The sequence below is a fragment of the Dietzia aurantiaca genome, from assembly GCF_021033825.1.
Classification (GTDB): Bacteria; Actinomycetota; Actinomycetes; order Mycobacteriales; family Mycobacteriaceae; genus Dietzia; species Dietzia aurantiaca.
The window spans coordinates 1-44504 of record NZ_JAIFXZ010000024.1; the positions used below are offsets into that span (position 1 = coordinate 1).

The 44504-nt window shown below is 70.2% G+C and carries 39 protein-coding genes and 4 tRNA genes; 30 read left to right on the forward strand and 13 right to left on the reverse strand.

The annotated features are described in order from the left end of the window. Nucleotides 1-213 precede the first annotated feature (213 nt). From purB to K3888_RS17100, 4 genes are all read left to right on the forward strand, one after another. Nucleotides 214-1644 carry an adenylosuccinate lyase gene (gene purB, locus K3888_RS17085; protein ID WP_230931482.1) on the forward strand — a complete coding sequence of 477 codons (1431 nt, stop codon included), beginning with the start codon at nucleotides 214-216 and terminating at the stop codon, nucleotides 1642-1644. A 124-nt stretch (nucleotides 1645-1768) separates the two neighbouring features. Then, nucleotides 1769-2632 (forward strand): alpha/beta hydrolase, encoded by an 864-nt coding sequence (locus K3888_RS17090; protein WP_230931483.1) that lies wholly within the window; start codon nucleotides 1769-1771, stop codon nucleotides 2630-2632. A gap of 51 nt (nucleotides 2633-2683) precedes the next feature. After that, nucleotides 2684-3574 carry a phosphoribosylaminoimidazolesuccinocarboxamide synthase gene (locus K3888_RS17095; RefSeq protein WP_230931484.1) on the forward strand — a complete coding sequence of 297 codons (891 nt, stop codon included), beginning with the start codon at nucleotides 2684-2686 and terminating at the stop codon, nucleotides 3572-3574. Then, entirely contained in the window at nucleotides 3571-5784 is a 2214-nt protein-coding gene (locus K3888_RS17100; RefSeq protein ID WP_230931485.1) for a S9 family peptidase, read from the forward strand. Before K3888_RS17095 ends, K3888_RS17100 begins: the two co-directional genes overlap by 4 nt. Here K3888_RS17100 and K3888_RS17105 read toward each other — a convergent pair. Together K3888_RS17105 and K3888_RS17110 are read right to left on the reverse strand one after the other, a co-directional pair. Then, a complete protein-coding gene (locus tag K3888_RS17105; RefSeq protein WP_230931486.1) occupies nucleotides 5781-6326 on the reverse strand; it encodes a hypothetical protein in 546 nt (181 codons plus the stop codon). The two genes, K3888_RS17100 and K3888_RS17105, sit on opposite strands and share 4 nt — an antisense overlap. Next, on the reverse strand, nucleotides 6326-6601 hold the full coding sequence (locus tag K3888_RS17110) for a helix-turn-helix transcriptional regulator (RefSeq protein ID WP_230931487.1): 276 nt from the start codon (nucleotides 6599-6601) through the stop codon (nucleotides 6326-6328). The genes K3888_RS17105 and K3888_RS17110 overlap by 1 nt, the downstream gene beginning before the upstream one ends. Nucleotides 6602-6664: 63 nt before the next feature. On the opposite strand from K3888_RS17110, the gene K3888_RS17115 reads away from it, so the two are divergent. The 7 genes from K3888_RS17115 (at nucleotide 6665) to K3888_RS17145 (ending at nucleotide 13663) form a co-directional block, all read left to right on the forward strand. Then, a complete protein-coding gene (locus K3888_RS17115) occupies nucleotides 6665-7162 on the forward strand; it encodes a glutathione peroxidase (protein ID WP_230931488.1) in 498 nt (165 codons plus the stop codon). 133 nt (nucleotides 7163-7295) lie between these two features. Continuing rightward, nucleotides 7296-8000, forward strand: a complete 705-nt coding sequence (locus K3888_RS17120) for a DUF2334 domain-containing protein (RefSeq protein ID WP_230931489.1) — start codon at nucleotides 7296-7298, stop codon at nucleotides 7998-8000. A 98-nt stretch (nucleotides 8001-8098) separates the two neighbouring features. After that, nucleotides 8099-8344 (forward strand): phosphoribosylformylglycinamidine synthase subunit PurS, encoded by a 246-nt coding sequence (gene purS, locus K3888_RS17125; RefSeq protein ID WP_230931490.1) that lies wholly within the window; start codon nucleotides 8099-8101, stop codon nucleotides 8342-8344. Beyond that, nucleotides 8341-9018 (forward strand): phosphoribosylformylglycinamidine synthase subunit PurQ, encoded by a 678-nt coding sequence (gene purQ / locus K3888_RS17130; protein ID WP_230931491.1) that lies wholly within the window; start codon nucleotides 8341-8343, stop codon nucleotides 9016-9018. The genes purS and purQ overlap by 4 nt, the downstream gene beginning before the upstream one ends. A 307-nt stretch (nucleotides 9019-9325) precedes the next feature. Continuing rightward, a complete protein-coding gene (locus K3888_RS17135; RefSeq protein ID WP_230931492.1) occupies nucleotides 9326-10558 on the forward strand; it encodes a saccharopine dehydrogenase family protein in 1233 nt (410 codons plus the stop codon). 66 nt (nucleotides 10559-10624) lie between these two features. Then, nucleotides 10625-12925, forward strand: coding sequence for a phosphoribosylformylglycinamidine synthase subunit PurL (gene purL, locus K3888_RS17140; protein WP_230931493.1), 2301 nt, complete (start codon nucleotides 10625-10627; stop codon nucleotides 12923-12925). A gap of 69 nt (nucleotides 12926-12994) precedes the next feature. Further along, nucleotides 12995-13663 (forward strand): YoaK family protein, encoded by a 669-nt coding sequence (locus tag K3888_RS17145; RefSeq protein WP_230931494.1) that lies wholly within the window; start codon nucleotides 12995-12997, stop codon nucleotides 13661-13663. 24 nt (nucleotides 13664-13687) lie between these two features. Here the strand turns inward: K3888_RS17145 and K3888_RS17150 are convergent, their stop codons facing one another. Further along, nucleotides 13688-14932, reverse strand: a complete 1245-nt coding sequence (locus tag K3888_RS17150; protein ID WP_230931495.1) for a hypothetical protein — start codon at nucleotides 14930-14932, stop codon at nucleotides 13688-13690. Between the two features lie 60 nt (nucleotides 14933-14992). Here K3888_RS17150 and K3888_RS17155 point away from each other — a divergent pair, with 60 nt between their 5' ends. From K3888_RS17155 to purM, 4 genes are all read left to right on the forward strand, one after another. Continuing rightward, complete coding sequence (locus K3888_RS17155; protein ID WP_230931496.1) at nucleotides 14993-16576, forward strand: LssY C-terminal domain-containing protein; 1584 nt, start codon at nucleotides 14993-14995, stop codon at nucleotides 16574-16576. After that, nucleotides 16573-16986 carry a sterol carrier family protein gene (locus K3888_RS17160; protein WP_230931497.1) on the forward strand — a complete coding sequence of 138 codons (414 nt, stop codon included), beginning with the start codon at nucleotides 16573-16575 and terminating at the stop codon, nucleotides 16984-16986. Before K3888_RS17155 ends, K3888_RS17160 begins: the two co-directional genes overlap by 4 nt. Before the next feature lie 170 nt (nucleotides 16987-17156). Further along, on the forward strand, nucleotides 17157-18836 hold the full coding sequence (gene purF, locus K3888_RS17165) for an amidophosphoribosyltransferase (protein WP_372459593.1): 1680 nt from the start codon (nucleotides 17157-17159) through the stop codon (nucleotides 18834-18836). A 36-nt stretch (nucleotides 18837-18872) separates the two neighbouring features. Continuing rightward, nucleotides 18873-19955, forward strand: coding sequence for a phosphoribosylformylglycinamidine cyclo-ligase (gene purM, locus K3888_RS17170; protein ID WP_230931498.1), 1083 nt, complete (start codon nucleotides 18873-18875; stop codon nucleotides 19953-19955). Nucleotides 19956-20275: 320 nt separating this feature from the next. Here the strand turns inward: purM and K3888_RS17175 are convergent, their stop codons facing one another. Beyond that, the gene (locus K3888_RS17175; RefSeq protein ID WP_230931499.1) at nucleotides 20276-20455 is read right to left on the reverse strand and encodes a DUF3073 domain-containing protein; all 180 of its coding nucleotides are present in this window, start codon (nucleotides 20453-20455) and stop codon (nucleotides 20276-20278) included. 268 nt (nucleotides 20456-20723) lie between these two features. Then, a complete protein-coding gene (gene ygfZ / locus K3888_RS17180; protein WP_230931500.1) occupies nucleotides 20724-21887 on the reverse strand; it encodes a CAF17-like 4Fe-4S cluster assembly/insertion protein YgfZ in 1164 nt (387 codons plus the stop codon). Between the two features lie 38 nt (nucleotides 21888-21925). Between ygfZ and K3888_RS17185 the strand changes: the two genes are divergently transcribed. Continuing rightward, nucleotides 21926-22834, forward strand: a complete 909-nt coding sequence (locus tag K3888_RS17185; RefSeq protein ID WP_230931501.1) for an aminodeoxychorismate lyase — start codon at nucleotides 21926-21928, stop codon at nucleotides 22832-22834. Nucleotides 22835-22926: 92 nt separating this feature from the next. On the opposite strand, the gene K3888_RS17190 is transcribed toward K3888_RS17185, so the two are convergent. From K3888_RS17190 to K3888_RS17205, 4 genes are all read right to left on the reverse strand, one after another. After that, nucleotides 22927-23601, reverse strand: a complete 675-nt coding sequence (locus K3888_RS17190) for a heme-binding beta-barrel domain-containing protein (RefSeq protein WP_230931502.1) — start codon at nucleotides 23599-23601, stop codon at nucleotides 22927-22929. Between the two features lie 227 nt (nucleotides 23602-23828). Beyond that, the gene (locus K3888_RS17195) at nucleotides 23829-24329 is read right to left on the reverse strand and encodes a DUF8021 domain-containing protein (protein ID WP_230931503.1); all 501 of its coding nucleotides are present in this window, start codon (nucleotides 24327-24329) and stop codon (nucleotides 23829-23831) included. A 67-nt stretch (nucleotides 24330-24396) separates the two neighbouring features. Then, on the reverse strand, nucleotides 24397-25227 hold the full coding sequence (locus K3888_RS17200; RefSeq protein WP_230931504.1) for a sulfurtransferase: 831 nt from the start codon (nucleotides 25225-25227) through the stop codon (nucleotides 24397-24399). 10 nt (nucleotides 25228-25237) lie between these two features. Continuing rightward, complete coding sequence (locus K3888_RS17205) at nucleotides 25238-26056, reverse strand: DUF2993 domain-containing protein (RefSeq protein WP_230931505.1); 819 nt, start codon at nucleotides 26054-26056, stop codon at nucleotides 25238-25240. A gap of 82 nt (nucleotides 26057-26138) precedes the next feature. Between K3888_RS17205 and K3888_RS17210 the strand changes: the two genes are divergently transcribed. The 6 genes from K3888_RS17210 (at nucleotide 26139) to pstB (ending at nucleotide 32007) form a co-directional block, all read left to right on the forward strand. Next, nucleotides 26139-26828, forward strand: a complete 690-nt coding sequence (locus K3888_RS17210) for a winged helix-turn-helix transcriptional regulator (protein ID WP_230931506.1) — start codon at nucleotides 26139-26141, stop codon at nucleotides 26826-26828. Next, nucleotides 26825-27766 (forward strand): mycothiol synthase, encoded by a 942-nt coding sequence (gene mshD, locus K3888_RS17215; protein WP_230931507.1) that lies wholly within the window; start codon nucleotides 26825-26827, stop codon nucleotides 27764-27766. The genes K3888_RS17210 and mshD overlap by 4 nt, the downstream gene beginning before the upstream one ends. Nucleotides 27767-28016: 250 nt before the next feature. Then, on the forward strand, nucleotides 28017-29129 hold the full coding sequence (pstS, locus tag K3888_RS17220) for a phosphate ABC transporter substrate-binding protein PstS (protein WP_230931508.1): 1113 nt from the start codon (nucleotides 28017-28019) through the stop codon (nucleotides 29127-29129). A 128-nt stretch (nucleotides 29130-29257) separates the two neighbouring features. Beyond that, nucleotides 29258-30310, forward strand: a complete 1053-nt coding sequence (gene pstC, locus K3888_RS17225) for a phosphate ABC transporter permease subunit PstC (RefSeq protein ID WP_230931509.1) — start codon at nucleotides 29258-29260, stop codon at nucleotides 30308-30310. After that, nucleotides 30310-31221: a phosphate ABC transporter permease PstA gene (gene pstA / locus K3888_RS17230; protein ID WP_230931510.1), complete on the forward strand. Its 912-nt coding sequence runs from the start codon at nucleotides 30310-30312 to the stop codon at nucleotides 31219-31221. Before pstC ends, pstA begins: the two co-directional genes overlap by 1 nt. A gap of 9 nt (nucleotides 31222-31230) precedes the next feature. Then, nucleotides 31231-32007 carry a phosphate ABC transporter ATP-binding protein PstB gene (gene pstB, locus K3888_RS17235; protein WP_230931511.1) on the forward strand — a complete coding sequence of 259 codons (777 nt, stop codon included), beginning with the start codon at nucleotides 31231-31233 and terminating at the stop codon, nucleotides 32005-32007. Nucleotides 32008-32161: 154 nt separating this feature from the next. On the opposite strand, the gene phoU is transcribed toward pstB, so the two are convergent. From phoU to K3888_RS17250, 3 genes are all read right to left on the reverse strand, one after another. Beyond that, nucleotides 32162-32938, reverse strand: a complete 777-nt coding sequence (phoU, locus tag K3888_RS17240; RefSeq protein WP_230931512.1) for a phosphate signaling complex protein PhoU — start codon at nucleotides 32936-32938, stop codon at nucleotides 32162-32164. Between the two features lie 81 nt (nucleotides 32939-33019). After that, a complete protein-coding gene (gene dusB, locus K3888_RS17245; protein ID WP_230931513.1) occupies nucleotides 33020-34198 on the reverse strand; it encodes a tRNA dihydrouridine synthase DusB in 1179 nt (392 codons plus the stop codon). Nucleotides 34199-34327: 129 nt separating this feature from the next. Next, nucleotides 34328-34403, reverse strand: a tRNA-Lys gene (locus tag K3888_RS17250). Nucleotides 34404-34505: 102 nt separating this feature from the next. Between K3888_RS17250 and K3888_RS17255 the strand changes: the two genes are divergently transcribed. From K3888_RS17255 to K3888_RS17285, 7 genes are all read left to right on the forward strand, one after another. Further along, nucleotides 34506-34578 (forward strand) — tRNA-Glu (locus tag K3888_RS17255). A gap of 603 nt (nucleotides 34579-35181) precedes the next feature. Then, nucleotides 35182-35258 (forward strand) — tRNA-Asp (locus tag K3888_RS17260). A 47-nt stretch (nucleotides 35259-35305) separates the two neighbouring features. Further along, a tRNA-Phe gene (locus K3888_RS17265) sits at nucleotides 35306-35382 on the forward strand. Between the two features lie 236 nt (nucleotides 35383-35618). Next, a complete protein-coding gene (locus tag K3888_RS17270) occupies nucleotides 35619-38861 on the forward strand; it encodes an arabinosyltransferase domain-containing protein (protein ID WP_230931514.1) in 3243 nt (1080 codons plus the stop codon). Nucleotides 38862-38933: 72 nt separating this feature from the next. After that, nucleotides 38934-39719, forward strand: a complete 786-nt coding sequence (locus K3888_RS17275; RefSeq protein ID WP_230931515.1) for an enoyl-CoA hydratase — start codon at nucleotides 38934-38936, stop codon at nucleotides 39717-39719. Then, entirely contained in the window at nucleotides 39707-40993 is a 1287-nt protein-coding gene (locus K3888_RS17280; protein ID WP_230931516.1) for a CobW family GTP-binding protein, read from the forward strand. Before K3888_RS17275 ends, K3888_RS17280 begins: the two co-directional genes overlap by 13 nt. A 183-nt stretch (nucleotides 40994-41176) precedes the next feature. After that, the gene (locus K3888_RS17285) at nucleotides 41177-42061 is read left to right on the forward strand and encodes a LuxR C-terminal-related transcriptional regulator (RefSeq protein WP_230931517.1); all 885 of its coding nucleotides are present in this window, start codon (nucleotides 41177-41179) and stop codon (nucleotides 42059-42061) included. Between the two features lie 3 nt (nucleotides 42062-42064). On the opposite strand, the gene K3888_RS17290 is transcribed toward K3888_RS17285, so the two are convergent. After that, a complete protein-coding gene (locus tag K3888_RS17290; protein WP_230931518.1) occupies nucleotides 42065-42637 on the reverse strand; it encodes a cob(I)yrinic acid a,c-diamide adenosyltransferase in 573 nt (190 codons plus the stop codon). A gap of 72 nt (nucleotides 42638-42709) precedes the next feature. Between K3888_RS17290 and murA the strand changes: the two genes are divergently transcribed. Beyond that, nucleotides 42710-43993: a UDP-N-acetylglucosamine 1-carboxyvinyltransferase gene (murA, locus tag K3888_RS17295; protein WP_230931519.1), complete on the forward strand. Its 1284-nt coding sequence runs from the start codon at nucleotides 42710-42712 to the stop codon at nucleotides 43991-43993. Nucleotides 43994-44504 lie beyond the last annotated feature (511 nt).

Sequence of the window (44504 nt, forward strand, 5' to 3'; positions counted from 1 at the left end):
GTGGGCGAAGTCGAAGGGCCCGCCTTGTCGTCGTCATCCCTCCCCATCAGCCCCCACCTCCGTTCCTTTCCGCTCCGAGTTCACGTCGAATGTGTGTTCTACAGTATCGGCAACGGCGTCCTATCGCAAGGGTGTTCGAGTATTTTCGCTGGGCAAGTCCGCCCGGTCGGCGGAGTGGCGGAGGTGTCGGTGGATCGTGAGAGAATCGGCCCCGTGACCGCCAAGCCCCGCATCTCCAACGTCCTCGCCTCGCGCTACGCGAGTACCGACCTGGCCACCCTGTGGTCCGCCGAGTTCAAGATCGTGCTCGAGCGCCAGCTGTGGATCGCGGTGCTCCGCGCTCAGCGTGACCTGGGGATCGACGTCCCCGACGGCGTGATCCGGTCGTACGAGGCGGTGCTCGACCAGGTGGATCTGGCGTCGATCGCCGAGCGCGAGCGCGTCACCCGTCACGACGTCAAGGCGCGGATCGAGGAGTTCAACGACCTCGCCGGTCACGAGCACATCCACAAGGGCATGACGAGCCGAGACCTCACGGAGAACGTCGAACAGCTCCAGGTTGTACGTTCGCTCGAGCTGATGCGCGATCGCACGGTGGCCATCGTGCGCCGCCTGGCCGAGCACGCCGCCGCCCACCGCGACACGGTCATGGCCGGTCGTAGCCACAACGTCGCCGCCCAGGCCACCACCCTCGGCAAGCGTTTCGCCTCCGCCGCGGACGAGATGCTCGTCGCGCTCGAGCGGGTCGAGTCACTGCTCGAGCGCTACCCGCTGCGGGGCATCAAGGGCCCCATGGGCACCGCGCAGGACATGCTCGATCTGCTCGACGGGGACGCCTCCCGGATGGCCGAACTCGAGCAGCGCGTCGCCGCCCACCTCGGCTTCTCGCGAACCTTCGATTCAGTCGGTCAGGTGTACCCGCGCTCGCTGGACCATGAGGTCGTCTCCGCGCTGGTGCAGCTGGGCGCCGGCCCCTCGTCGCTGTCGCAGACCATCCGCCTGATGGCCGGCCACGAGCTGGTCACCGAAGGCTTTCAGCCGGGTCAGGTCGGCTCCTCGGCCATGCCGCACAAGATGAACACCCGGTCCTGTGAGCGGGTCGGCGGCCTGCAGGTGGTCCTGCGCGGCTACGGCTCGATGGTCGCGGAACTCGCCGGTGCGCAGTGGAACGAGGGCGACGTCTTCTGCTCGGTGGTCCGCCGCGTGGCGCTGCCGGACGCGTTCTTCGCGCTGGACGGCATGTTCGAGACCTTCCTGACCGTGCTGGACGAGTTCGGCGCGTACCCGGCCGTGATCGACAAGGAGCTCCAGCGCTACCTGCCGTTCCTCGCCACAACCAAGGTCCTCATGGCCGCGGTCCGCGCGGGAGTCGGCCGGGAGGTCGCGCACGAGGCGATCAAGGAGAACGCGGTCGCCGTGGCGCTGGCCATGCGCGAGGAGGGGCGCGAGCCCGACCTGCTCGACCGTCTCGCCGCCGACGACCGACTCCCGCTCGACCGCGCGGCGCTCGACGGGGCGCTGGCCGACCGCGCGGCGTTCGTGGGCGTCGCCGGCGACCAGGTCGACGCCGTGGTGGCCCGGGTCGACGCGCTCGTCGCCCGCTATCCGGAGGCCGCGGGGTACGCGCCCGGCGCGATCCTGTAGCGCGGCCCCCCCCGGCGGCGCCGTTGGTGACGACGACGAGTTCGCCCGCGGGCCCGGGTCCCGGGTCGCCACGGTCGCGGTGATCTCGTGTCATCGGTTCGTCAGCGGGGATAGTGTGGCGCTCATGCGCCAGAGTCTGCTCCCTGTTCCCGGTACCGGTGGCCTGCAGGTCACCCTGCATCACGCAGAGGCCCCCCGGGCAGTGCTCGTGCTGGTCCACGGTTTCGGAGAGCATTCCGGCCGCTACGGACGAACGGTCGACTTCCTCCTGTCCCGGGGCGTCACCGTGGCGACCTACGATCTGCGGGGTCACGGCGCCGCCCCGGGGCCGCGGTTCAGGGTCGCGATGGAAACCCATATCGAGGACAACCTGGCGGTCCGTGACGCGGTGGCGCAGTGGAGCCGCTCAGAAGAGGGTGCCGGCGCCGACACGCTCCCGCGTCTGCTCATGGGCCATTCGCTGGGCGGTCAGGTCGCCGGGGAATCCGCGCTGCGGCGGCCGTGGGATCTCAAGGGACTGATCCTGTCCTCGCCCGGGCTCCTCGTGGGCGAGACCACCCCCGCCGTGCTGAAGGCCATCGCGCCCGTCATCGCACGGCTGCTGCCGTTCCTGCCGGTGGAGAAGCTCGATGCGAACGACATCTCGCGTGTGCCCGAGTACGTGGTGGACTACAACTCCGACCCGCTGGTCCTCCACGGGGGTGTCCCGGCGCTGTCCGCGGGGACGTTGCTGGCCGGGGGCGCCCGACTGATCGAGCGGTCGCGCGCGCTGCGGGTGCCCACGCTGATCCTCAACGGCTCCGCGGACCCGATCACCGCGCCGGCCGGTGCGCGTCGCTTCACCCAGCTCGCCGGCTCCGACCATGACCCCCGTCCCGAGATCACCTACCGCGAGTTCGAGGGCGGCAAGCACGAGTTGTTCAACGACCTGTGCGCCGACGAGGCGTACGAGGCGCTGGGGGAGTGGCTCGACGCGCGCCTGGGCTGATGCCCCTTGCCGGACGGAGCACGGAGAGGCGCGACGGCTACGCTGGCCGTCATGCGACCTGAGCTCTCCGCCTATCGCCATCTCGCCGCCGGCAAGGTCCGCGAACTCTATGAGATCGACGCCGAGACGCTGCTCATGGTGGCCACCGACCGGATCTCGGCGTACGACCACGTACTGGCCACGCCGATCCCGGACAAGGGCCGCGTGCTCACGGCGATGAGCGCCTATTTCTTCGACGCGCTCGACGTGCCCAATCATCTGGCCGGGCCGTTGGACGACGAGCGGATCCCCGCCGAGGTGCTCGGGCGGGCGATGGTCGTGCGTCGACTCGACATGGTGCAGGCCGAGTGCGTCGCCCGTGGGTACCTGACCGGCTCCGGCATGGTCGAGTACCGCGAGTCGGGCACGGTGTGCGGAATCGAGCTGCCGGACGGGTTGGTCGAGGCCAGCCGCCTGCCGGAGCCCATCTTCACGCCCGCAACCAAGGCCGCGGTGGGCGACCACGACGAGAACATCTCGTTTTCCCGGCTCACCGACATCGTCGGCGCCGAGCTGGCCGATCGACTGCGTACCGCCACCTTGGACGTCTACTCCCGGGCAGCGGAGATGGCGGCCGCGCGCGGCGTCCTGCTGGCCGACACCAAGTTCGAGTTCGGGCTCTCGGGCGGTGAGCTGATCCTGGCCGACGAGGTGTTGACCCCGGATTCCTCGCGCTACTGGCCGGCCGACACCTACGAGGCCGGCCGCGTCCAGCCGAGCTTCGACAAGCAGTACGTGCGTAACTGGCTCACCGGCACCGACTCGGGCTGGGACAAGGCCTCGGACACGGCCCCGCCGCCACTTCCCGCGGAGGTGGTCGAGGCGACGCGTGCCCGTTACATCGAGGCCTACGAGCGGATCTCCGGCCTGTCCTTCGCCGACTGGATCGGGGGCGACGCATGAGCACCCCGGACATCTCGCCGAACGCTGCCGCGCCCACCCCGCCGGTCGCCGAGCGCCGCCCGCATCACCGCGAGCACCACGGGCGCGTCTTCGTGGACGACTACGAGTGGATGCGCGACAAGGACGCCCCCGACACGCGCGCCTACCTCGAGGCCGAGAACGCCTACACCGACGCGATGACGGCGGACCTCAAGCCGCTCGAGGACGCGGTCTACGAGGAGATCCGGTCCCGCGTCAAGGAGACCGACATGTCGGTCCCGGTGCGTTCGGGCAGCTGGTGGTACTTCTCGCGCACCATCGAGGGCAGGTCCTACGCGCAGCACTGCCGCGTTCCTGTGGCCGGCGAGTTCGCCGCGGACATGTCCGACCCCGCGGGCTGGGTCCCGCCAGAGGTCTCTCCAGGCGTAGAGCTGCCGGGCGAGCAGCTGCTGATGGACGGCAACGTCGAGGCGGAGGGGCACGAGTACTTCGCGCTCGGCGCCTTCTCTGTCAGCCACGACGGCCGCATGCTCGCCTGGGCCACCGACACCGAGGGCGACGAGCGCTACACCCTTCGCTTCCGGGCGCTGGATCCGGAGGTCACTGCGCCCGACGAGGAGATCTCCGGCATCGCCGCGGGCGTGACCTGGTCGCGGGACGGGAAGTATGTCTTCTACGTGACCGTGGACGAGGCGTGGCGTCCCGAAACGGTGTGGCGTCACCGCCTGGGGACGACCCGTGACGACGACGACAAGGTGTTCCACGAGCCTGACGAGTCCTATTGGATCGGCGTGGGCGAGACCCGTAGCGAGAAGTACCTGCAGATAGCGGTGGGTTCCAAGATCACCACCGAGGTGTGGTGCCTGGACTCCGCCGATCCCGCCGGCGAGTTCTGGTGCGTCCGGCCGCGCGAAGTGGGCGTGGAGTACGACGTCGAGCACGCCGTGATCGGTGGGCAGAACCGCTTCCTGATCACGCACAACGCCGGGGCGCCCAACTCGACGATCGTCGAGGCACCGGCCGGGCCGGTGGAGGGGAGTTTCACCGAGCTGCGAACGCTGGTGCCGCACCGCGACGACGTCCGCGTCGAGGGCGTGGACGCATTCGAGCGGTTTCTGGTGCTCGGCTACCGCGAGGCGGCGCTGCCCCGGTTCGCGATGATGCTGCTCGATCCCGGATCGACCGACGGCACGCAGTCCTACGGCGCTTTCGAGCCGGTCGAGTTCGACGAGGAGTTGTTCACCTCCGGGCCGGGCGCGAACGCCGAGTGGCGGACCCCGGTACTGCGGTTCGGCTTCGGCTCCTTCGTCACGCCGGGCCGGGTGTACTCGCTGGACCCGGTCTCGGGGGAGCGGACGCTGTTGCGCGAGCAGGAGGTGCTGGGCGGCTACGACCCGGCCGGGTACGTGCAGCGTCGCGACTGGGCGACCGCCGAGGACGGTACCCGGGTGCCGATCTCGTTGGTCATGTCCGTCGATACGGCCGCCCGAATCGATGCCGGCGAGCAGGTGCCGACATTGTTGTACGGGTACGGCTCGTACGAGTCGAGCATGGACCCGTCCTTCTCCGTCGCGCGGTTGTCACTGCTGGACCGCGGCATGGCGTACGCCGTGGGCCATGTCCGGGGCGGCGGCGAGATGGGCCGTCTCTGGTACGAGGACGGAAAGACGCTGGTCAAGCGCAACACGTTCACCGACTTCGTCGCGTGCGCCCGGCACCTGATCGACTCGGGGCTCACGGCCCCGGACCGCCTGGTCGCCGAGGGTGGCAGCGCCGGCGGCCTGCTCGTGGGCGCTGTGGCCAACCTCGCGCCGGAGCTGTTCGCGGGCATCCAGGCCGTCGTGCCGTTCGTGGATCCGCTCACCTCGATCCTCATGCCCGAGCTGCCGCTCACGGTGATCGAGTGGGATGAGTGGGGCGACCCGCTGCACTCCGAGGAGGTCTATGACTACATGGCCTCCTACTCCCCTTACGAGAACATCGAGGCCAAGGACTACCCGGCGATCCTCGCGGTGACCTCGCTGAACGACACCCGCGTGCTCTACGTCGAGCCGGCCAAATGGGTGGCCAGGCTGCGTGAGGTGTCGACCTCGGCCAACTCGACCGACAGGCCCGTGTTGCTGCGATGCGAGATGAGCGCCGGTCACGGTGGCGTCTCCGGTCGCTACGAGCGCTGGCGCCAGATCGCGTTCGAGTACGCCTGGACGGTCCGCACCGCGACCGCCGGCTAGCCCCGCCCGGTCACCTCGTCGTCGTTCATGGTGCGGGCCATCGCGGCGGCGGGGATGACCGCCCCGGCGAGGAACAGGATGATGCCGAGCCCGCCCATCATGTAGGCCAGACGGTGGCCGTCCCCGAGCTCCAGGCTCGAGCCGAAGATCAGGATGAGCGAGATCGCGAACAGACCGCCCGTCACCAGGTTGAGCGCCCGGGACCGGGCCTCGAGCAGGGTGGCCGTCTCGAACTCGTCCAGGTAGCGGGCGGGCGCGGTGTCCTTGGAGTCGATCGTCACCCGGAGCATCGTCCAGACGGTGCAGATCACCACGGTCATGGGTAGCCAGGCCAGGATGATCGGGAACCAGAAGTAGCCGGCCACCGCGATCGCGGCCATGATGCCCAGGCTCGCCCAGTTGAGGCGGACGAGGAGACGCCGGCGGGCCGCATTCCGCCAGCCGGGCAGGCTCACCTCTGTGCGCTCCAGGTTCTTCTCGTACCGCCGCTCTGCGGCGGTCAGGGTGTCGGGCGTCGGGTTGTCGGGAGTGTGCGTGGTCATCACGAGTCCTCTCGGTCGCGGCGGTACATCTCTGCGGACATCGGGCGGAACTCCTCGCGGGAGAACACGGCCTCGACCGGGAGGTCGAACACCTCGCAGATGCGAAAGGCGAGGTCGAGGCTCGGGTAGTGGTCGCCGCGCTCCAGTGCGCCCACGGTCTGTGGGTTCACCGAGATCCGCTCGGCGAGTGCTGCGCGGCTCAGTCTGCGTTCCGCACGCAGCACGGCGATCCTGTTGAAGATGGGGAGCTTCTCTCCCCGTCGCACTGGACTCATGGAACTAAGTGTTGGGAAAACCCAACGATTTGTCAATGGGGCGTTCCGAGTAGGCTGGGTCACATGAGTACCGCGAACGTCCAGGACATCGAATTCACCACCATCGACGGGGGGCAGGCCTCCATGGCCGACTACGCGGGCCACGCGGTCCTCGTGGTCAACGTGGCAAGCGAGTGTGGCCTCACCCCGCAGTACGAGGGGCTGCAGGAACTCGCCGACGACTTTCAGGACCGGGGCTTCTTCGTCCTCGGCTTCCCGTGCAACCAGTTCATGGGGCAAGAGCCGGGCGACGAGGCCGCCATCAAGGACTTCACCTCCGGTAAGTACGGGATCACCTTCCCGCTCTCGGCCAAGGTCGACGTCAACGGCGACGCCCGGCACCCGCTGTACGCCGAGCTGACCAAGGTCGCGGACGCCGATGGCGAAGCCGGCGACGTGCAGTGGAACTTCGAGAAGTTCCTCGTCTCGCCCGAAGGGGAGGTCGTGGGCCGCTTCCGGCCGAAGGTCGAGCCCGGCGCGCCGGAACTGGTCGACGCCATCGAGGAGCAGCTCCCGATCTGAGCCGACCCGCCGACGGCCCCGCCACTCCCGCAGATGGGTGCAGGGCCGGGCGTCGGCCCGCGTGATCGGCCCGGTCATCCGACGTACACCTCGTCGTCGTCGTCCCGTCATCCCGGACTGTCACCATGCGGCCATGACACCGCGCCTCGTCGTCTCCCTCTCCGGTCTCCGTGACTCCACGCTCGATGGTGCCGTCGACCTGGTCGGAGAGCTCGAGCGCCGGTCCGTGCCGGTCTCGCTCCTCGTCGCGCCGCGGCGCGGCCACGAGTACCGGCTCGCCGACGACCGGGGCACCCAGGACTGGCTGCGGCACCGCCGACGGCAGGGGGACGCGATCGTGCTCGGCGGTTACGACGACGCCGCCACCAGGATCCGCCGCCCCGAATTCGCCTCCATCGGGCCCGCCGAGGCCACCGTGCGGCTCACCGCCGCCGACCGGCTCATGGCCGACCTGGGTCTGCGGACCCGGGCCTTCGCGCCGCCGCGCTGGAACGCCTCCCCGGGCTGCCTCGAGGCGCTGCCGACCGTCGGCTTCCGCGTCTGCGCCGACCTCGGCGGCATCCACGACCTTGTCCGCGGTTCCACGGACCGGGGCCGCGCGCTGTCGATCGGGGAGGGGTTCGTCGCCGACGGCTGGTGGTGCCGGGCACTCGTCGCCGCCGCGGGGCGCACCGCCGCATCCGGGGGCCTCGTCCGGCTCAACGTCTCCGCCAAGCAGTTGCACCGCAGCGCACCCCGCCAGGCGCTGCTCGACGCCGTCGACCTGGTGGTCGACAAGTACGGAGCCCGCCTCGCCAGCTACGAGTGGTCGCCCGTCGCGCTGGTGGGCGCCGCCTGACGCGTTCGGAGGAGAGGGCGCCGACGGGTAGGATCATCGGCGAGCCCCGGTTCGTCCGGGACCATGCCGAGTACCAGCCCGAACGAGGAGTTCCCACCGTGGCCCGAGTTGTCGTCGAAGTCATGCCCAAGGCCGAGATCCTCGATCCGCAGGGTCAGGCCATCCACCGCGCGCTGGGTCGCCTCGGCCACGGTGGTGTCACCGACGTGCGACAGGGCAAGCGGTTCGAGCTCGAGGTGTCCGAGGATGTGACCGATGCGGAGCTCGAGGAGATCGCCTCCTCGCTGCTCGCCAACACCGTGATCGAGGACTGGAAGGTCGTCCGCGCCGAGGTTCTGGCGTGACCGCCCGAATCGGGGTCATCACCTTCCCCGGCACCCTCGACGACGTCGACGCCACACGCGCCGTGACCCGCTCCGGCGCCGAGGCGGTTTCCCTCTGGCACGCCGACGCCGACCTCAAGGCCGTCGACGCCGTGGTGGTCCCCGGCGGATTCTCCTACGGCGACTACCTGCGCTGCGGCGCGATCGCCTCGATGGCCCCCGTCATGGGCGAGGTCATCTCGGCGGCGCAGGGCGGCATGCCCGTGCTCGGCATCTGCAACGGCTTCCAGATCCTCTGCGAGGCCGGCCTGCTGCCCGGCGCGCTGGGCCGTAACCGCGACATGCACTTCATCTGCCGCGACGAGTGGCTGCGCGTCGAGAATTCCGACACCGCCTGGACCTCGCGCTACGACTCCGGCGCCGAAATCCTTATCCCGCTCAAGTCGGGCGAGGGCCGCTACATGGCCTCCGCGGAGACCATCGAGCAGCTCGAGGGGGACGGGCGCGTGGTGTTCCGCTTCGCGGGCGAGGCGCCCAACGGCTCCACTAACAACATCGCCGGCATCGCCTCAGAGAACGGGCGCGTGGTGGGGCTCATGCCGCACCCCGAGCACGCGATCGACGCGCTGACCGGGCCGTCCGATGACGGGCTGGGCCTGTTCCTGTCGGTTCTGGATTCGGTCGTCAGGGCCTGATCGCCGGACCGGCGACGTCTGCCTGCCGGAGGAGCCCCAAGCAAACGCACGAGCCCGCCCGGATGATTCCGGGCGGGCTCGGGTGATTCCCGTCGCGGTCCCGCTATCGCTGGATGAGTGTGTGATGCAGTGACTTGCGCGCCCACATTGAACGGTATTGGCGGGACTGCGCGCCGGGAATGCGCCAATCGGGGCGCGCGACTGGCACGCAAGCGGGCAAGCAAGACACGTAAGCGGTAGGCGCGGGGCAGGACGCGCGGCGTCGAGGCGCGCCGTCCAGAACTGCCGGATGCGGTAGAACCGTAGGATGAGCGAATCCACCAGCCAGCCCGCGTCTCAGCCGGCGTCCCAGCCAGCCTCGCCCGCCAAGGCCGACCGCCCTTTCGACATCGTGTTGTACGGCGCGACCGGGTTCACCGGCGGCCTGGTGGCCGAGTACCTGCTGCGGAACATGCCCGAGGGCGGCTCCTGGGCCGTCGCCGGGCGTAACCGCACCAAGCTCGATGCGGTGGTCGCACAATTGGCCGCGCAGTCGCCGGAGGTGCCCGCGCCCGGAGTCGTGGTGGCCGACACCGACGATCCGGCCTCGCTCGCCGAGATGGCACGTTCGACCCGCGTGATCATCACGACGGTGGGGCCGTACCTCGCGCACGGCGAGCCCCTGGTGGCCGCGTGCGCTGAAGCGGGCACCGACTACGTGGACCTGACCGGCGAGCCCGAGTTCGTCGACCGGATGTACCTCACCTACAACGACGCGGCGAAGGCCTCCGGCGCCCGCATCGTCCACGCCTGCGGTTTCGACTCCATCCCGCACGACCTGGGCGTCTTCTACACGATGAAGCAGGTTCCGGAGGACGTGCCCGCGGTGGTCTACGGGGCGGTCCACGCCGACGCACAGTTCTCGGGCGGCACCTTTCACTCGGCGATCGGACAGTTCGCCCGACTGCGGGAGGCGGCCAAGGCGGCAAAGCAGCGACGCCATAAGGAGGGCAAGGTGCCCGGCCGGAGGATCAAGTCGATCCAGGGCAAGCCCCACCGCGACGAGGTGCTGGACCGTTTCCTGGTGCCGCTGCCCACGATCGACCCTCAGATAGTCCTGCGTTCCGCCGCCGCGCTGGACAGCTACGGCCCGGACTTCACCTACTCTCACTACGCCTCCGTCGGCTCGCCGGTCACGGCCGTCGCCGGAATGGTCGGCGTCGGCGCGGTGGCGCTCGGCTCGCAGGTCGGGCCCGTCCGCTCGCAGATCCTCCGCCGGATCGAGCGGGGCGCCGGGCCGAGCGAGTCGCGCCGTGCCCGGTCCTCGTTCGACGTCACGTTCGTTGCGCTGGCGGGCGGCCGTCGGGTCGTCACGCGGGTCTCCGGTGGCGACCCCGGATACACCGAGACGTCGATGATGCTCGCCGAGTCCGGCCTGTGCCTGGCATTCGACGATCTGCCGGCGCTGTCGGGGCAGCTCACCACCGCTCAGGCGATGGGAGACGCCCTGCTGGAGCGGGTCGAGCGCGGTGGCCTGACGTTCGAGGTCCTCTCGTCGTAGCGGCACCGGCAGCCCCGAGGCGGGCGTGGATTCGCCGGCCCGGGAAAGCCGACTAGACTCTGCCGCGTGACCACTCCTGTCGATTCCACCGCGAACGCCGCAGCCACCCCCGACCTGGAGCAGCCCTGGGCCGAGCTCGGTCTCAAGGAGGACGAGTACGCCCGCATCAGGGAGATCCTCGGCCGGCGCCCCACGGACGCAGAGCTTGCCGTGTACTCCGTCATGTGGTCGGAGCACTGCTCCTACAAGTCGTCGAAGGTGCACCTGCGCTACTTCGGTGAGACCACCACGGACGAGATGCGCTCCTCGATGCTCGCGGGTATCGGTGAGAACGCCGGCGTGGTGGACATCGGCGACGGCTGGGCCGTGACGTTCAAGGTCGAGTCGCACAACAGCCCCTCGTACATCGAGCCGTACCAGGGCGCCGCGACCGGCGTCGGCGGCATCGTCCGCGACATCATGGCGATGGGCGCACGCCCGGTCGCCGTGATGGACCAGCTGCGTTTCGGACCGGCGGACGCGGACGACACGCACCGCGTCCTCCCCGGCGTGGTCGCGGGCATCGGTGGCTACGGCAACTGCCTGGGGCTTCCCAACATCGGCGGCGAGACGGTCTTCGACAAGTCCTACGCCGGCAATCCGCTCGTCAACGCGCTGTGCGCCGGCGTCATGCGGGTCGAGGACCTGCACCTGGCGTTCGCGTCCGGCACCGGCAATCGCATCATCCTGTTCGGCGCCCGCACGGGTCTCGACGGCATCGGTGGCGTCTCGGTCCTCGCGTCGGAGAGCTTCGACGTGGACGACAACGGTGACCCGGTCAAGCCCCGCAAGCTGCCCAGCGTGCAGGTGGGCGACCCGTTCGCGGAGAAGGTGCTCATCGAGTGCTGCCTCGAGCTGTACCGCGAGAAGCTCGTGGTGGGAATCCAGGACCTCGGCGGTGCGGGCCTGGCTTGTGCCACGTCCGAGTTGGCTGCGGCCGGTGACGGCGGCATGCACATCGTGCTGGACAACGTCCCGCTGCGCGCCGAGGGCATGACCGCGGCCGAGATCCTGTCGAGTGAGTCGCAGGAGCGCATGTGCGCCGTGGTGGCGCCGGAGAACGTCGAGGCGTTCATGGAGGTGTGCCGCCGCTGGGACGTGCTGGCCAGCGACATCGGCGAGGTCACGGGCGGCGACCGCCTGACCATCGAGTTCAAGGGTGAGACCGTTCTGGACGCCCCGCCGGAGACCATCGCCGACGAGGGCCCGGTCTACGAGCGGCCCGTCGAGCGCCCGTCGGCCCAGGACGCGCTGCAGGCCGACACGACGGCGAAACTCACACGGCCGGCCACCGGCGAGGAGCTCCGCCAGACCCTGCTCGACATGGTCGCCAGCCCGGCACTGTGCTCGCGTGACTTCATCACCGATCAGTACGACCGCTACGTGCGCGGCAACACGATCCTCGCGGAGAACGCCGACGGCGGCGTTCTGCGGATCGACGAGGAGTCCGGTCGCGGCATCGCGCTGTCGACCGACGCCTCCGGCCGCTACACCCAGCTCGACCCGTACACCGGCGCGCAGTTGGCGCTGGCGGAGGCCTACCGCAACGTGGCCGTCACCGGCGCGAGTCCGGTGGCCGTCACCAACTGCCTCAACTTCGGTTCCCCCGAGGACCCGGGCGTGATGTGGCAGTTCCGGGAGGCCGTCCACGGGCTGGCCGACGGCTGTGCCGAGCTCGGCATCCCGGTCACCGGCGGCAACGTCTCGTTCTACAACCAGACCGGCACCACACCGATCCTGCCGACCCCCGTCGTGGGTGTCCTCGGCGTGATCGACGACGTAGCCCGCCGCACGCCGACCGCGTTCGGCGAGACCCCCGGCGAGAGCGTCTACCTGCTGGGTGAGACCCGCGACGAGCTGGACGGGTCGATCTGGTCGCAGGTCGCGCACGGCCACCTCGGCGGCATGCCCCCGAAGGTCGACCTCACCTGGGAGGCCACGCTCGCGCGCATCCTGGCCACTGCCTCCAAGGACGGGCTCATCTCCAGTGCCCACGACCTGTCCGAGGGCGGGCTCGCCCAGGCGCTCGTCGAGTCGGCGCTGGCGGGAGAGTGCGGCCTGCGGGTCGTGCTGCCCGCGGACGCCGACCCGTTCGTGTGGCTGTTCTCCGAGTCGTCCGGTCGCGTGATCGTCTCGGTGCCCCGCGGCGAGGAGATCCGCTTCCAGCAGATGCTCACCGCGCAGAACATCCCGCACACCCGTATCGGCGTCACCGACACCGACTCGGGCACCTTCGAGGTGCAGGACCAGTTCTCCCTGAGCACCGACGAGTTGCGCGCGGCGCACGAGGGGACCCTGTCGGCGCTGTTCGGCGTCGACCAGGTCTGACCCGGCCTCGCCGGGCCGGAGACTGAGCCGGATCCGGGCCGGGGCGGGACCTGTGAAGGGGGCGGCGCTGTGCTGAATCTGCGCAGGCGGGAGAAGACGCTCGCCGTGGTCCTCGCCGGCACCGCGGGGTTCGTCGACGCCGTCGGCTTCCTCGAGGTCGGCGGCTTCTTCGTGTCGTTCATGAGCGGCAACTCCACCCGCATGGTGGTGGGCCTCGCCGAGGGCGATCTCGGGGGCGCGGGCATCGCCGCGGTGGTGCTCGTGTCGTTCTTCCTCGGCGCGGTCGGCGGGGCGCTGGTCACCCGCCGCCGCAACCTCGACGATCGCCCGGCCGTGCTGACCCTCGTCTCGGCGCTCCTGCTCATCGCCCTGGCTCTGCAACTGACCACCTCGGCCGCGCTCCTCGCCGTGCCCGTGGGGATCGCGGTGGTCGCCGCGGCGATGGGGTCCATGAACTCGGTGTTCCATACCCGCGGCGAGGTCTCACTCGGGGTCACCTATATGACGGGAGCGGTGGTCAAGTCCGCCCACCGGCTGGTCGACGCACTGTTCGGTGGATCCTGGGCGCCGTACCGGCAGCAGGTCGCGTTGTGGTCGGCGCTCGTCATCGGTGGCGTCCTGGGCGCGCTGCTACAGGTGTATATCGGGGTCGGCGCGCTGGGCGTGGCCGCGCTGGTCGTGCTCGGCACGCTGGCCACGACCGTGCTGGTGCGCAGGCGCGAGTGGCGCGCCCCGTGAGGGCGCCCGGCCGCCCGGTGGGGGTCAACCGCGTGGACGGCGTTGTCGTCGTCGCTCGTCTCCCCGCCTCGGCGCCGCACCGCCGCGCGCCGCGGACCTGAGCCGGGCAGCCCGGTAGGCCTCGCGCGCGTCGAGGCCCCGCACCACCTCGTCGATCATCGGCCGCACGAACCGCGTGTGGTGTGCCGGGTCGGACGCCGCCGCGGCGGCCAGGTTGAGCGCGGAGAACGCCGCCAACGTCAGCGCCACGCGCACCAGCGTGACGGAGAACGGCAGACCGAGCAGCAGGCCGTCGGGGTTGTCGCCGGCCCCGACAGTCCAGCGCGCCTCGGTGGCCTCCGGCACCGCGATCCACCCCAGGAAGACGAAGAACGCGAACACGAGCGCCGCGAACAGCGCCGCCTGGATGAGGGTCGCCAGTACCGGCACGAGCAGCACGTTGACGCGCTCGGCCGGGCGCAGCGGGGTGTCGGTGGACCACTGCTGCAGCTCGAGCCGGATGTCGTCGCGCGTCGTGATGCCCACCAGCAGGACGGTCAACGCGACCATCACACCGATGACCGCGACCGTCCGCGGCCACGACAGCGCCACCATCACCTGCCAGATCTCCGCGCTGAAGAACAGGAACAGCACGGCCAGCATGAGGATCGGCAGCACGCGCGCCACCATCGGCCCCATCGTGCCGAGTTCGCGCCGGACGCGCCGCGCGGACCAGCGCACCAGCGACCCCACGCCCGCGTAGGTGCCGACCAGGACCAGCGCGGCGGCGAGGAGGGTGTCGCGGAGGGTGGGGCCGTCCTGGGAGGAGAAGACGACGACGGGGACGACGACGAGGGCCAGCAGCGACCCGAGCCCGACCGCGAAGGCGGCCGCCCGGGGAACGCGCCGGGCGACCTTCCCCGTGAGCCATCCCAGGACGGGGGCGGCCACCGCGAGCGCGATCGCCAGAGCGAGGAGTTCGATGATCGGCTCCGAGGCGGCGAACAGGTCGGGCCGGGTGGGGTCGTCGTCGATGCCGAACTCGTCGAGGAACGCGACGGCCAGATCGTTGGAGCGGTCGAGCGCGGCGACGGCCGTACCGAATACCGCGAGCCCGGCGGCGAACCCGGCGCAGCGGGGCAGGAGGTCGCGAAGCCGCGCGGACGGGGCGATCATCATCGGCAGGCCCAGCGCGCGGAGGTGGTCCTCGTGGGCGCGCGGCCTGCTCGCGGGGGTCGGCGCGGGGGTCGGCACAGGGGCCGGCTCGGGGGAGGGGGCGGACGCGGGCACGAGGTCAGTCTCGCAGCGATCGCGATGTCCCGGGCGTGGACCGCGGACTATCGTCGAGCCATGTCCACCAGTGAGCGCGCGGGGTCGGCCGCGCGACCGGCCCGGCCACCGGCCGCCCCGCAGGCCGCGCCACCGTCAGCCCCGCCGAGCGGCGTGGCGACCCCGGCCGGTCGCCGCGACCTCACGTCCCGCCCCACTTCGCCGCCGGTGTACGTGAGCCTGCCGTCCAAGATCCGCGACGACGCGGTACGGCGGCCGCTGCCCGGCCAGCTGGTCGACACGGTGTACTTCGTCTTCGCCACGGTGGCGGCGGTGTGGCTGGCATGGCGGCTGATGGACGATGCCTGGCACCGGACCTGGTGGAGCGTGACTCTGCTGGTGCCGTTCTGGCTGCTGGTGGCGTACCTGGTGCTGCCGCGGTTGCAGACGCTGCTGACGTCGGTCTACGTGCCGGGCTACTTCATTGCGCGGACCCGCACCTCGGACGGGCTGCTGGGCGACCCGGTCAATCTCGCGGTCGACGGCACCGCCCGCCAGATCCACGAGGCGATGACCGCCTGCGGCTGGGTGCTGGCCGACGACATCACGCTCCGCTCCTCGTGGGGGATCATCGCCTCCTCGGTGTTCCGGCGGTCCTACCCGGCCGCGCCGGTGAGCCCGCTGCGGCTCTTCGGGCGTCGGCAGTGCCTGGCCTACCAGCAGGAGGTCGAGGGCAACGCCGCGCAGCGTCACCACGTGCGATTCTGGCGCTGCCCCGACGGGTGGCTGCTGCCGGGCGGGCACCGTGTCCAGTGGCTCGGCGCCGGCACGTATGACCGCGCGGTGGGGTTGTCGCTGTTCACGCTGCAGGTCACGCACAAGATCGACGCCGACATCGACGTGGAACGCGACTACATCGTGGACTCGATCCTCTACAACGTGCCCGAGTCGACGGTGCGCGTACTGGAGAACTTCTCCACCGGCTACCACCACCGCAACGGGGGCGGCGACCAGATCCACACCGATGGCGACCTACCGGTGATCGACCTGGGCGCGGTCGAGGTGGCGGAGACCTCGGCAGCCGAGCTGTCGGCCGAGGTGGTGCGCGCCGCGCGCGGTTACGACGATCCGCAGGCCGAGGGCGGCGTGGCCTCGGGGGACCCCGACCGGCCCGCCGATGACACCCCGCCCGATCCCGGCCACCTGCCCCGGCCGGCCGCGTTGACCGCCGCTGTCGCGCTGGTCGCGGTATCCGTGGTGATCCTGTTGATACTCGCGGTCCGCGACCTGGTCGACGGCGTGGACCTCGACGATTTCGCGGGCCTGGAGCAGTCCGAGGTGGTGCCGGCGATGATCGCACTGGCGGTGTTCATCGGGGCTGTCTACGGCGCGATGGGCGTGTTGGCGGTGCTGACCTATCTGGGGTACGCACGGCCGCGCGTGTGGCTGCTGGCTATGGCCGCGGTCAGCACGGTCTCCACCGAGTACGGGCGTCTGACCACGGAGGCCGAGACCGACACCTTCCTGGGCGGCTACCCCGCGCTGGCGGTTAACGTGCTCATCATGCTGTTGTTGACCAGCGCGGCCACCCGGACGTGGAGTCGTCGCACCGCGCGGGACCGGCGGGAGCACCGCCGCGCCGAGCGGAGCGGGGCCCCGGAGTGAGCCGCGTCCCCGATGCCGCGCAGGTGCGCGCGGCCGTCGAGGCAGTCCGCGAGTGGCTCGACGACGACAACGCAGACTCCGGTGACGTCGATACCGAGGCCGTGCCCACGCCCGGTCGTTCGGCTCTCGCGGCCGCCGTCCGGGGGACGGTCGGCATTCTCGCGGCCGAGCTTCCCGGGCATGCGGTGGAGGTCCGAGTGCCGCCGTTCGCCGCCGCGCAGTGCGTGGAGGGGCCGCGGCACACGCGTGGCAGCCCGCCCAACGTGGTGGAGACCGACGCGCGTACGTGGCTTCTGCTCGCGACCGGCCGTCTCGACTGGGACGCGGCCGTGGACTCGGGTCGGGTCCGGGCGTCGGGGACGCGCGCGTCCGCGGTGGCCGCGGGGTTGCCCGTCGTGCGGACGGCGTGAAGTGACCGTCCCTCGTAATCGGGGCTCTCACCGCCGGGCTCCGGGGGCGTCGGGGGAGCGAAGTGCGCCGGGGACTTGGGGGGAGCGGGGTCGGTGTACGTAGACTTGTGCGGAACCGTCGGGGGTCGCCCGGACGGGAATGCCCTGAAGCCGTGAGGGAGCGCCAGCAGGTGGAGAGTTCGTCAACACGTCCGGCACCGACCGGGTCACTCCGCCGCACCGGTGGCCGTAGCGCCGCCGTGGGGCTGGGTCTGCCGGATCCGTCCGCGCCCGGCCCGACCGGCCTACCGATCGACACCGAGCGCATCGGCCCCGTCGAGGAGTGCGGTGTCTTCGGTGTGTGGGCCCCGGGCGAGGACGTCGCCAAGCTCACCTATTACGGCCTGTACGCGCTACAGCACCGGGGTCAGGAGGCGGCCGGTATCGCCGTGGCCGACGGCGAGCAGGTGCTGGTCTACAAAGATCTCGGCCTGGTCAGCCAGGTGTTCGACGAGAAGACCCTCGAGTCGATGCACGGACACATCGCGGTGGGCCACTGTCGTTACTCGACGACCGGCGCGGCCACCTGGGACAACGCCCAGCCGATGTTCCGGCCCACGGTCGACGGCGGCTCGGTGGTGCTCGGCCACAACGGAAACCTGGTCAACACCGTCGAGCTCAAGCGGCACGCCGAGTCGCTGGGCATCCGCGGCTACTCCGCGGACAGCGCACATTCCGACTCGGACATCGTCACCACGCTGCTGGCGCACGAGGCGTACGACGGCGGGCTGGAGGAGGCGGCCGCGCGGCTGCTGCCCCGTCTGCGCGGCGCCTACTGCCTGACGTTCGCCGACGAGCACACCCTGTACGCGGCCCGCGACCCGCACGGTGTGCGGCCGCTCGTGCTCGGCCGGCTGGAGCGCGGCTGGGTGGTGGCATCGGAGACCTCCGCACTGGACATCGTGGGCGCCTCCTTCGTCCGCGACATCGAGCCGGGTGAGCTCATCGCGATCGACGGCGACGGGGTGCGCTCCCGCCGGATCGCCGAGGCCACGCCCAAGACGTGTGTGTTCGAGTACGTGTACCTGGCCCGGCCCGACTCGTGGATCAACGAGCGATCGGTCAACTCGGCGCGGGTGGAGATCGGACGTCGCCTGGCCGCCGAGCACCCGGTCGAGGCCGACCTGGTGATCCCGGTCCCCGAGTCCGGGACGCCGGCCGCGGTCGGATACGCCCAGGGCTCCGGCATCCCGTTCGGGCAGGGTCTGACCAAGAACGCCTACGTCGGGCGTACGTTCATCCAGCCCAGCCAGACCATCCGCCAGCTGGGCATCCGGCTCAAGCTCAACCCGCTGCGCGAGGTGATCCGCGGGCGCAAGCTCGTGGTGGTGGACGACTCGATCGTCCGCGGGAACACGCAGCGCGCGCTGATCCGGATGCTCCGTGAGGCGGGCGCGGCCGAGGTGCACGTGCGGATCGCGTCGCCGCCGGTGCGGTGGCCGTGCTTCTACGGCATCGACTTCGCCAGCCCGGCCGAGCTCATCGCCAACGGTGTCGACGTCACCGACGGCATGCTCGAGGGCGTCCGTCGGGCCATCGGCGCCGACAGCCTCGGCTACGTCTCCGTGGACGGCATGATCGAGGCCAGCGGGCAGCCGCGCGACGAGCTGTGCGCCGCCTGCTTCGACGGCCACTACCCGATCGCGCTGCCGGACGACTCACCCATGAGCGCCGCTGTGCGTGCGCTCGCCGCGGAGGTCGAGGACGAGCCCGAGAGCCCGTCCCTGGCCACCGGATCCCCGGCCCCCGGGCCCCACGACTTCCGGCTCGCGGCCCCGAGCGACAGCCTGGACGTCGTCCGCCGACCCTGACCGGGCACCCGAGAAGGGGCCCACGAGGAGACACACATGACCGAGAACTCTCACCTCCCGACCGGCGCGTCGTACGCCGCCGCCGGTGTCGACATCGACGCCGGTGAGCGCGCAGTCGAGATGTTCGCTCCCCACGCCAAGCGGGCGACCCGGCCGGAGGTGATGGGTGGCCTCGGAGGTTTCGCGGGGCTGTTCTCGCTGAAGAACACCTACCGTCAGCCGCTGCTGGCCTCCTCCACGGACGGCGTCGGCACCAAGATCGCCGTCGCCCAGGCGATGGACGTCCACAACACCGTCGGTATCGACCTGGTGGCCATGGTCGTGGACGACCTGGTGGTCTGTGGTGCCGAGCCGCTGTTCCTGCAGGACTACATCGCGATCGGCAAGGTCGTGCCCGAGCACGTCGCCGGCATCGTCGAGGGGATCGCCGAGGGCTGTGTCCGCGCCGGCTGCGCCCTACTGGGTGGCGAGACCGCCGAGCACCCGGGCCTCATGGCCCCGGGCGAGTACGACATCTCGGCCACCGGCGTGGGCATCGTCGAGGCCGACGAGATCCTCCAGGCGGACAACGTCAAGCCCGGCGACGTGATCGTCGGCATGGCCTCGTCGGGGCTGCACTCGAACGGCTACTCGCTGGCCCGCCACGTGCTCCTCGACCTGGCCCGTCTGCCGCTGGAGGGCCACGTCGAGGAGTTCGGCCGCACCCTGGGCGAAGAGCTCCTCGAGCCGACCCGCATCTACGCGCTCGACTGCCTCAGCCTCATCGCGGAGACCGACGTGCGCGTGTTCAGCCATGTCACCGGCGGGGGCCTGGCCGAGAACCTGGCCCGCGTCATGCCGCGCGGACTCGTCGCCAGCCTCGACCGCGGCCGCTGGCCCGTGCCTCCCGTGTTCGGCACGATCGCCCACCACGGCCGCGTCGAGCAGGCCGAGATGGAGCGCACCTTCAACATGGGCGTCGGCATGGTGGCCGTCCTGCCCGCCGAGGACGTGGACCGCGCACAGGCCGTGCTGACGGCCCGCCACGTGGAGAACTGGGTGATCGGCCACGTCGAGAAGTCCGGCGACGACGCCGACGCCCCGCGCGTCATCCTCGAGGGCTCACACGCCCGCTTCTGACACAGCTCGCTTCGACACCACCCGCGCCCGACCGGCGGCTCGCTGCCGACGGGGCGCGCACGTGCCCATCAGATTCCGACCCTCCCACCCACGCGGGGAGTCGGGGCCTGGTGGGCACGAGTCATTTGGCCGTACCTCCGGCACAGGGGGCTGTCCGCCGGGCGTAGACCGGCGGACGCGGGCCACCGCGCTGGCGTGCGGCCACCGGCCGCTGCGCTGACGTCCGGCCAGCAGCCACCTGCCGCTCCGGGACGGGTGAGCGCACACAGAGGGGCCGGGCATCATTCGCGTGATGCCCGGCCCCACTGCGTAGTCGAGTGTCAGTACCTGGAGTCGCCGCCGGACCACGACCCGTATGGATCGTCGTCCTCCTCCACGCGGGTGGACGACGGTCCTCCCGACAACTCCTGCTGAAGACGTTCAAGGTCCGTCTGCGGAGCGTTGTACTTCAGTTCGCGAGCGACCTTGGTCTGCTTCGCCTTCGCGCGGCCTCGGCCCATTGACCTGACCCCCTCGGAAACGGTGCTGGGCCACCTCGGGGGTGCCCATCGCAAGTGTGAGTATCTGCCTGAGCACAGGATAGCGTGCCCGGCGCGGAATGTCCGCCCGGGTGTCGTGGGGTGAGCGAAATCGGCCGGCCTCACGGCCCGGGGCGGGGTGGACCCGGACGAGAAACCGGCGCGAGCCGGATAAGAAGCCAGCGTGGGCCGGACGAGTAACCGGCGGGCCGACCATCGCGGCCGCGCCGGGACGCGGTTGGCGTGCCCGCTAGGCCTGCCCTCGCAGGCGCTTGACGGCTTCGCGGCCAGCCTGGGGCCCGGTGTCCTGGGGGAAGGTGTCCGGGTCGATAGACGCGGCCACGCCGTCGATGTCCAGCTCGGCGTCGGCCGGCACGGCCCGCTTGAGCAGAGCCAGTGCGACCGGGCCGTCCTCGTGGTGCTGGACGACGGTGCCCACACGGCCGACCGGTCGCCCGCCGGCGCGGACCTCGGCGCCGGTCACCACCGAGTCGTCTCCCACGGACCCGTCCAACTGGAGCCGCACGAGCACGCGGGGTGAGCGTCCCAGGTTGTGGACGCGGGACACGGTCTCCTGGCCGCGATAGCAGCCCTTGTCCAGGTGGACGGCGCCCTGCTGGGAGACGGCGCCGATCCAGCTGCTCACCTCGTGCGGGATGGTCTTCTCGTCGGTGTCCACGCCGAGCCGCCCCCGTAGCGGGGTGGTGCCCGCGACACGCAGAGCCTCGAAGGCCCACGAGCCCGCGGGCCGGGCCCCGCCGGCCACCGCGGCGTCGAACCATGCGGTCAGCCCCGAGCGGGGGACCACCAGATCGATCGCCCCGTTCAGCGGCCACGGCATCCGGCGGGCGATGCCCCCGCCGGGCAGGGTGACGCTGGCGTAGTCACCGACGGGCAGTGTCACGTCGGTGCCGTCCGGGGCGGTGAGGGCCTCCGGGAGCGATGTGCCGGTCAGGGTCAGCACGGCCAGGTCGGCCTCGACGGGCGCGGCGTCGGCCCAGAACACCATCTTGGTGAGGAACTGCAGCAGTGGGCCACCGCGGCCGCGCTCGGTGTCCACCACGACCGTGCCGTCCACGTCGGACAGCAGGGCGTGGTGCTCGACGCGTCCATTGGCGTCGAGCACCAGGGTCTCGGCCCCCTCGCCGTCGGAGAGTTCGGACACATGCTGCGAGACGAACCCCTCGAGCCAGGTCAGCCGCTCGCCGCCGCTGATCGTCAGGGCGTCGCGGTGGGACCGGTCGATGATCACCGCCCCCGCGTCCGCGGCCCGCTGCTCACCGAGCGGGTCTCCGTAGTGGAAGGGGACTCCGACGTCGGGGGAGGCGCTGTCCGCATCCACCGCGCCGGGTCGGTCCAGAATCGGGCTCCGGTAGTCGCTTTCGATCCGGTCGGGCACAGCAGGGACGTTCACGATCGCGAGTCTACGTACCTCGTCGTATCGTTGCCGCCATGGGCACTGCAGCGGAGAGCACAGCGGATCAGCCGGACACGCGGCGGGTGGTCGTCCTCGTGGCGGGCGGGCCGGACGGCAGACGCCCCCGCATCCACCCTTCGGACCAGCCGCTCCTGCTCGCCGACGACCTGGCGGCGGTCCGCGGGGACGGATGTTTCGAGACCCTGTTGGTGGTGGGTGGTCGCCCGGCCAAGCCGGAGCGCCACCTGGCGCGCCTGGGTCGTTCGTCAGCCGCGCTGGGCCTGGCCGGACCCTCCGAGAAGGAGTGGCTCGCCGCCATCGATCTGGCCGCGCGCGAGTGGGGCGCGGAGTCGGAGGGGATGCTGCGGTTGGTGCTGTCGCGGGGCCCGGAGCGCGGCGGCGAGGAGACGGCCTACATCACGGTCGCGGCGGTGGGACCGCAGGCGTGTCGGGCCCGCGCCCAAGGGATCGGCGTGACCGTGCTCAGTCGCGGCTACGCGTCTGACATCGGCGCGAGCGCCCCGTGGATGCTCCTGGGTTCCAAGACGCTGTCCTACGCGGCCAACATGGCGGCCCTGCGGCACGCGGCCGCCAACGGCTTCGAGGACGTGGTCTACGTGTCCTCCGACGGGGAGGTCCTCGAGGGGCCGCGCTCGACGGTGGTGATCGCCCGCGACGGCGAACTGCTCAGCCCGCCGCAGGAGATCGGGATCCTCGAGGGCACGACGCTGGGCGCGATGGCCGAGGTCGCCGGGCGGGAGGGGGTCACCGTCAGGCGCGAGCGGCTCCTGGTCGCCGATCTGCTCGCCGCAGACGCGGTGTGGTTGGTCTCGTCGGTGACGCTGGTGGCACGCGTGCACCGGATCGACGACGTGGCCCTGCCCACCGCCGACCCCGGGATCGACGTGGCGGGGATGGTGGACCGGGCGGTCGGCCGCGCCTGAACCGGCCGGCCCGCACATGGCTCCGGCTCTGCCCGGCCTGCGGTCAGTGACCACGCAGGCCGGGCAGAGCCGGGTGTTACTTGGTGCTCGTGTCAGCCGGCGACGCGGCTCAGGCGTGCCGACAACCGCGGGACGAGGCCCTTCTCGGGGTGGACGCGCTCTTCGACCCACCCGAGGTCGCCGCCCTCGACGATCCCGTAGATGCGCTTGGCGGCGCCCATGCGCGGACCGGTGGGGGAGGACATGACGACGTCCGTCGACATCTCCCAAGCCGACTGCGTCAGCGGCTTGCCGTAGTACATCTCGATGACGCCGGAGGCGTGGGTCACGAGGAACTCGAGCTGGTCGTCCTCGGAGATCCGCCAGAAACCGGACTCCCGGTAGGCGGCCGCGTCGACGGCGCCGCCCGAGTCGAAGGTCCAGGCGCGCGAGCTCCAGCTCAGGTAGTTCTCGCCGTCGTGCGAGACGATGACCTGCTGGCCGAAGCGGTGCTGGCCGCGGTCGGAGGTGTCCGCCTCGCCCTCGCCCTCCCAGACCCCGACGAGCGGGAGCAGGGCGAGGAGACCCGGGTGCAGATCGGGGCCGAACCGCAGGTTCGCCGTGTCCTCGGCGACGGGCAGCTCGGAGAACGGCGCGATGTTGCGGCCGGCGGTCTGCTCGGACCGCTCGACAGCGGCGTCGACGGCAGCGTTTCCGGAACCGGGTACGACCCGCTGGCCCTCACCCTCGTCGGGGACGGGCGACGAGGGGTCCTCGGCGCCTGACATACCGCTGTCCGTCACGACTCGTCGGTGACCGTGCGGTAGACGATGTAGCAGGTGGCCCACAGGATCATCAGCGAGCACAGGACGAGGAGGATTTCGAAGAAGAGCACCATGACCCCAATCCTAACCCCGGGCCCCGCCGGTCGGTGCCGGGGAGTCCCACAGTCCCGCGCGAGGGGGTGAGGGCAGTCCCGCGCGAGGGGGTGAGGGCCCGGCGCCGCCGGGGCGGCTCAGCTCAGCGAGATGCGGGCCTCGATCGCGTGGATGAGGCAGTCCTCGGCGGGCACGGTGAAGTCCTCCCGCACCCGGGCGGTGAGGCCGACCACGGTCACGATGGTGAACTCCGCGTGCACGATCCCCTCGCGCCCCGGCGGGTCGACGGTGATCTGGATGTCCTGCAGCTCGCGGATGGTCGAGTACTGCAGATGCAGGTGCAGGTCCCACCGTAGGTGGGTGGCCCCGAAGCCGGTGCGGAGGCCGTTCTCGCGCCGCACGCAGTCCTCGGCGAACGGGACCCGGAACGCGGCCGCCGGCAGCGTCAGCGCGGTGAGGTACGTCCGGACCGCGGCCTCCCGCTCCTCGGGGGAGTACGGGCCAGGGTGGTCGGGGATCGCGGGGGCGGTACCGCGACGCTGGTCGATGCCCACGAGCACAGCGGAGGCGACTGAGGCGCCGACGGCGACAACGGCTGCGCGCCCGGCCATGCCGAGCGACCTGGAGATCAAGGACATGCCCTCGAGCCTAGTCACCCGGACCCACTCGCGGGAGGTCTCGGCGCTGACCGGCGGCGCGGGGGCGTCAGCGCTCGACGGGGACGCCGATGAGCGAGCCGTACTCGACCCAGCTGCCGTCGTAGTTGACGACGTTCTTCTGCCCCAGCAACTCGTGCAGCACGAACCAGGTGTGGCTCGACCGCTCGCCGATGCGGCAGTAGGCCACCACGCGCCGGTCAGGATCCTCGATCAGGTCGGCGTAGATCTGCCGCAGCTCGGCGTCGGGCCGGAAGGTGCCGTCGCGGGTGACGGCCCGGTTCCACGGGATGCTCACCGCGCCGGGGATGTGCCCGCGCTGACGGCCACCCTCCTGCGGCAGCCCGGCCGGTGCGGAGAGGCGGCCGGTGAACTCGTCGACCGAGCGCACGTCCACCAGTGCGTCGCTGCCGAGCCCGCCCAGGACGTCGTCGCGGAACGCGCGGATCGACAGGTCCTGGGGATCGGCCACGTACTCGGTGGCGGGCCGCTCCGGCAGCTCGTTCTCCAGCGGGAGGCCCTCGCGCTCCCATTTCATGCGGCCACCGTCGAGCAGTCGCACATCGGCGTGGCCGTAGAGCCGCAGGTACCAGTAGGCGTACGCGGCGAACCAGTTGTGGTTGCCGCCGTAGACCACGATCGTGTGGTCTCGGGAGATGCCGCGCTCGGACATCAGCTCGCTGAAGCGCTCGCGGTCCACCAGATCGCGCGTGAACTCCTGCTGCAACTCGGTCCGCCAGTTCAGCGCGACGGCGCCGGGGATGTGGCCGTCGGAGTGATAAGCCGCCACGTCCTCGTCGACCTCGAGGAAGACCACCGAGTCGTCGGCCAGGCGCGAGGAGGCCCAGCGGGTGCTGACCAGTACGTCGTCGCGACTCATACGGGCGAGTCTAGAGGTCCCCGCGCACGAGGCCGTCGAGCGGCGGGGTGCCGGGGCCACCGGTGCCGGACGCGGTCAGGGTTCCGGCCTTGACCGTGAGGGTGTCCACCGGGACGCCCAGTGGCAGCAGGTCGGGGGCGAAGGTCAGCGCGACGCTGCGCATCGCGAGCTCGGGGTCCTGGTCGGGGACGCCGCCGGGCCCGGTCGCCGCGGCCACGGGGACGAGGTGGGCGCCGGAGGCGTCGACGACGAGGTCGACGAACACCGAGATCCGTTCGCCCGACTCGATGAGCGTTCCCGTGACGCGGGCCCGGTGTTCGGTCCCGCCGGCGAGGCTGTGGTCGTCGGCGGCTCCGATGAGCACGTCGCGCATCCGCAGGGTCGGCGCGAGGGAGTCTCCGGTGATCTGCACGGAGACCTCCACCGACTCGGCGCTCAGGCCGGTGTCCGCCGATCGGGCGTCGGCGTCGTCGTCATCCCGGTCGTCTCCTCCGGGGCCGTCGGGGTCGGCCGTACCGTCACCGCCGCCATCCACGTCGGGCACGTGGACATCGGTCGCGACCGCTTCGACGGCCACCGGCCCCAGCCCCGGGCGCTCGACGCCCTCCGCGCGGATCGCCACCGAGGACAGCGTGTCCGGGCCCGACCAGCGCGAAAAGGGGCCACCCGTCATCACCGACGGCGGCCCCGCGCCCGGCAGATCGGGCGCGATGCGGGCCGAGATCTCCGCCTCGAGACGGGACGCCGAGATCGAGTCGACCGTGAAAGCGCCCCCGGCGAGCACGGCCATGACCGCCAGCGCCGCGACGGCCACGCGAGGGATGCTCATGGGATTCAGGTCTACTCCATTCACGGAAACGAGGGTGTCGCTCGCTAGTATCATCCCGTTCCCCACGCGGAGAGGAAACGACATGGAAGTGGTGCTCCTCAGCGTGGAAGCAGACCCGGGGGCCGTCGTCCCGTCGCTGCCCCTGCTGCCGCACACCGTTAGCGTGCTGCCGCCGCAGGCCTCGTCGGTGGGCGAGTTGGCCGACGCGGCGCTCGTGCTGGTCGACGCGCGGACCGACCTGGCCTCGTCCCGGGCCCTGTGCAGGCTCCTGGCGGGAACGGGGGACGTCGCGGTGGTCGCCGTGGTCACCGAGGGCGGTCTGATCGCGGTGAGCGGCGACTGGGGCCTGGACGACATCCTCCTGCCGACCACCGGTCCCGCTGAGGTCGACGCCCGGTTCCGTCTGGCGGCCGCGAGGCACACGTCTCCCGGCGACGACGGCTCCGGCCTGATCACCGTCGGCGAGCTCGTGATCGACGAGGAGACCTACGTCGCCCGCGTCAAGGGGCGGCCGCTCGACCTCACCTACAAGGAGTTCGAGCTCCTCAAGTTCCTGTGCCAGCACCCCGGGCGTGTGTTCACCCGCGCGCAACTCCTCCAGGAGGTCTGGGGCTACGACTTCTTCGGCGGCACCCGCACCGTCGACGTGCACGTGCGGCGGCTGCGGGCCAAGCTCGGGCCGGATCACGAGTCCCTCATCGGCACTGTCCGTAACGTCGGGTACAAGGCGGTCCGGCCCACGGACCCCAGGGAAGACGGAGGGGACGCATGATCGTCGAGACGGCACCGGGCGCGCTGGACGCCGAGCGGATCGAGGCGGTGGCACGCGCGGCCGAGGTGGTCGACGGCGTGGCGCCGCTCGGGGAGCAACCCCTGCGCGCGCTGCACGGTGGCGCCGAGGCCCACGGAGTGCGGCACCTCGTGGCGCGGGCCGGTGGCTCCGAGGGCGAGCCGGTCGGCTACGCGCAGATCGACGGGAGCGGCGGCGACGCGACCGTCGAGCTCGTGGTCCATCCCGACCATCGGCGGCAGGGGATCGGCGCGCATCTCCTGCGCGCCGTCCTCGAACGCGAACGCGCAGCCGCCGTCTGGGCGCACGGCGACCTGTCGTCCGCGGTGGCTCTCGCGGGCTCGGTGGGACTGATGCGCACGCGCGAGCTGCTCAAGATGCGGCGCCGCGGCTCCGAGGGGCCGGCGTTGCCGCAGCGGCGGGAGCTGGAGGGCATCGAGCTCGGCACGCTCGCCGAGGCGGTGTCCGAGGGCGGCGGGCGCTGGCCGGGCTTGGACGCCCGCTCCGAGTTCCTGCGCGTCAACAACGCGGCCTTCCACTGGCACCCCGAGCAGGGTGGCTGGACGGCCGCGCAGCTCGACGAGCGGCTGGCCGTGGACTGGGTCGACACGGGGGCGGTGTTCCTCGCGGTCGACACCTCCGGCGGGCCGCGGCTGGCCGGGTTCCACTGGACCAAGACCGTCGCCGAGCCCGGTGAACCGGTGGAGGGCGAGGTCTACGTCGTGGCCGTCGACCCCGCGGACCAGGGGCGCGGCCTGGGTGGCGTGCTCACCTCGGTGGGCGTCGAGTACCTGGAGGGGCCCGCCGGTGCGGAGTCCGTCGTCCTCTATGTGGAGGGGGACAACCGTCCGGCGATCCGCACCTACGAGAGGCTCGGGTTCGAGGTCGAACACGTTGATGTGACCTATACCTCCCGTTGATTTCGGCTGGCTCTCCGTGAGGGATTCTCAGGAACACCCCAGGTGGGGGTGCCCGTGGCGGTCGCCTCTGACCGAGGTGAACAGCCCCCACGCTGGCAGTTCATTCACCGTTCACCTGTATTCGCGGGGTTGTTCACGTCAGAGCCTTAGGTTCTCTCCCCGTCGGGGCGTTCGCCCGGCCCGACGACGCGACGAGAGTCGCCACGAACGAGCCCGGTGGGGAGCCCGCCGGACGAACCAAGGAGAATCTGTGGACTTCAAGCGCACCGGTGCCCTGCTCGGGCTCGCCGCCCTGACGACGGTCGGCCTCGCCGCCTGCTCCGACGACAACACCGGCGGCGGTGACGAGACGGCCGCCAAGGCTCTGCCCGGTGTCGAGTGCGGCGGCAAGGCGACCCTCAACGCGTCCGGCGCCTCGTCGCAGAACAACGCGATGACGATCTTCGCCAACTCCTACGCCCTGAGCTGCGACGGCCACACCCTCGACTACAACTCGAACGGCTCCGGCTCGGGCGTCAAGGAGTTCATCGGCGGCCAGACCGACTTCGGTGGCTCCGATTCCCCGCTCAAGGACGACGAGTACCTCGCCGCCGAGGAGCGTTGTGAGGGCCCGGCCTGGAACCTGCCGGCCGTCTTCGGTCCGATCGCGATCGCCTACAACCTCGACGGTGTCGACGTGGCGCTGTCCGCAGAGAACCTGGCCCGCATCTTCCAGGGTGAGATCACCAACTGGAACGACCCGGCCATCGCCTCGGAGAACGAGGGTGTCGAGCTCCCCGACCAGGAGATCACCGTGATCTTCCGCTCGGACGAGTCGGGCACCACCGACAACTTCCAGAAGTACCTCGAGGCCGCCGCCGGCGACGCCTGGAGCCACGAGGCCGGCAAGACCTTCAACGGTGGCGTGGGCGAGGGAGCCCGCGGCAACGAGGGCGTCTCCGCGGCCGTCGCGCAGACCCCGGGCACCATCACCTACACCGAGTGGTCCTACGCCAAGAGCCAGGACCTCGGCATGGTCAAGGTCATCACCCCGGCCGACGCCGAGGGTGTCGAGCTCAACGCCGAGACCGCCGGCACCACCATCGACTCGGCCAAGCTCCTGCACGAGGACTCGCACGACCTGGTCATCGACACCTCGTCGTTCTACGTCCCCGAGGTCGGGGGTGCGTACCCGATCATCATGCCGACCTATGAGATCGTGTGCTCGCACTACTCCGATCCCGAGACGGCCCTGGCCGTGAAGTCCTTCCTGAACGTGGCCGTGAACGAAGAGGTCCAGGGTCAGCTCGAGGCCGAGGGCTACATCCCGATCCCGGACGCGTTCCGCGGCAAGCTCACCGACGCGATCAACAGCATCACCTGATCCGTCCGAGCCCTCGGTCATCGGGCCCGCAACGTACGCGGAGCGGGCCCGGTGGCTGAGGCGGTTAGCCGCTGAACCGCACTATCTGCCCGGCACGACCGCTTTTTCCCCGAGCGACTGAAGGTCTCATGACAGTTCACGAATCCGTCGACCGCGACGCCGACAAGAACAGCGCCGACTCCGGCGCGCTCAACCCCGGCTCCGGTCTCGCGCCGAACTCGGACACGGGCGGCGACACCAGTCTTCTGGACGTCAAGTCCTCGAAGAAGTGGGACACCGTCTTCCGCAGCCTCACCGTCGCCGCGGGTGCTGTCATCGTCGCACTCATCGCGCTCATCGGCATCGTTCTGGTCACCCAGGCGACCCCGTCGGTGATGCAGGACCAGGTCAACTTCTTCACCTCGTCCGAGTGGAACACCACCGATCCGGAGAACATGCGCTTCGGCATCCTCGACCTGCTCAAGGTCACGGTGCTGAGCTCGATATTCGCCCTGCTGCTGGCCGTGCCGGTCGCGATCGGCATCGCCACGTTCCTCGTGCAGTACGCGCCTGTGAGGCTGTCCCGGTCGCTGTCCGCGCTCATCGACCTGCTCGCCGCCGTGCCGTCGATCATCTACGGCATGTGGGGCCTCCTCGTGCTGGGCCCGTGGATGGTGCCCTTCGCCGAGTGGCTCAACCGGAACCTCGGCTGGTTCTTCCTCTTCAGCGACGGCAACGTCTCTATCGCCGGTGGCGGCACCATCTTCACCGCCGGCATCGTGCTCGCGATCATGATCCTGCCGATCATCACCTCGATGTCGCGCGAGACCATCCGCCAGACCCCCTCCCTCCACCAGGAGGCCGCCCTCGCCCTGGGCGCCACCAAGTGGGAGAAGATCCGGATGACCTGCTTCCCCTACGCCAAGTCCGGCATGATCGCGGGCTCGATGCTCGCGCTCGGTCGTGCCCTCGGCGAGACGGTCGCGGTGCTCATCATCCTGCGCGCCGCGAGCTCGCCGAGCACCCTGTCGCTGTTCGACGGCGGCTTCACCTTCGCCTCGAAGATCGCCTCCGGCAGCGCCGAGTTCAACCACCCGCTGCCCACCGGCGCGTACATCGCCGCCGGCCTGGTGCTCTTCATCCTCACGTTCATCGTCAACCTCATCGCGCGCTCGGTGTCCGGTGGAAAGGTCAACGGCTGATGTCCCCCACGACAGACCTCGCCAAGCCGGCCAAGCCGGCCGAGACCTTCCTGCCGATCTCCGGCAGCCGCAAGGTCAAGGACAAGGCCGCCGCGGTCCTGTTCACCGTGTGCTTCGTGCTCGCCGTGATCCCGCTGGTCGCACTGCTCTACAAGGTGATCGCCTCGGGCCTGCCCGCGGTGCTCAACCCGACCTGGTGGACCAACTCGTTCTTCCTCGTCGCCCCGTCCTCCATGGCCGGCGGCGTCGGCCACGCGATCTACGGCAGCCTCGTCCAGGCGCTCATCGCGGCCGTCATCTCGATCCCGCTCGGTGTCGCCGCGGGCATCATGCTCGTGGAGTACCCCGAGTCCAGGCTGGCCAAGCCCACGACCTTCATGGTCGACGTCCTCGCCGGCGTCCCCTCCGTCGTCGCCGCCATCTTCATCTTCGGCGTGTGGGTCACGTTCTTCCAGCTGAGCCTCAGCGCCTTCGCGGTGGCCCTCGCGCTCGTGCTGCTCATGCTGCCGCTGATCGTGCGCTCGACCGAGGAGATGCTCAAACTGGTCCCGGACGAGTTGCGCGAGGCCTCCTACGCGCTCGGCGTGCCCAAGTGGAAGACCATCGTCAGCGTCGTGGTCCCCACCGCTCTGTCCGGCATGATCTCCGGCATGTTCCTCGCGATCGCCCGCGTCATGGGCGAGACCGCCCCGGTGCTGATCCTCGTGGGCTACACGGCGAGCTACAACTACGACCTGTTCGAGGGCAACATGGCCTCGCTGCCGCTGCTCATCTACAACCAGCTCTCGAACCCCAACGAAGCCGGCCAGTACCGGATCTGGGGCGCCGCCCTCACCCTCATCATCATCATCGCGCTGGCGAACGTCCTCGCCACGTTCGCCGCCAAGGCGCTCGCGCCCAAGACGAAGTAAGGACCTCCAATGGCCAAGCGACTCGACCTCGAGAACGTCGACATCTTCTACGGCGACTTCCACGCCGTGAAGGACGTCAATCTCCACGTCCCGCCGCGCTCGGTGACTGCCTTCATCGGGCCGTCCGGCTGTGGCAAGTCCACCGTGCTGCGTTCGCTGAACCGCATGCACGAGGAGATCCCGGGCGCCTCCGTCAAGGGCTCCATCAAGCTCGACGGCGTGGACATCTACGACAAGCGCGTCGACCCCGTCGCCGTACGCCGCACCATCGGCATGGTGTTCCAGCGTCCCAACCCGTTCCCCACGATGTCCATCAAGGAGAACGTGGTCGCCGGCCTGCGACTGCAGGGCGTCAAGAACAAGAAGAAGCTCGATGAGGTGGCCGAGAAGTCGCTGCGCGGCGCCAACCTCTGGAACGAGGTCAAGGACCGCCTCGACAAGCCCGGCGGCGGCCTCTCCGGCGGCCAGCAGCAGCGTCTGTGCATCGCCCGCGCCATCGCGATCGAGCCCCAGGTGCTCCTCATGGACGAGCCCTGCTCCGCGCTCGACCCGATCTCGACGCTCGCGGTGGAGGACCTCATCTCCGAGCTCAAGAGCGAGTTCACCATCGTGATCGTCACGCACAACATGCAGCAGGCCGCGCGCGTGTCCGACCAGACCGCCTTCTTCTCGCTCGAGGCCACCGGCATGCCCGGCCAGCTGGTCGAGGTCAACGCGACCGAGAAGATCTTCTCCAACCCGGAGAACAAGCAGACCGAGGACTACGTCTCCGGCCGCTTCGGCTGAGCCGAGACAGCCCTCCACAAGAGAACCGCCCCGGTTCCGGTCCACTGGCCGGAACCGGGGCGGTTCTCAAGTGGTGCGTCGGGGGAGGGGCGTCCTCCCGAGTGGGCGGGGCCGGGGCCGCGGCGTCTCGTCGTCGACCCCGGCCCGGCGGCCGTCACGACCCGGACGGCTCCTCGCCGGAGGCCGGGCCGTTGGCGCGACGCTCCTGGAAGCTGCGGTCCGTCTCGGTGAACCGGCGGACCAGCTCCTCGTTGGGGGTCGAGGAATGGTCCGGGTCGTCCTCGCCCAGGTTGGCGTACTCGCCGGTCGCCAGGAAGATCACGCGCTGCGCGACCTCGACGGCGTGGTCCGCGAAGCGCTCGTAGTACCGGGCCAGCAGCGTGACATCCACCGCCGACGCGACCCCGTACTTCCACTCCCGCACGGTGAGGAGGGTGAACAGGTGGCGGCGCAGATCATCCACCGCGTCGTCCTGCTGGGCGAGAGTCGCTGCCTGCTCCGCATCGCGGTTGAGCAGTACCTCCGTGGCCGAGCGGCCCAGCGAGACGGCGACGCGGCCCATCTCGGCGAAGTAACCGTTGACCGGCTCCGGCAGCACAGGCTCCGGGTGGCGACGCCGGACGATCTTCGCGACGTGACACGCGAGCGTGCCCATACGGACGAGGTCCTGCACCAGCTGGATGGAGGTGACCACCTGGCGCAGATCGCGCGCGACCGGGGCCTGCAGGGCCAGCAGCGCGAAACCACGCTCCTCGTTCTCCGTGGCCAGACGTGACATCTCCGAGGCGGACTCGAGGACCTTCTCGGCGGTGACCAGATCCACCTGGAGCAGCGCGTGCGTGGCCAGCTCCATGTTGTCGGTACCCAACGAGCACATTCTGGCCATGGACGTGGCCAGGTCCGCGAGTTCTTCGGAGTAAACAAGACGCATGTCAACAGGATACCCGCATGTCAACCGCTGGATCCGGGAGCAGCCATGAACGCCCGGTGAACATCGCGGACGGGAAGAGGATCAGCCGCCGGAGTTCTGGGCGTCGGCGCCCTCGAGCGCCACCGCGTCATCCTCCGGATCGTCGAGCCAGCCCTCGGGGAGCAGCACCTTCGACGGCGAGCCCTGGCGGCCGCGCGGGCCGTAACCGTCGGCGGGGAACGGCTCGTCCGGTGGCAGATCGGCGAGCATCTCCGCCAGGTCGTCGAGGGTGCGGACGGCGGACAGGGCCACACGCTTCTCCGAGCCGGCCGGGAAACCGCGCAGGTACCAGGCGACGTGCTTGCGGATGTCACGCATCCCCTTGTCCTCCCCGTGATGCTGCGCGAGGAGTTCGCCGTGGCGGTACATGATCCGGGCGACCTCGCCGAGCGTGGGAGGGGTCGGGGCCTCGCGGCCGGACAGGCGCGCGGCGAGCTCGGAGAACAGCCACGGCCGGCCCAGGCAGCCGCGGCCGATCACGACGCCCGCGCAGCCGGTCTCGTCGACCATGCGCACCGCGTCCTCGGCGGAGAAGATGTCGCCGTTGCCCAGCACGGGCACGTCCGAGAAGGCGCCGACATGCTCAACCAGGCGCGAGATCTGCGACCAGTCGGCCTCACCCGAATAGCGTTGCGCGGCCGTGCGGGCGTGGAGCGCGACCGCCTGGGCGCCCTCCTCGACAGCGATCCGGCCGGCGTCGAGATGGGTGTGGTGCTCGTCGTCGATCCCGACGCGCATCTTCACCGTGACAGGGATATCCGTGCCCGCGGTGGCGCGGACCGCGGCCGCGACGATCGAACGGAACAGTCTGCGCTTGTACGGGATCGCGGACCCGCCACCGCGGCGCGTGACCTTGGGGACCGGGCATCCGAAGTTGATGTCGATATGGTCGGCCAGGTTCTCGTCGACGATCATCCTGGCCGCCTGGTACGTGTACTCGGCATCCACCGTGTACAGCTGCAGACTGCGGGGAGACTCCTCGGGCGCGAACGTGGCCATGTGCAGCGTCGCCGGCTGGCGCTCGACCAGCGCCCGCGCGGTGACCATCTCGCACACGTACAGACCCGACACCGAACCCTGCTGCTCCTGCTCCAACTCGCGGCACAGCGTGCGGAACGCGACGTTGGTGACACCGGCCATCGGCGCGAGGACGACCGGTGAGTCGAGCGCGTAGGGGCCGATGCGCAGTGCGGGTGCCGACGGGGCGGTGGGAGCGGACATACCGTAAGTGTCCCAGCGCTCGGCGGGCAGGTCCAAAATGCGCACCGGGCGGGGCCGGGTGGCAGCGGCGTCAGGCCAGCGGATTCGGTATCGGCCGAGGTCGATGCCCGGGCCGGGGCCGGGAGGTAGTGGTGCCCCCAGCCGGGCTCGAACCGGCGACCTGCGGATTAAAAGTCCGTAGCTCTACCAACTGAGCTATAGGGGCATCGGACACGATACCGGTCGCTTCCGCGGGCGGTTTAGCCGCCCGGCGGATGGTGCCCTAGACTGAATCCCGCTGCGGACCGGTGACCCCGGACGTGGCGGCGCCCCCTTCGTTTAGCGGCCTAGGACACCGGCCTTTCACGCCGGCAGCGCGGGTTCGAATCCCGTAGGGGGTACGCGATCGGGAAGTCCCGGTCACCACGGTGGTGGTGGCCGGGATTTTCTGCATTTCGGAGTTCGGGGCGGCCGGCGGGGTGGTGTGGTCGGGCTGGCAAGGGCTGACCAGGGCTGAGCACGTCCCGGTGGGGCTTCGCCGGGTGCGGACTCTCGGACTTGTGCGTGCGACGTGCCCGCTGCACCTACATCTGCATTCGCACCTGTGCCTGCATCCGCACCTGCGATGGACTTGCGCGTCCGGAATGGACCAAACCGGGCGCGCAAGTGCCGCCGATCTGAGCAGACCAGGTGCGTACGTCGACCGAGGGGCAGCGCAACGGGCCGGTGTAAGGAGCCGGAGGGCAGAGGGAGGGTGTCTCGCCCCAACGGACGGGGGCGAAGGCGGAGAGCGGGTCCTCCCGGGAGGGGGCCAGATGGGACCGGGCGGACTGCAGGCGGCGCGCGGTGTGGGGTCGCCGGCAGCGGGCGCGGTACGCGGGACGCGAGCATCCGAAGAAAAGCACCCTGAACTGCAGAAAGCGTGGTCTGGACCGTCCGATTTGCGTAATCTGCATCGCGTCTACTAATGTTCTTTCTCGTGCGAAGAGCACAGCGAAGAGCAAGGCCCTGTGGCGCAGTTGGTTAGCGCGCCGCCCTGTCACGGCGGAGGTCGCGGGTTCGAGTCCCGTCAGGGTCGCCAGAGATGACCGGCGCATTCGGTTTCACCGGATGCGCCGGTTGTCTTAGGGCCAGGTAGCTCAGTTGGTACGAGCGTCCGCCTGAAAAGCGGAAGGTCGCCGGTTCGATCCCGGCCCTGGCCACCACGACATGATGCGTCGGAGGGAAATCCCTTCGGCGCGTTCGTCATTTCTGCGGCATCTCTACTGCGCCATCTCGGTTACGATGCGCTGTCCACGTCGCTCTTTCGGGGTCATCCTCTCCGGAGCCCGCGGACCGGAAGGCCGTGACCGGCAGGCGGGCAGCGGCGCGCGGTGCCGGGGGTCACCGAACGGTCACACGGTTTCAGGGATTGTCAGGCGCTCGTTATAGCGTGGACGCCATGCCATCGACTGCCAGCGAGGTCCGCGCCGCTCCCGAGAAGCCCCGGAAGGGGCCACGATGGGGAGTCGTCGCCGCGATCAGCGGCCTCATCGGAATTCTGCTGGCGATCGTGGTGCCACTGCTGCCCGTCACGCAGACCACCTCGACCATCAGCTGGCCCGAGAACGGGACGGTCGACCCGGTCACCGCACCTCTGGTCGCCTATTACCCGCTCGACATCACCGTCGACGTCCCCTGCACCGCGGTGCAGGAGCTGCGTGACCAGGGGCGTGAAGACGGGGTGCTGGTCTCCACCGCGCCACGTCAGGCAGGCGACGAGGCCGGCGCGCGCGCTCTCATGGTGTCGGTCGCGGGCCCGAACGTCGAGGTGCGCAGCCGCAACGCACTCATCGCCTCGGCGCCCACCGATGCCGTGGCCGCGCCCGGCGCATGCTCCGCGATCCGGGTCGTCGCCGACTCGGGATCCATCGGCGCGGAGTTCCTGGGCCTCGAGGTCGACGGGCAGGGAATCGGCGGGTGGGTCGAGGAGGATCTGCGCCCCCAGGTCGTGGGCGTGTTCTCCGATCTCCAGGGAGCCGCGCCGGAGGGCATGTCCGTCGACATCACCGTGGACTCCCGCTATACGACGCAGGCGACAGTGATCAAGCAGATCGCGATTGTGGTGGGCATCCTCGCGATCCTCGTGTCGCTGGTGGCGCTGCACCGACTCGATCTCCGTGACGGCCGGGCCGGTCGACGCGTGCTGCCGCCGGGCTGGTGGAAGCCGCGACCGCTGGACCTGCTCGTCGTGGCGATCCTGCTCGTGTGGCACATCATCGGCGCCAACACCGCGGACGACGGCTACATCCTCACCGAGGCGCGTGCGGCGGTCTCCAGTGGATACATGCCCGAGGTGTTCCGTTATTACGGAGCTCCATATGCGCCGTTCGGGATGCCGTATTACCTATACACGGCGATCAGTACGTTCACGCTCGGCAGCGTGTGGCTGAGACTCCCGGCGCTGCTGTTGGGTATCGGCTCGTGGATCCTGCTCTCGCGAGAGGTCATCCCGCGCCTGGGCATCGCAGCCCGACGCGCGGCCGCGGTCCGCTGGAGCACGGCGGCGGTCTTCCTCGCCTTCTGGCTGACCTACAACAACGGGCTACGCCCCGAGCCGATCATCGCGTTCGGTGTCTTGGCCACCTGGGTTTCGCTCGAGCGCGCACTCGCGACCGGCCGGCTCCTGCCGGCCGCGATCGGTTTCATCATCGGCGGGCTCACGCTGTCCGCGGCGCCCACAGGCACGTTCTGCATCGCCGTGATCATCGCCGCCTCGCGGCCGCTGCTGCTGCTCATCATCCGTAGAGCCAGGCGGGACGGATGGATCCCCACGGTCGCGCCGCTGGTCGCGGCCGGGCTCGGCATCCTGCACCTGATCTTCCTCGACCAGCCGCTCGTCACCACGTTGCAGTCGTCCTCACTACTCGGCGAGGTCGGCCCCAGCGGCAGCTGGTACGAGGAGGTCTGGCGGTACGAGTGGCTTCTCAACCCCACGCCGGACGGCTCGCTCGCACGCCGCTTCGGGGTGCTGGCCATGTTCCTGTCGCTTATCACCTGCGCGGCCATCCTGTTCCGCAAGGGCCGGATCCCCGGCGTCTCGGTCGGGCCAGCTCGCCGCATTGTCGGCATGGCTGCCATGTCGATCGTGTTCATGGCGCTCAACCCCACCAAGTGGACGCACCACTTCGGGGCGTTCGCGACCATCGGCGCCGCGCTCGCCGCGCTCGTCACCATGGCGGTACTGCCGGCGGCGACCCGCTCGCTGCGCAACCGGATGCTGTTCCTGGCAGCCGTGTTCTTCATCCTGGCGCTGAGCTTCACTTCCACCAACGGCTGGTGGTACATCTCCATCTACGGCATCCCGTGGGGCGGTGCCCAGCCCTCCATCGGCGGGATCGCCCTGTCGTCGGTGTTCCTGGGGCTGATGCTCCTGTCGCTGCTTGCCGCTCTGTTCCTGCACTATCGCGAGCCGTTCATGACGCGGACCGGGCAGGAGACCTCGCCACGCGACCGGGGCCCCGTCGTCCGCCTGGCGCGGGATCTGTCGGAGGCGCCCCTCGGGTTGGCGGCTGCGCTCGTCGTCGTCGTCATCGTCGCCTCGATGGCGGCCGCGGTGCGCAACCAGTACCCCGCCTACTCCGTGGGGCTGCAGAACCTCAATGCGTTGGCCGGCAAACCGTGTGGCATCGCCGACGCGGTCCTGGCCGAGCCCGACGCGAACGCCGGGCTCCTGGAGCCCCTCGGTGAGCCGCGCGACCAGCTCGAGGCCGGCGGCGAGGCCGTCCGGTTCCATGCGGACGGTATCGGCACCGACCTCACGGCGACCCAGGCCGCCGACACCGACACGCCCGGCACCGGCGAAGGGTCCGACACCACGTCGACGACCGCCGGCACCGAGGGTGGCGTGCGCATGGCCGAGGGCATCAACGGCAGCCATGCGGTGCTGCCGTTCGGCCTCGACCCGGGACGGGTGCCCGTGCTCGGCAGCCACCAGACCGGCGCGCAGTTCAACGCTGAGACCACCACCGACTGGTACCCGCTGCCCGAGCGCTCGGACGAGCACCCGCTCATCACGGTCGCCGTGGCCGGCGAGTTCGCCCGCGACGCGCTGGTCGTGGAGTACGCGACCAGCGGTCAGCCGTTCCAGCCCGCCGGTGAGGTGGTGCCCGAGGACATCGGCCCCGCGCCGGCGTGGCGCAACCTGCGGGTGCCCATGGACTCGATGCCGGCCGACGTCACCGCGATCCGGCTGGTGGTGCGCGACCTCGATCCGGACCCGGAGCGGTGGATCGCGTTCACCCCGCCCCGCATGCCGGAGCTCGTCACGATGCAGGAGCTGGTCGGTCACACCCGTCCGGTGCTGCCCGACTGGGCCGTGGCGTTCCACGTACCGTGCCTGCGTCCGTTCGACGAGTTCGCCGGCATCCACGAGCTGCCCGAATACCGTGTTCTGCCCGACCGTGGCCTGGCCGTGAGCTCCACCAACACCTGGCAGGACTGGGACGGTGGCGGGCCGCTCGGGTTCATCGAGCTGCTCCAGGAGGGCGAGACCGTGCCCACCTACCTCGAGCACGACTGGGACCGCGACTGGGGTTCCCTCGTGCGGTACACCCCGATCCTCCCCGAGGCGACGCCCGCGACCGTCGAGCACGGTGAGGTCGTACGGTCGGGGCTGTGGAACGGGGGACCGCTGGCCCGGTGACGGGCTAGCATCGGGTCCGGAGCTTTTTACAAGGAATTCCAAGTAACCGCTGACGCAGACTGGAGACACCGCATGTCCGTGACGGAAAAGCAGTTCGAGAACATCCTCGTCGAGCAGAAGGATCGCGTCGCGATCATCACGCTCAACCGGCCCAAGGCGCTCAACGCGCTCAGCAGTGCCATGGAGAAGGAAGTCGTCGAGGCGGTCGAGGGGCTGGACTCCGACCCCGGCGTCGGCTGCATCGTCATCACCGGTTCGGAGAAGGCCTTCGCGGCCGGCGCCGACATCAAGGAGATGAAGGACAAGACCTACCCGGGCATCTACCTCGAGCGCTTCTTCCACGACTGGAAGCGCCTCACCACCGCCCGCACGCCGATCATCGCGGCCGTCTCCGGCTTCGCTCTCGGCGGTGGCTGCGAGCTCGCCATGATGTGCGACATGATCATCGCCGGCGACAATGCCAAGTTCGGCCAGCCGGAGATCACCCTCGGGGTCATCCCGGGCATGGGCGGCTCCCAGCGTCTCACCCGCGCGGTGGGCAAGGCCAAGGCCATGGACCTGTGCCTGACCGGCCGCCAGATGGACGCCGCCGAGGCCGAGCGCTCCGGACTGGTCACCCGCGTCGTGCCGGCCGCCGAGCTGCTGGAGGAGACCATGAAGGTCGCCGACAAGATCGCCTCCATGAGCAAGACCACCGCCGCGGTGGCCAAGCAGGCCGTCAACAGGTCCTTCGAGACCACGCTCGAGGAGGGCCTGCTCGCCGAGCAGAACGCCTTCTACGCGCTGTTCGCCACCGAGGACCAGACCGAGGGGATGTCTGCGTTCGCCGAGAAGCGTAAGCCCGAGTGGCAGCGCTGATCGAACCGCCGCTGAGTCAGCAGCCGCCGGGTGAGGCACGGGGCCGGGACGACAAGTCCGGCCCCGCGCCCGCACCCGGGGTCCACCGCGCCCCCGGCGAGCCCCTGCCGGTCCTGGTCCTGACCGGCTACCTCGGCGCCGGCAAGACGACCCTGCTCAACCATCTGCTCTCCGGCGCGCCCGGGTTGCGGATCGCGGCCATCGTCAACGACTTCGGCGACATCAACGTCGACGCCGGCGCGATCGCCGGTCAGGTCGACTCCATGGTCTCGATGGCCAACGGCTGCGTCTGCTGCGAGGTCGACGCCAGCGAACTCGGCGAGGCGCTCGCCACCCTGGCCGACCCCGAGCTAGGCATGGATCTCGCGGTGATCGAGGCCAGCGGACTGGCGGAGCCGGCCATCCTGTCGCGGATGGTGCATGACGTGCCCCGCGACATCGTGCGTCACGCCGGGATGATCCAGGTGGTCGACGCCGAAGGCCTTGACGACGCCATGGCGCGCCACCCGCGACTGGCCACACACCTCGCGGAGGCCGACCTCGTCGTCGTCAACAAATGCGACCTCGTCACCCGCGAGCGGTTCACTGCGCTACGCACGACGATCCGCGCCCACGCGCCGCGCGTCCCGGTGTTGCCCGCGGTACGCGGTGCCGTTCCCGCCGGCCTGCTGTGGGGCGTCGCGCCAGCCGCAGCGCCCACCGCTGAGCCCACCGCGGCGGCCGAGTCAGACGGCGCGGCCGGCGGCGACCACCTCGACCCCGGGCACCACGACCACCCGCACCTCCACGACGCCTATACCGCCGTCACCGTCAGGCCCGCCGGGCACCTGCACCCGCGCCGTTTCCTCACGACCGTCGCGACACCGCCGACCGGCGCGTATCGCGCGAAAGGGACGCTGGTCTTTGCCACCGTCGACGGTCCGCGCCGCTACGAGGTGGCGCTCGTGGGGCGCCGGCTCGAACTGCGCGCCGCGGGTGAGAACGCAGCCGGCGACGACGGGGGAGCGGTACCTGACGGTCTCGTGGTGATCGGCGTGGAGATGGACGACGACGACGTCGCCGGCTTCCTCGACGACGCGGTGCTGTCACCCGGCGAGACGGTCGACGCCGATGCCGCGCTGGGCCTGCACCCGTACCTGATCGGCGACCCGGACTCCAGCGATGTGGAGGAATGGATCTACGACGAGCAGCGGTCGACGCCGGTCACCGGCAGTGCCGCGATGATGGTGGACCCGGAAGATCCCGAGGCATTCGATCCAGCTTTCACCCCCTGAGTCGGGCTCGGGCGGAAAGTGAGCACCGGTACCCCCGGTCGCTCGGCCACCGAGTCCGAGATCCGGTCGGCGGCGCCCCGACCACGTGCGTATAGTGGCGCTGACGATAGTGGTGTGTCGCACGTGCGGGGGGAGCAGACGACCCTGCTGTGGGGGTGGTGCACGGACGAGTGAGGAGACCGCGTGGACGAGGAGAAGAGCGGCCGAAGCGGTGGCGTGACCGGCGACGCTCAGCAGCGCAAGCGGGATCTTGCTTCGGTCCGTCGTGCGATCGCCGCGCTGCGGGATTCCACCGGTATCCCCGTCACCATCGGTGGTGTGGTCGGGGAGGGGCACACCCTCGTGCTCTCCGAGTCGCTCGGAATGCGCACCTCGGCCATGAAGGACCTCATGGTCCACTACGGGGCCGGCGTCGGCGGACGTGTCATGGCCACCGGCAAGCCCGTCGGCGTGGCCGACTACCCGCGCGCCGGCGTGATCACCCACGAGTACGACCTGCCGGTGCTGTCCGAGGGACTGCGGTCGATGGCCGCCATTCCGGTCGTGGTGGGCAAGGACGTCCGCGCTGTGCTGTACGCGGGCGTGCACTCGTCCGTCCGCTTCGGCGAGAAGGTCCTCAATCAGATGGCCGCGACCGCGCGCGCCCTGGAGCAGGAGATCGCGGTCAACGACGCGCTGGCCGCCCGCGGTGCCGCGCCCGTCGGGCCCGGCGCCGGCGAGGGCCGCTGGGACGAGGTGCTGTCCAACGAGCGGATGCGGGAGACCCACGCCCGGCTGCGGATGCTGGCCTCCCGCACCGAGGACCCGGACGTCCGGGCCGAGCTCGAGCGCATCTGCGCCGAGATGGTCTCCCCGCCACCGGAGATGCCCACCGCCCGGCTCTCGCGCCGCGAGCTCGACGTGCTGGCCTGCGTGGCCCAGGGCAAGACGAACATCGAGACGGCCGCCGACATGGGCATCGGCGCGGAGACCGTCAAGAGCTACCTGCGCTCCGTGATGCGCAAGCTGGACGCCCACACCCGGTTCGAGGCGGTCAACGCCGCCCGCCGGATGGGCGCCCTGCCCTGATCGTCAGCGCTCGCCGCCCGGCACCCACAGGACGTCGCCCTCGGGGTTGGCCACACGGCCCAGCACGAACAACAGGTCCGATAGCCGGTTGAGGTACTTCGCCGGCAGCACCGAGGTGGTCTCGGGGTGGGCCTCGACCGCAGCCCACGCCGCCCGCTCCGCGCGGCGGGCCACCGTTCGCGCCACGTGCAGGTACGCGCCGGCCGGCGTTCCGCCCGGCAGGATGAACGAGGTCAGGTCCGCCAGTTCCTCGTTGAACTCGTCGATCCAGCCCTCGAGGCGATCGATATAGGACTGCTCGATACGTAGCGGCGGGTACTTGGGGTTCTCCTCGATCGGCGTCGCGAGGTCGGCCCCGGCGTCGAACAGGTCGTTCTGCACCGTCCGCAGCGCGGCTGCCACCCGGTCGTCGAGACCACCGAGGGTGATCGCCACGCCGATCGCCGCATTGGCCTCGTCGCAGTCCGCGTACGCCACCAACCGGGGGTCGTTCTTGCTCACGCGCGAGAAGTCGGACAGACCGGTCGAGCCGTCGTCGCCGGTGCGGGTATAGATCTTCGTCAGATGAACAGCCATGACAGTCAACCTACGCGGCCGACGACCACGTCGTTCCGCGGTTCCGGGCGAGATCTCGCATACTGTGGACCCGTGAGCGGTAACCCCACGTCCCGCGAGGAGAGCTTCCTCGTCAGAGGCGGAACGAGTCTGAACGGCGAGATCGCCGTCGCCGGCGCCAAGAACAGCGTGCTGAAGCTGATGGCCGTCGCCTTGATGGCGGAGGGCCGCACCACGCTGACCAACTGCCCGAGCATCTCCGATGTCCCGGCGATGGCCGATGTCCTGCGACATCTCGGGTGCGCGGTGGAGATCAGCGGCGACACTGTCGTCATCGACACCCCGTCCGAGCTCGGCCATGTCGCCGACGACAAGGCGGCCCAGCGGCTGCGGGCATCCGTGTGCATCCTCGGCCCGCTCGTCGGACGACATCACCGAGCGGTGATCGCGATGCCCGGCGGCGACGCCATCGGCAGTCGTCCGCTGAACTGGCACCAGAACGGGCTCAACGCCCTGGGCGCGCAGACCCATATGGATCACGGGCGTCTGGTTGCCGAGGCGACCGAGTTGCGAGGCGCTTCCTACAACCTGAGTTTTCCGTCCGTCGGCGCCACTGAGACGTTCGTGACCGCGGCTGTGCTCGCGCCGGGTACCTCGGTGCTGAAGAATGCCGCCCGGGAACCCGAGATCGTGGACATCTGCGACCTGCTCAACGAGATGGGCGCGCGCATCAGCGGCGCCGGTACGAGCACTATCACGATCGAGGGGGTCGACGGGCTCACGCCCGTGACCCACCGGGTGATCGGCGACCGCATCGTTTCCGCGACCTGGGCGATGGGCGCGGTGATGACCCGCGGCGACGTCAAGGTCAGCGGAATCGACCCGATGTTCATCCACGTGGTGCTCGAGAACCTTCGAGCGGTCGGTGCCGAGGTGGAGACCGGGACCGACTGGGTTCGCGTGAGCCAGGAGGGGAGGCCCCGCGCCCGAGATATCCGGACGCTTCCGTTCCCCGGGTTCCCCACGGACCTCCAGCCGATGGCGATCGCGCTCGCCTCCGTGTCCGAGGGGGTCTCGGTCGTCACCGAGAACCTCTTCGAAGCGCGGTTCCGATTCGTGGAGGAGATGGTCCGTATGGGCGTCGACGCCGAGACGGACGGCCACCACGCCAAGATCGTCGGACGCGAACGGCTCGATTCGGCCACCGTGTGGGCGAGCGACATCCGCGCGGGCGCCGGACTGGTACTGGCCGGCATGTGCGCTGACGATGTCACCGAGGTGTGCGAGGTCTTCCATATCGACCGCGGGTACTCCGACTTCGTGGGAGATGTCCGCGCCCTGGGCGGCGACATCGAACGGGTCCCGACCCAGCGATAGGCCGGATCTCTACCCGTTGTCGGGCGGTTTCGGGCGGTTTCGGGACCGCTTGGCGCCGCGTCCGGAGTGCAGTTACTCGGACGGGTGCGTGAAATAGCCTTGTTGAACTGGGGATTTGGTGTTGTGTTGGGGTGCGTGTAACTTTATCGGAGCCGCCAGGGAGCGGGGTTCGGGCCGAGAGGCTGCGGGCCTTGGACCAGGGCGGTTGCTTCTTGCGAGGCGGGTTCGAGAAAGTCCCGGTTTTGACCGGGGACGGAGAGCCTGCTAGGCTGGAGGAGTTGCCCCGAAGGGGAGCGGCTTGGCGAGTGTGGCGGTGAGAATGCCCGGTTTTGGAACTGGGAGTTGTTGCTGCTAGGCTGGAGAAGTTGCCCCGAGCAGGTGCGACGGTGGTTTCACCCCGGAGGGTGGCTGGCTTGAGGGCTGGTTGCTGTGATGGTGTGTGGGTGTTGTTTGAGAACTCAACAGTGTGTTTTGTTTGTGATAGTGCCAAATTTTTTGTTTGGTTGCGACC

What these genes read in the sequence shown, in the direction of transcription:
- K3888_RS17090 (WP_230931483.1), top strand. Translation starts at nt 1,769, where the DNA reads ATGCGCCAGAGTCTGCTCCCTGTTCCCGGTACCGGTGGCCTGCAGGTC.
- K3888_RS17095 (WP_230931484.1), top strand. Translation starts at nt 2,684, where the DNA reads ATGCGACCTGAGCTCTCCGCCTATCGCCATCTCGCCGCCGGCAAGGTC.
- K3888_RS17100 (WP_230931485.1), top strand. Translation starts at nt 3,571, where the DNA reads ATGAGCACCCCGGACATCTCGCCGAACGCTGCCGCGCCCACCCCGCCG.
- K3888_RS17105 (WP_230931486.1), bottom strand. Translation starts at nt 6,326, where the DNA reads ATGACCACGCACACTCCCGACAACCCGACGCCCGACACCCTGACCGCC.
- K3888_RS17110 (WP_230931487.1), bottom strand. Translation starts at nt 6,601, where the DNA reads ATGAGTCCAGTGCGACGGGGAGAGAAGCTCCCCATCTTCAACAGGATC.
- K3888_RS17115 (WP_230931488.1), top strand. Translation starts at nt 6,665, where the DNA reads ATGAGTACCGCGAACGTCCAGGACATCGAATTCACCACCATCGACGGG.
- K3888_RS17120 (WP_230931489.1), top strand. Translation starts at nt 7,296, where the DNA reads ATGACACCGCGCCTCGTCGTCTCCCTCTCCGGTCTCCGTGACTCCACG.
- K3888_RS17135 (WP_230931492.1), top strand. Translation starts at nt 9,326, where the DNA reads ATGAGCGAATCCACCAGCCAGCCCGCGTCTCAGCCGGCGTCCCAGCCA.
- K3888_RS17155 (WP_230931496.1), top strand. Translation starts at nt 14,993, where the DNA reads ATGTCCACCAGTGAGCGCGCGGGGTCGGCCGCGCGACCGGCCCGGCCA.
- purM (WP_230931498.1), top strand. Translation starts at nt 18,873, where the DNA reads ATGACCGAGAACTCTCACCTCCCGACCGGCGCGTCGTACGCCGCCGCC.
- K3888_RS17175 (WP_230931499.1), bottom strand. Translation starts at nt 20,455, where the DNA reads ATGGGCCGAGGCCGCGCGAAGGCGAAGCAGACCAAGGTCGCTCGCGAA.
- K3888_RS17185 (WP_230931501.1), top strand. Translation starts at nt 21,926, where the DNA reads ATGGGCACTGCAGCGGAGAGCACAGCGGATCAGCCGGACACGCGGCGG.
- K3888_RS17190 (WP_230931502.1), bottom strand. Translation starts at nt 23,601, where the DNA reads ATGTCAGGCGCCGAGGACCCCTCGTCGCCCGTCCCCGACGAGGGTGAG.
- K3888_RS17195 (WP_230931503.1), bottom strand. Translation starts at nt 24,329, where the DNA reads ATGTCCTTGATCTCCAGGTCGCTCGGCATGGCCGGGCGCGCAGCCGTT.
- K3888_RS17200 (WP_230931504.1), bottom strand. Translation starts at nt 25,227, where the DNA reads ATGAGTCGCGACGACGTACTGGTCAGCACCCGCTGGGCCTCCTCGCGC.
- K3888_RS17205 (WP_230931505.1), bottom strand. Translation starts at nt 26,056, where the DNA reads ATGAGCATCCCTCGCGTGGCCGTCGCGGCGCTGGCGGTCATGGCCGTG.
- K3888_RS17210 (WP_230931506.1), top strand. Translation starts at nt 26,139, where the DNA reads ATGGAAGTGGTGCTCCTCAGCGTGGAAGCAGACCCGGGGGCCGTCGTC.
- mshD (WP_230931507.1), top strand. Translation starts at nt 26,825, where the DNA reads ATGATCGTCGAGACGGCACCGGGCGCGCTGGACGCCGAGCGGATCGAG.
- pstC (WP_230931509.1), top strand. Translation starts at nt 29,258, where the DNA reads ATGACAGTTCACGAATCCGTCGACCGCGACGCCGACAAGAACAGCGCC.
- pstA (WP_230931510.1), top strand. Translation starts at nt 30,310, where the DNA reads ATGTCCCCCACGACAGACCTCGCCAAGCCGGCCAAGCCGGCCGAGACC.
- pstB (WP_230931511.1), top strand. Translation starts at nt 31,231, where the DNA reads ATGGCCAAGCGACTCGACCTCGAGAACGTCGACATCTTCTACGGCGAC.
- phoU (WP_230931512.1), bottom strand. Translation starts at nt 32,938, where the DNA reads ATGCGTCTTGTTTACTCCGAAGAACTCGCGGACCTGGCCACGTCCATG.
- dusB (WP_230931513.1), bottom strand. Translation starts at nt 34,198, where the DNA reads ATGTCCGCTCCCACCGCCCCGTCGGCACCCGCACTGCGCATCGGCCCC.
- K3888_RS17270 (WP_230931514.1), top strand. Translation starts at nt 35,619, where the DNA reads ATGCCATCGACTGCCAGCGAGGTCCGCGCCGCTCCCGAGAAGCCCCGG.
- K3888_RS17275 (WP_230931515.1), top strand. Translation starts at nt 38,934, where the DNA reads ATGTCCGTGACGGAAAAGCAGTTCGAGAACATCCTCGTCGAGCAGAAG.
- K3888_RS17290 (WP_230931518.1), bottom strand. Translation starts at nt 42,637, where the DNA reads ATGGCTGTTCATCTGACGAAGATCTATACCCGCACCGGCGACGACGGC.